Origin of the sequence: Microbacterium yannicii (assembly GCF_024055635.1) — a bacterium.
Taxonomy (GTDB): Bacteria; Actinomycetota; Actinomycetes; order Actinomycetales; family Microbacteriaceae; genus Microbacterium; species Microbacterium yannicii.
The window spans coordinates 115344-159458 of the sequence record NZ_JAMXMB010000021.1 but is presented as its reverse complement, the minus strand read 5'-3'; the positions used below and the strand labels follow the sequence as shown (position 1 = coordinate 159458).

The 44115-nt window shown below is 71.2% G+C and carries 23 protein-coding genes (1 of these 23 cut by a window edge); 10 read left to right on the top strand and 13 right to left on the bottom strand.

Going from position 1 to position 44115, the window contains the following annotated elements:
• Positions 1 to 43 precede the first annotated feature (43 nt).
• Entirely contained in the window at positions 44 to 2257 is a 2214-nt protein-coding gene (locus NCG93_RS09355; RefSeq protein ID WP_194414261.1) for an NADP-dependent isocitrate dehydrogenase, read from the bottom strand.
• Positions 2258 to 2469: 212 nt separating this feature from the next.
• On the opposite strand from NCG93_RS09355, the gene NCG93_RS09350 reads away from it, so the two are divergent.
• Together NCG93_RS09350 and NCG93_RS09345 are read left to right on the top strand one after the other, a co-directional pair.
• The gene (locus tag NCG93_RS09350) at positions 2470 to 2922 is read left to right on the top strand and encodes a GNAT family N-acetyltransferase (protein ID WP_194414262.1); all 453 of its coding nucleotides are present in this window, start codon (positions 2470 to 2472) and stop codon (positions 2920 to 2922) included.
• Positions 2923 to 3080: 158 nt separating this feature from the next.
• Complete coding sequence (locus NCG93_RS09345; RefSeq protein ID WP_194414263.1) at positions 3081 to 4049, top strand: acetylxylan esterase; 969 nt, start codon at positions 3081 to 3083, stop codon at positions 4047 to 4049.
• 83 nt (positions 4050 to 4132) lie between these two features.
• On the opposite strand, the gene NCG93_RS09340 is transcribed toward NCG93_RS09345, so the two are convergent.
• Positions 4133 to 6268, bottom strand: a complete 2136-nt coding sequence (locus tag NCG93_RS09340) for an alpha-galactosidase (RefSeq protein ID WP_194414264.1) — start codon at positions 6266 to 6268, stop codon at positions 4133 to 4135.
• Positions 6265 to 7287 carry a LacI family DNA-binding transcriptional regulator gene (locus tag NCG93_RS09335; protein WP_194414265.1) on the bottom strand — a complete coding sequence of 341 codons (1023 nt, stop codon included), beginning with the start codon at positions 7285 to 7287 and terminating at the stop codon, positions 6265 to 6267. The genes NCG93_RS09340 and NCG93_RS09335 overlap by 4 nt, the downstream gene beginning before the upstream one ends.
• A gap of 286 nt (positions 7288 to 7573) precedes the next feature.
• Here NCG93_RS09335 and NCG93_RS09330 point away from each other — a divergent pair, with 286 nt between their 5' ends.
• From NCG93_RS09330 to NCG93_RS09305, 6 genes are all read left to right on the top strand, one after another.
• On the top strand, positions 7574 to 8890 hold the full coding sequence (locus NCG93_RS09330; protein ID WP_194414266.1) for an ABC transporter substrate-binding protein: 1317 nt from the start codon (positions 7574 to 7576) through the stop codon (positions 8888 to 8890).
• A gap of 19 nt (positions 8891 to 8909) precedes the next feature.
• Positions 8910 to 9902, top strand: coding sequence for a carbohydrate ABC transporter permease (locus tag NCG93_RS09325; protein ID WP_194414267.1), 993 nt, complete (start codon positions 8910 to 8912; stop codon positions 9900 to 9902).
• Positions 9899 to 10801 carry a carbohydrate ABC transporter permease gene (locus tag NCG93_RS09320; protein ID WP_372495968.1) on the top strand — a complete coding sequence of 301 codons (903 nt, stop codon included), beginning with the start codon at positions 9899 to 9901 and terminating at the stop codon, positions 10799 to 10801. The genes NCG93_RS09325 and NCG93_RS09320 overlap by 4 nt, the downstream gene beginning before the upstream one ends.
• Positions 10798 to 13302 (top strand): glycoside hydrolase family 2 protein, encoded by a 2505-nt coding sequence (locus tag NCG93_RS09315; protein ID WP_252787498.1) that lies wholly within the window; start codon positions 10798 to 10800, stop codon positions 13300 to 13302. The genes NCG93_RS09320 and NCG93_RS09315 overlap by 4 nt, the downstream gene beginning before the upstream one ends.
• A complete protein-coding gene (locus tag NCG93_RS09310) occupies positions 13299 to 14282 on the top strand; it encodes a glycoside hydrolase family 113 (protein WP_425563545.1) in 984 nt (327 codons plus the stop codon). The genes NCG93_RS09315 and NCG93_RS09310 overlap by 4 nt, the downstream gene beginning before the upstream one ends.
• Positions 14283 to 14461: 179 nt before the next feature.
• Positions 14462 to 15373, top strand: a complete 912-nt coding sequence (locus tag NCG93_RS09305; protein WP_194414269.1) for an N-acetylglucosamine kinase — start codon at positions 14462 to 14464, stop codon at positions 15371 to 15373.
• 282 nt (positions 15374 to 15655) lie between these two features.
• Here NCG93_RS09305 and NCG93_RS09300 read toward each other — a convergent pair whose 3' ends face one another.
• From NCG93_RS09300 to NCG93_RS09270, 7 genes are all read right to left on the bottom strand, one after another.
• Positions 15656 to 17470 carry an ABC transporter ATP-binding protein gene (locus tag NCG93_RS09300; RefSeq protein WP_194414270.1) on the bottom strand — a complete coding sequence of 605 codons (1815 nt, stop codon included), beginning with the start codon at positions 17468 to 17470 and terminating at the stop codon, positions 15656 to 15658.
• Positions 17467 to 19305, bottom strand: a complete 1839-nt coding sequence (locus tag NCG93_RS09295; RefSeq protein ID WP_194414271.1) for an ABC transporter ATP-binding protein — start codon at positions 19303 to 19305, stop codon at positions 17467 to 17469. The genes NCG93_RS09300 and NCG93_RS09295 overlap by 4 nt, the downstream gene beginning before the upstream one ends.
• Positions 19306 to 19782: 477 nt before the next feature.
• Entirely contained in the window at positions 19783 to 20295 is a 513-nt protein-coding gene (locus NCG93_RS09290) for a methylated-DNA--[protein]-cysteine S-methyltransferase (RefSeq protein WP_194414272.1), read from the bottom strand.
• Positions 20292 to 22007 carry a DNA-3-methyladenine glycosylase 2 family protein gene (locus NCG93_RS09285; RefSeq protein ID WP_194414273.1) on the bottom strand — a complete coding sequence of 572 codons (1716 nt, stop codon included), beginning with the start codon at positions 22005 to 22007 and terminating at the stop codon, positions 20292 to 20294. The genes NCG93_RS09290 and NCG93_RS09285 overlap by 4 nt, the downstream gene beginning before the upstream one ends.
• A 77-nt stretch (positions 22008 to 22084) precedes the next feature.
• A complete protein-coding gene (purH, locus tag NCG93_RS09280) occupies positions 22085 to 23689 on the bottom strand; it encodes a bifunctional phosphoribosylaminoimidazolecarboxamide formyltransferase/IMP cyclohydrolase (RefSeq protein WP_194414274.1) in 1605 nt (534 codons plus the stop codon).
• Positions 23690 to 23718: 29 nt separating this feature from the next.
• Complete coding sequence (gene purN, locus NCG93_RS09275; RefSeq protein WP_194414275.1) at positions 23719 to 24321, bottom strand: phosphoribosylglycinamide formyltransferase; 603 nt, start codon at positions 24319 to 24321, stop codon at positions 23719 to 23721.
• 9 nt (positions 24322 to 24330) lie between these two features.
• Positions 24331 to 26061 carry a cell division protein PerM gene (locus NCG93_RS09270; protein WP_241741860.1) on the bottom strand — a complete coding sequence of 577 codons (1731 nt, stop codon included), beginning with the start codon at positions 26059 to 26061 and terminating at the stop codon, positions 24331 to 24333.
• A gap of 128 nt (positions 26062 to 26189) precedes the next feature.
• On the opposite strand from NCG93_RS09270, the gene NCG93_RS09265 reads away from it, so the two are divergent.
• Entirely contained in the window at positions 26190 to 27674 is a 1485-nt protein-coding gene (locus NCG93_RS09265) for an NCS2 family permease (RefSeq protein ID WP_194414276.1), read from the top strand.
• A gap of 247 nt (positions 27675 to 27921) precedes the next feature.
• On the opposite strand, the gene NCG93_RS09260 is transcribed toward NCG93_RS09265, so the two are convergent.
• Complete coding sequence (locus NCG93_RS09260) at positions 27922 to 28665, bottom strand: formylglycine-generating enzyme family protein (protein ID WP_194414277.1); 744 nt, start codon at positions 28663 to 28665, stop codon at positions 27922 to 27924.
• A complete protein-coding gene (locus tag NCG93_RS09255) occupies positions 28662 to 29102 on the bottom strand; it encodes a nitroreductase family deazaflavin-dependent oxidoreductase (protein WP_194414278.1) in 441 nt (146 codons plus the stop codon). Before NCG93_RS09255 ends, NCG93_RS09260 begins: the two co-directional genes overlap by 4 nt.
• 58 nt (positions 29103 to 29160) lie before the next feature.
• On the opposite strand from NCG93_RS09255, the gene NCG93_RS09250 reads away from it, so the two are divergent.
• On the top strand, positions 29161 to 29403 hold the full coding sequence (locus NCG93_RS09250; RefSeq protein WP_194414279.1) for a tautomerase family protein: 243 nt from the start codon (positions 29161 to 29163) through the stop codon (positions 29401 to 29403).
• 253 nt (positions 29404 to 29656) lie between these two features.
• On the opposite strand, the gene NCG93_RS09245 is transcribed toward NCG93_RS09250, so the two are convergent.
• Positions 29657 to 44115: the 3' end of a hypothetical protein gene (locus tag NCG93_RS09245; RefSeq protein ID WP_252787497.1), read on the bottom strand. Its footprint extends 18193 nt past the window's final position; the window shows 14459 of its 32652 coding nt (coding positions 18194-32652); the start codon falls outside the window, past its right edge; it ends in the stop codon at positions 29657 to 29659.

Genomic DNA, 44115 nt, shown 5'->3' with positions numbered 1-44115 from the left:
GCCCCGGCCCGGGGCATCCGCTCTTCTTATCGGTCTCTGCGGCTCAGAGGGCGTCGATCACCGCGTTGAACGTCTGCGACGGGCGCATCACACCCGTGACCAGCTCGGCGTCGGGGCGGTAGTAGCCGCCGACATCGACGGGCGAGCCCTGCACGGCGATCAGCTCGCCGACGATCTGCTCCTCGGCGGCCGCCAGCGCGTCCGCCACGGGGGCGAAGGCCGCCGCGAGCTCGGGGTCGGCCTGCTGCCGCGCGAGCTCCTGGGCCCAATACAGGGTCAGGTAGAAGTGGCTGCCGCGGTTGTCGATGGTGCCCAGCGCTCGCCCGGGCGACTTGTCGTTCTCGAGGAACGTGCCGGTCGCGGCATCCAGCGTGTCGGCCAGCACCTGCGCCTTCACGTTGCCGGTGAAGTCGGCGAGGTGCTCGAGCGACGCGGCGAGCGCGAAGAACTCTCCGAGCGAGTCCCACCGGAGGTAGTCCTCCTCCAGCAGCTGCTGGACGTGCTTGGGTGCGGAACCGCCGGCGCCGGTCTCGAAGAGGCCACCGCCCGCCAGGAGGGGGACGATCGAGAGCATCTTGGCGCTCGTGCCGACCTCGAGGATGGGGAACAGATCGGTGAGGTAGTCGCGCAGCACGTTGCCGGTCACCGAGATGGTGTCCTCGCCCTTGCGCAGCCGATCGAGCGAGTACTGCGTGGCCTCGGCGGGCGCGAGGATCTCGATCGTGAGGCCCTCGGTGTCGTGGTCGGCCAGGTACTCGCGCACCTTCGCGATGAGCGCCGCGTCGTGCGAGCGGTTCTCGTCCAGCCAGAAGACGGCCGGCGAGCCGGTGGCGCGGGCGCGGGAGACGGCGAGCTTCACCCAGTCGCGGATCGCGACGTCCTTCGTCTGCGTCGCACGCCAGATGTCACCCGGCTGCACCGAGTGCTCGAGCAGCACGTCGCCCGCCTGGTTCACGACCTGGACGGTGCCGGCGGCCTGCAGCTCGAACGTCTTGTCGTGGCTGCCGTACTCCTCGGCTGCCTGGGCCATGAGGCCGACGTTCGGAACGGTGCCGATCGTGGCGGGGTCGAGCGGGCCGTGCGCGATGACGTCGTCGACCACCGTCTGGTAGACGCTCGCGTACGACGAGTCGGGGATGACCGCCAGCGTGTCGGCCTCGCCACCGTCGGCGCCCCAGAGCTTGCCGCCGTTGCGGACCAGTGCCGGCATCGACGCGTCGACGATGACGTCGGACGGCACGTGGAGGTTCGTGATGCCCTTGTCGGAGTTGACGTACGACAGGCGGGGCGAGTCGGTGGCCGCGGCGATCGCTGCCGCGATCTCGTCGCCGCCCTCGAGCTCGCCGAGTCCGGCGAGGATCGCACCGAGTCCGTCGTTGGGGGTGAGGCCCGCCTCGGCGATCCTGTCGCCGTAGCGGTCGAAGACGTCGGCGTAGTACGCCTTCACCACGTGGCCGAAGATGATCGGGTCGCTGACCTTCATCATGGTGGCCTTCAGATGCACCGAGTAGAGCACGTCGTCGGCCTTGGCCGTCTCGAGCGTCTCAGCGAGGAAGGCGTCGAGCGCAGCGGCCGAGAGGAACGTGCTGTCGATGATCTCGCCGGGCAGCACCTTGATGCCGCTCTTCAGCGAGGTGACGGTGCCATCCGCCGCGACGTGCTGGATCGCGAGCACATCGTCGGCCGGGATCACCGTGGTCTTCTCGTTCGACTTGAAGTCGTCGTGGCCGAGCGTCGCGACACGGGTCTTCGAGCCTTCGGCGAACGGCTTGTTGCGGTGCGGGTGCTTGCGCGCGTAGTTCTTCACCGAGAGCGGCGCGCGGCGGTCGCTGTTGCCCTCGCGCAGCACGGGGTTGACGGCGGAGCCCTTGATGCGGTCGTACCGCGCGCGGACGTCCTTGTCTTCGACGGTCTGGGCGTCGTCCGGATAGTCCGGGATGTCGTAGCCCTGCGCCTGCAGCTCGGCGATCGCGGCCTTCAACTGGGGGATCGATGCCGAGATGTTCGGCAGCTTGATGATGTTGGCCTCCGGCAGCGTGGCGAGGCCGCCGAGCTCGGCCAGCGCGTCGCCGACCTGCTGCTCGGGCGTCAGCTTCTGCGGGAATGCCGCGAGGATGCGGCCGGCGAGCGAGATGTCGCGCGTCTCGACGTGCACCCCCGCCTGGCGGGTGACGGCCTGCACGATCGGCAGGAACGATGCGGTCGCGAGGGCCGGTGCCTCGTCGGTATAGGTGTAGATGATGGTCGAATCGGTCACCAGTCACGTCCTTCTCACGGGTCGGCCATCAGCCTATCGCAAGCCCTCGAGATATCTCGACGTCGAGAGATCTCCGCCCGCCGTGGTGCCGTGTTTCCGCGATTCCGGCGCGGCGTCGCATGCGCGGTTCGTGCGGACGCCCGCGTATGAACACCGTGTTAATCCGCGACGCGCACGATGCCGGATGTCGTCATCCGGGCTAGCCTGGGCCCATGGGTGATCTGCGACTCGTCGAACTGTCCGCCGCGACCATCGTGGCGGTCAACAATATGTCGCTGAAACCCGGCCAGGAGGAGTACCTCTCCCCCGTGAGCTACGGCATCGCCGCCACCGTCGTGAACCCGCAGACGACGTGGCAGCGCGTCGTGCTGGACGGCGAGGAGGTCGTCGGCTTCGTGAGCGGCAACTTCGACCCCGACGACCCGGTGGAGCACTTCCGCTCGGTGCTGTGGCGCATCAATGTCGACGCCGACGACCAGGGCCGCGGTGTCGGGCGCTTCGCCGTGAAGGGGCTCATCGAAGAGGCCCGCAACCGCGGCATGGACCACGTCTGCGTGATCTATGAGGCCGGCGAGGGAGGTCCGCAGCAGTTCTTCGAGCGCGTGGGCTTCACACCGGTCGGCGAGACCGAGTACGGTGAGGTCATCGCCGAGATCCGTCTCTGACGTACAGCCGCCCGATCACCCCATCGATTTCCTCGCAGTGCGCCCATCGGGCGCTCAGAGACCGGCGGCGGGGCCTCGAATACCCCTCCCCCATCGAGGCCTCGTCGCCTTCTCGGACGGCGTCGAAACGCTTGCACGCGAGCCGCTAGGGTAGGCCCGTGCCGAGATTCGACCTCTCCCCCGCCGAGCTCGCGGAGTACGCTCCCGAGGTTCGCGAACCCGCCGATTTCGACGACTTCTGGGACGCCACGATCGCGGCGTCGCGACAGTGGGATGCCGCGCCCGAGGTCACACGCCTCGAGACGCCGTACACGCTGGTCGACATCTTCGACGTGACGTTCCCCGGCTTCGCCGGCGACCCGGTCAAGGCATGGCTCACCCTGCCCGCCGGCGCCACCGGGCCTCTCCCGGCCGTCGTCGAGTACCAGGGATACGGCGGCGGCCGCGGCCTTGCCGGCGAGCGCATCGGCTGGGCGGCCGCCGGCTACGCCCACCTCTTCATGGACACTCGCGGCCAGGGCTCGATGTGGGGCTCGGGCGGCGACACGCTCGATCCGCACGGCACCGGCCCGTCGTCCTCGGGCTTCATGACGCGCGGCATCGAGGATCCGGCGACGTACTACTACCGTCGCGTCTTCACGGACGCGGTGCGTGCCGTCGACGCCGTACGCACGCTCCCCCAGGTCGACGCCGACCGCGTGGTGGTCTGCGGCGCGAGCCAGGGCGGCGGCATCGCCATCGCCGCCGCGGGCCTCTCCGACGGCCTGGTGGCCGTCATGCCCGACGTGCCGTTCCTCTGCCACTTCGAGCGCGCCGTCGGCCTCACCGGCGACGACCCGTACCAGGAGGTCGTCCGGTATCTCGCCGTGCACCGCGGCGCCGACGAGCGCGTCTTCGAGACGCTTTCGTACTTCGACGGCGTGAACATGGCGAAGCGCGCGGATGCCGCATCCCTGTACTCGGTCGCCCTCATGGACACCATCTGCCCGCCGTCCACCGTGTACGCGGCCTTCAATCGGCACGACCCGGCGACGCGACAGATCGAGGTCTACACCCACAACGGCCACGAAGGCGGTCAGGCCTTCCAGTTCCCGAAGCAGGCCGCCTTCCTCGGCGGCCTCGTCTGAGGATCCGCTCCGTCCGGTCACTCAGCGATCAGCGGGACAGCCCATGACCGGTCGCTGAGCGAGCCTGCGAGACGAAACGCGAGTCAGAGGGCCTCGAGGTGCAGGACGAAGGCCTGCAGCGGCCACAGCGTGGGCAGCTGCAGACCGACCTCGGCGAGGAGCGCGCCGGGCAGCTCGATCTCGCCCGCGGTGAACCACTCCGGCGCGATCCAGCCGTACTCGGCGGGGCCGATCTCGCGACGCACACGCACGCGATAGCGCCGATCGGCGTCGAGGCCCGGGAGGCGCAGCCGCTCGGCGCGCGCGTCTTCGAGACTCGCCACAATGGCGACCACCACGACCGCCGCCGCCGAATCCACGAACGCCGTCGCGCGCCAGGCCGGATCCCGCAGCTCGGGGTGGAGCACCCGCCCACGGTGGACGATCGGCCGCAGCTCTTTGTAGAGCGCGGCGAAGCCGGTGATCGCCGCTGTCTCGTCGGCGTCGCACGACAGGATGTCCCATTCGAAGCCCGCCGAGCCCATGAGGCTCGTCGCCATGCGATACGACAGCGCCGTCGTGCGACCCGAGGAGTGCGAGGTCGTCGGGCCGACGTGAGCGCCGACGAGCTCGGGCGGCAGCAGCAGGCCCGTCCAGCGCTGGATGTCCTGCCGCTCGACCGGGTCGTTGGAGTCACTCGCCCAGACCCGGTCGGTGACCCCGAGGATGCCGAGGTCGGTCCGCGCCCCGCCACTGGAGCACGACTCGATCTCGAGCGATGGATGGGCCGCCTTCAGCGCAGCCAGAAGCGCATACACCGCGGTCATCTGCGCATGCCCACCCGGGCGCCCGGCGTGCACGCTCTCGACGAGGTCGCGGTTGTGGTCCCACTTGATGAAGTCGATGCCGAGCTCGCTCACGAGCGCGTCGATCTGGCCGAAGACGTGGGCCGCGGCATCCGGATTCGCCAGATCCATGACGTACTGCCCTCGCCACGACAGCGCGCCGTCATGATCCAGATGGCCGGGATCGTGCAGCAGCCAGTCGGGGTGCGCGCGGGCGACGTCGGAGTCGAGGCTGACCATCTCGGGCTCGAACCACAGCCCGAACTGCATGCCGAGCTCGTGCACGCGGTCGGCCAGCGGTGCGAGGCCGTCGGGCCACACGGACCGGTCGACCGTCCAGTCGCCGAGGCTCGTCGAATCGTCCCGCCGTCCCTGGAACCATCCGTCGTCGAGCACGAAACGCTCGATCCCCACCTCGGCGGCACGCTCGGCGAGCGCGGCGAGCCGCGCCGGATCGTGGTCGAAGTACACCGCCTCCCAGGTGTTGAGGACGAGCGGGCGCGGTGAGGACGGATGCTGCGGCCTGCCCCGCAGCCAGGTGTGCACGCGCTGCGCGAAGCCGTCGAGCCCGGCGGTCGTGTGCACGAACGCCGCCCGCGGCGTGCGGTACTCGTCACCCGGAGCGAGCCTGATCTCGCCCGGGCGCAGGAGCTCTCCGGCGCCGATCAGGGTCACCGCGTCCGTGACACGGTCGACACGCGTCGTGAGGTCGCTCGACCAGGCGAGGTGGACGCCCCACAGCGCGCCGTCCTGCCAGCGGGGAGCGCCGATCGCGGCGATCGCCGCGACGGGGCTGTCATGTCCGGGGCGTCCACGTCGGGACTGCCGCACGGTGGCCCCGGCCGGCATCGGAGTCACGACGGGGCGCTTCTCGCGCGTCCACCGGCCGTCGAAGGTCAGGAGCGTGTCTGTCGTCGACGGCACGGGAAGCGTCGCCTCGAGCCAGTCCACGTCGACTGCTGCGGCATCCGGCCCTCCGTCGTGGGCGAGAGCGTGCTGCACCCACACCACCCCGCCCGCCTCGATGCCGATCGTGATCGACAGACGGAGAGCGGATGCCGCATCCCGCGCCGTCACCGTCAGCGCGGCGCCGTCGGCGTCGATACCGTCGACGCGCCAACGGGCGTGGTGCACCACCCCCTCGCGGCGCAGCTGCATGCCCGGCCGGCCGGTCCACCCGTCACCCTCCTGGGGCGAGAGCGAGAGCTGCCACGCGGCGTCCAGGGTGCCCGGAGCGGTCTGGCGGCTCAGCGCCCTGCCGAGCGCCTCGGCATCGGCATCCGTGATCGGTCCCACGGGTGCGCCCCAGTGCAGCACGCGCGGAAGAGCCGGACCGCGAGCGTCGACGATGAGGCCGACGCCCTCGTGCTCGAGACGGATGAAGCCGGAGGTCATGCAGGGGTCCTTTCCGCAGGCGGGCGCTCGCCGGTGCCGCGGGGCACCAGCCAGGTCGGCATCTCGAGCTGACGGGTGAAGCCGGCCGGGTCCTGCATGCGCTCGATGGCGAGCGTCGCGGCGGCGCGACCGAGCGCCAGCGGGTCGTAGCTGATGACGGTCACGCCGAGCACGTCGGCGGTGTCGAAGTCGTCGAAGCCGATCAGGGCGGTGTCGGCATCGTGGCGATCACGCAGGACGCGGAGTGCGGCGACCGTCACGCGGTTGTTGCCGGTGATGATGGCCGTCGGCGCATCGTCCTGATCGAGCAGGTCGGCGATGAAGCCGTCGGCCGGAATCGAGAGGTCGTCGGCCAGGCGCTCCCACCTCGACGAGTCCGCGACGCCGTATGCGGCGAGCGCGTCGCGATAGCCCCGCAGGCGCTCCGCCTGCGTGTAGACGGATGCCGGATTGCAGATGTAGCCGATGCGCCGATGCCCTTGTTCGAGCAGGCGCGTGGTGGCCTCGAAGACGCCGCGGTGGTTCTCCAGCACGATCGAGTCGGCGACGAGATTCCGCGCCGGACGGTCGATCGCGATGATCGGGGTCCCCAGGTGCCGCTCGCCTTCGAGGTACGACTGGTCGTCGGCCACCGGGATCAGCAGGAGCGCGCCCAGGCGCTGGCTGAGGAGAGCGTCGGCGACGCGCTCCTCGCCCTCGGCGGTGTCATCGGTGGTCGCCACGACGAGCGAGTAGCCGTTGGCGGCCAGCTGCCGCTCGATGCCCGCGGCAAGCTTGTAGTAGAACGGGTTGCTCAGCTCGCCCATGATGAACCCGATCGTGTTCGTCGGCCCTCCGCGGCGCAGGTTCCGCGCGAGCGGGTTCGGACGGAAGCGCAGGCGTTTGGCCGCCACGAGCACGCGGTCGACCGTGTCGGGTGCGACGAGATCCCGGTGCGTGAACACGCGCGACACGGTCTTCGAGCTCACTCCCGCGAGCCGGGCGACGTCTTCCAGCGTCGCTCGCTGCTGAACCGTCATCGCCAGCCTCCTTGCCGGAGTTCACGCTAGCAGTCGGCGCTGGCAATGTCCACGTAGGACATTCCATGGACATTGTCTGTCGGCATCCTCTTGAAGTCCAAATAAAAGCGCTGATAAAAGGCACCTTCCATCGAGCTGCACCCGATCGGACACGACAAGACAGCGCTGACATCGAACAGTTGCGGAACCGTTTCGAGTGTGTCTAATCTGACGGCGCGACGAACCACGCAACGGTGCGACGACGCGCACCGGCAGTTCAAGGGCGAACCTGACAAGGAGACATCACATGGCGAAGAAAGCACTCGCGGGCATCGCGCTGCTGGCCACCGCGGCGGTCGCGATCAGCGGCTGCGCGGCCGGCGGCGGCGCGGGCGACGCGGACAACACCATCGACGGCGACGTGAAGGGCGACATCAAGGTCGTCACCTGGCGCACCGACCTCGTCGAAGACGGCACGTTCGACAAGTACGCCGAGGAGTTCAACAAGGAGTACCCCGACGTGAAGGTCACGTTCGAGGGCATCACCGACTACGCCGGCGAGATGCTGACGCGCATGAGCACGACCAACTACGGCGACGTCATCGGCATCCCGGCAATCCAGCCCGACCAGTACGAGCAGTTCCTCGAGCCGCTGGGCGACACCGCCGACTTCGAGGACACCTACCGCTTCCTGCCTGCCGCGAGCTACGAGGGCACCCAGTACGGCATCGCGTTCGGCGGCAACGCGAACGGCATCGTCTACAACAAGAAGGTCTTCGAAGAGGCCGGGGTCACCGAGCTGCCGACCACCGAGGATGCCTGGCTCGACGCACTGCAGAAGGTCGCCGACAACACCGACGCGATCCCGATGTACACGAACTACAAGGACGGCTGGCCGCTGACGCAGAGCTTCGGCAGCCTCGGCGCGGTCACCCACGACGCCGATGCCCCGATCACCCTGGCCGAGGACCCGGCACCGTGGACCGAGGGCACCGACATCTACGCGATCGACGGGCTGCTCTACGACACCGTCGCAGCCGGTCTCACGGAGGACGACCCGCTCACGACCAACTGGGAGCAGTCGAAGGTCGACCTCGGCACGGGCAAGATCGCCACCATGCCGCTGGGATCGTGGGCCATCTCGCAGATGCAGGCTGCCGCCGAGGACAACGGCGGCTCGGCCGACGACATCGGCTTCATGACCTTCCCCGCGAGCGTCGACGGCACGCAGTACTCCGTCATCGGCGGCGACTACAACCTCGCCGTGAGCAAGCACTCCAAGGCCAAGGCCGCGGCGTGGGCGTGGATCCAGTGGGTCGTCGCCGACTCCGGCTACACCGAGGCGCAGGGGATGGTGTCTCCGCTGAAGGATGCCGCGCTCCCCGACTCGCTGACCGACTTCGAGGCCGCAGGCGTCGAGCTCATGGAGATCAACCCGGCCCCGGCCGGCAAGGAGGGCCTGCTGAACGAGGTCTCCAGCGACTCGCAGATCGATCTGTACGGCCCGATCTACCGCCAGAAGCTGATCGACATCGCGCGCGGCGCCGCCGACGGCGACAAGGACAGCTACTTCGCCGAGCTCAACGAGCGCTGGGGCGCATCCGTCGAGAAGCTCGCAGGCTGAGCGAGAGGACGGCAGAGACATGGCCATCGCAACTCCGGGTGCGGCACCGGCGGATGCCCCTGCCGTCCTCTCCGTCCCCGCGCGCTCGCGGCGGTTCGGCGGGTCGTCCCGCCGGACCGACCGCCGGCGGGGCGGCTCGGCGGGGCGCAGCATCCTGCAGCACCTCACTCCCTGGTTCTTCCTGGCGGCAGCCGTGGGGCTGCTGCTGCTGTTCACCTACTGGCCGGCGCTGAACCTCTTCTACTTCAGCGTCACCGACTGGGACGGCATCGACCTCCAGAAGAACTTCGTCGGACTCGACAACTACGTACAGGTCTTCACCGACCCGCGCATCTTCTCGGTGTTCGGCGTGAGCCTCTACTACTTCTTCGCGTCGTTCGCGCAGATGGCGATCGCCTTGTACTTCGCCACGCTCCTCAGCTTCTCGACGCGCTTCTCGAACCTCTTCCGCGGCATCCTGTTCTTCCCGTATCTCATCAACGGCGTCGCGATCGGGTTCGTGTTCCTCTACCTGTTCCAGCCCGGCGGCACGCTCGACACGGTGCTGAGCTGGTTCGGAGTCGCCGACCCGCCGCAGTGGCTCGGCAACCCGGACGTGGTGAACTGGTCGTTGGCCGGCACGTCGGTGTGGCGGTACACGGGCATGAACTTCGTGCTCTTCCTCGGCGCCATCCAGTCGATCCCGCATGAGCTGTACGAAGCGGCGGACCTCGACGGCGCGAGTCGCTGGCAGCAGTTCTGGGCGATCATCTTCCCCGGCATCCGGCGCGTGATCGGGCTGTCGTTCATCCTCGCGATCGCCGGCAGCCTCAGCGTGTTCGAGATCCCGTTCATCATGACCGGCGGCGCGAACGGATCCGCCACCTTCGTGATCCAGACGCTGCAGACCGCGTTCACCTTCCGGCAGGTGGGCCTCGCCTCGGCGATGGCTGTAGTGCTGCTGGCCATCGTGCTGGTGATCACGTGGATCCAGCGCAAGGTGTTCCCCGACGAGAAGGTCGACCTGACATGACCACCACCGAACCGCTGCGCACGATGCCGTTGCGCACCAGCCCCCCTCGCACGATCCGCGGCCGCTCTCCCATCGAGCGCCTCCGCGGCGTGAGCGCCACCACGGCGAAGTACCTCAGCCTGATCATCGCGTCGCTGCTGACGCTGCTGCCGCTGTCGGTGCTCGTCTTCGCCAGCCTCAAGACCGCACCGGAGTACGCGCAGACCGGTCCGTTCGACCCGCCGGAGAATTGGTTCAACTTCGACAACTTCGTCACGGCGTTCACGAGCGGCAAGATGCTCGAGGGCTTCGTGAACACGACGATCGTGCTCGTGGTCTCACTCGCCGGCACGATCTTCATCGGCACCATGGCCGCGTACGCCCTCGACCGGTTCGCGTTCCGCGGCAAGAAGCTGGTGTTCGGGCTGTTCCTCGTCGCGACGCTCATCCCCAGCGTGACGAGCCAGGTGGCGACATTCCAGCTCATCAACAACCTCGGGCTCTACGACACCAAGGCCGCGCTGATCCTGCTGTTCATGGGAACGGACATCATCGCGATCTACCTGTTCATCCAGTTCATGCAGTCGATCCCCGTCTCGCTCGACGAGGCGGCGATGATCGACGGCGCGAACCGCTGGACCATCTACTGGCGCATCATCCTGCCGCTGCTGCGGCCCGCCATCGCGACGGTCGTCATCATCAAGGGCATCGCGGTGTACAACGAGTTCTACGCACCATTCCTCTATCTGCCGTCAGAAGGTCTGATCTCCACGTCGCTGTTCCGCTTCAAGGGACCGTTCGGCGCCCAGTGGGAGGTCATCTCGGCCGGCACCGTCCTCGTCATCATCCCGACCCTCGTCGCCTTCCTGCTGCTGCAGCGATGGATCTACAAGGGCCTCACCGCAGGAGCCGTCAAGTGACCACCGCCCTCTCGTTCCGTCCTCTCGACTCTGGTTGGACCCTCCGTGCGGAGGCCGGGCCGGCACCGGCCGGATTCGACGCCACGGTCCCAGCCGTCGTGCCCGGCTGCGTGCACACCGACCTTCTCGCGGCCGACCTCATCCCCGACCCGTTCCTCGACGACAACGAGTCGGCGCTGGCGTGGATCGGCCTCGTCGACTGGACGTACGCCACCACGTTCACCTGGAGCCGGGATGCCGCGGAACGCACGGATCTCGTCTTCCAGGGTCTCGACACCGTGACGACCATCTCGCTCAACGGGCACGAGATGGGGGCGACCGCCAATCAGCACCGCTCCTACCGGTTCGACGTGCGGGACGCGCTGGTCGAGGGCGACAACGATCTCGTCGTGCGCTTCCGCTCCCCCGTCAAGTACGCCAACGAGCAGAGCGCCGCCCTCGGCGTGCGGCAGCGCCCGTATCCGCTGCCGTACGACGCCATCCGCAAGTCGGCGTGCAGCTTCGGCTGGGACTGGGGCATCGCGACGTACACCAGCGGCATCGTCAAGCCCGTCGGCCTCGAGTCATGGTCGGTCGCGCGGCTGGCACAGGCGCGCGTGGTCGCGACGCCGGCGGGCGACGGCGGCGTCATCGAGGTCGAGGTGGAGATCGAGCGAGGGGCCGTGGAGACCGTCCCCCTCTCGGTGAGCGTCACGGTCAACGGACCCGGGCTGGGCGACGGGTCGCTTCCGGGGACCGTCGTCGAGGTCGAGGGCGATCGTGCGCGCGTGCGACTGGAGCTGCCGGACGTGCGTCGCTGGTGGCCGGCGGGCTACGGCGAGCAGCCGCTCTACGTCGTCGACGTGCGCCTGCACGGCGACGATCGCCCGCACCCGCTGGACGCGACGCACCGGGTGGTCGGGTTCCGCGATGTGCGATGGGACATGACGCCCGACGAGTCGGGCACGCCGTTCACCCTCGTGGTCAACGATCAGCCGATCTTCGTGAAGGGCGTCAACTGGATCCCCGACGATGCCCTGACGGTGCGCGTCACGCGAGACCGCCTGCGGCGCCGCTTCGACCAGGCGCTCGACGCCAACCTCAACCTCATCCGGGTGTGGGGCGGCGGGCTCTACGAATCGGATGACTTCTACGAGCTCGCCGATGAGCTCGGCCTCCTGGTCTGGCAGGACTTCCTGTTCGCGTGCGCCGCGTACGCGGAGGAGGAGCCGTTGCGCTCCGAGGTCGAGGCGGAGGCACGCGAGAACATCGTGCGGCTCGGCCACCACGCCTCGCTCGTGCTGCTGACCGGCAACAACGAGAACCTCTGGGGGTACGAGGACTGGGGCTGGAAGCAGCGCCTGGACGGCAAGTCCTGGGGCGCGCACTACTACTACGAGCTCTTCCCCGCGCTGATCGCGGAACTGGGCCCCCACGTGCCGTACGCCCCGGGCAGCCCGTTCAGCCCGGGTGCCGGCTGGGACGGGGAGCGTCAGACCGGAGCGCACCCCAACGACGAGCAGCACGGCTCGATGCACCTGTGGGAGCAGTGGAACCGGCTCGACTGGACGACGTACCGCGACCACAAGCCGCGATTCGTGGCCGAGTTCGGCTGGCAGGGCCCGCCGACCTGGAGCACGCTCGTCCGCTCCATCACCGACGACCCGCTCACGCCCGAGTCGCCCGGCATGATCGTCCATCAGAAGGCGATGGAGGGCAACACCAAGCTCACGGGCGGCCTGATCCCCCATTTCCGGATGCCGGAGGCCATGGAGGACTGGCACTGGGCGATGCAGCTCAACCAGGCTCTGGCCGTCCGCACCGCGCTCGAGCATTTCCGCTCGTGGGCGCCGCACACGCAGGGCGCGGTCGTGTGGCAGCTCAACGACTGCTGGCCGGTCACCTCGTGGGCGGCCATCGACGGCGACGAGCGGCCGAAGCCGCTGTACTACGCCCTCAAGAACGCGTTCGCCCCGCGGGCCGTGACCGTGCAGCCCCGTGACGGCGGGCTCGCTGCCGTGCTCGTCAACGACACCGCCGAGGCCTGGGAGGGCGAGCTGGTGGCGCGCCGCGTCGGTTTCGGCGGCGACGAGCTCGGCCGGTTCACCGTGCCGGTCTCCCTCGCACCCCGAGAGACCATCTCCGTGTCCCTTCCCGGCGACGTCGTCACGGCGTCCGACACGGCGAGCGAGTTGGTCGTCGCCGGCGTCGATGACGTGCGCGGTTTCTGGTTCTTCGCCGAGCCGCGAGATTCGGCACTCGGCGCCGCGCGGGTCGATGTGCGCGCCGAGCCCGCGGCCGACGGCACGCTGGTCACGGTGACCGCGTCCAGCCTGGTGCGCGATCTGACCCTGCTCGTCGACAAGATCGATCCCGCTGCCGTCGCGTCCGACGCGCTCGTGACGCTGCTGCCGGGTGAGAGCACGACGCTGCTCGTGCGACACGACGGCGACGGGCTCGCAGCATCCGCACTCTCGGATCCGCGGGTGCTGCGCACGGCCAACGAACTGGTCGCGTCGTGAGCGTCGACGCGGCCCAGGCGCTGGAGCCGTATGTGGCCGGCATGACCTGGGGCTGGACGGGGGTGCGCGGCACGTGGGCGACGGCCGCGGCATCCGAGTCCCTCCGGGCGATGTCCGAGCACGGGGTGAACTGGACGGCGATCGCCTATGCGGCCCTGCAGGACACCGCGCAGTCCACCGAGGTGCGCTTCCGCGAGGCGCCGACGGTCACCGATGAAGAGATCGTGTGGGCCATCCGCGAGGCCAAGGCGCTGGGTCTCGAGGTGTGCCTCAAGCCCGTCGTCAATGTCGCGGACGGGACCTGGCGCGCGTACATCGGCTTCTTCGATGAGGACGTGCCGGGAGAACCCACCTGGGGCGACTGGTTCGCCTCGTACCGCGACTTCATCCTGCACGCGGCGCGCATCGCCGAGACCGAGGGCTGCGAAATGCTCTGCATCGGCTGCGAGATGGTGCGCGCCGACGCCCGCGAGGCCGAGTGGCGCGACCTCATCGCCGCCGTGCGAGCCGTGTACTCGGGCGTCGTCACGTACAACTGCGACAAGTACCAGGAAAACCGCCTCGCGTGGTGGGACGCGGTGGACGTCGTCACCTCGAGCGGCTACTACCCCATCGACCGGTGGGATGCCGAGCTCGACCGCATCGAGAAGGCCGTCGCCGCGACGGGCAAGCCGTTCTTCTTCATGGAGGCCGGATGCCCCTCGCGCGCGGGCTCGCCCGACCGCCCCAACGACTGGTCCCTGCCCGGCGCCCCGTCGGGCGACGCGCAGCTGCGCTACTACGAGGCGATGTTCGCCGCGTGCGACGCGCGCCCCTGGGTGCGCGGCTTCATGCTGTGGGATTGGCCGCCCGCCCTCTACGCCGCTGAGGATGCGGCGCAGAACGACGACTACTGCCCGTACGGCAAGCCGGCCGGCAACTTCCTGCGGGAGGCGTACCGTCTGCGCGCGGGCCAGGCACGGATGCCGCAGCAGTCATGACCGAGCGCACGGCGACAGGGGTATCCGCGGAGGCCCCGACAGGTGGAGCATCATCGTGGGATGACGCGGCGGCCGGCAACGGCCGGCGCGACGGGGACGGCGCCGGCGAGGCCCGGCCGGCGAACGGGACCGTCCGCACCGGCGCGAGCGACTCGGCGGGAAGAGGGAGCGACAGCCGCATGAGCACAGTTCTGGCCATCGATGCCGGGCAGACCGGCATCAAGGTCCGCGTGGGCGAGCACGATCTGCTGTTCCCCGGCATCCGGACCCATGAGCCGCTGCTGCCGCAGCTCGCCGCCGTCGCCCACGCCGCGATCGCGCGCACCGGCGTCGAGGTGTCGGTCGTCAGCGCGGGCGTGTCGGGGCTGACGACCAAGGAGGCGGATGCCGCCGAGTTCCTCGCCCGCATCGCCGATCCCATGGTGCGCGAGGTGATCCTCGCGCACGATTCGACCACCTCGTTCCTGGGTGCCCTCGGCGACACCCGCGGCGCGGTCGTGGCCGCCGGCACCGGCGTGGTCACGCTCGCCGTCGGCGCCGAGCGCGTCGCGCGCGTCGACGGGTGGGGCTACCTCATGGGCGACGCCGGCTCCGGGTACTGGATCGGGCGCGAGGCTCTCGACGCGGTGATGCGCGAATTCGACGGACGGGGACCGGCGACCCGGCTGCGCACCGTCGCCGAGGAGCGGTGGCCCGACCTCGGGCAGGCGTACATCCACCTGCAGTCCGCCGACGACCGGGTGAGCGTCGTCGCCTCACTCGCCGAACACGTCGCGCGCCTGGCCTCCGACGGCGACGCCGTCTCGCAGCACATCACCGTGCGCGCAGGCGGCGAGCTCGCCCACAGCGTCGAGACGTCGCTGCGCCGCGTCCGCTCGGATGATCCGGACGAGCTGTTCGCAGCGTGCGCCATCGGGGGCGTCTTCCGCTCGCCGCAGCTGCTCGAGGCGTTCTCCTCGCACATCGCCGCGAGCGAGCTGAACGTCACCCTCGTGGAGCCGCGCGGGCATGGGATCGACGGCGCCGCCGCTCTCGCAGACCTCGCGCCGCAGCATCCGCTCGCCCACGGGGTCTCGATCGCCCGCGCCTGACACGCTCCGTCCGCTCGGGGATCTGCCCGGCGCTCGGGCGCGCGAGAATCCCGGAGGACAGCGGATGCCCCGGCCCTGTGTGGACAGGTGGGCCGGGGCATCCGGGTCTCGCGAGGCGGGGCGATCAGACCGGCGGCTCCCTCCAGGCCCGGGGTCGCTGGCCCGGAGGCCGGCGACCCTGTGCTCGGACGAGGACTCGGTGATCAGACCAGCGACTCACTCCAGGCCCGGGGTCGCTGGCCCGGAGGCCGGCGACCCTGTGCGCGGACGAGGACTCGGTGATCAGACCAGCGACTCCCTCCAGGCACTATGGAGCTGGGCGAACTTGCCGGCGCCGGCGATCAGCGCCTCGGGTGCGTCGTCCTCGATGATGCGGCCATGCTCCATGACCAGCACGCGGTCGGCGATCGCGACCGTCGACAGACGGTGCGCGATGATGATCGCGGTGCGGTCGGCGAGCAGGGTCTGCAGGGCATCCTGGATCTGACGCTCCGACGGCATGTCGAGCGACGCCGTCGCCTCATCGAGGATGAGCACCGCCGGGTTCGCGAGGAAGGCGCGTGCGAACGAGACCAGCTGGCGCTGGCCCGCCGAGACACGCCCACCGCGCTTGTTCACGTCGGTGTCGTAGCCGTCGGGCAGCGCCTCGATGAAGGCATCCGCCCCCACCGCCCTCGCAGCGGCCTTGATCTCGTCGAGCGTCGCGTCTGGTTTGCCGAGCGCGATGTTGTCGGCGACCGTGCCGCTGAAGAGGTAGGCCTCCTGCGTGACCATGACGATCGCGCGGCGGAGATCCTTCGGGTGCAGCGAGCGGAGGTCGACGTCGTCGAGCGTCACCGCGCCTCGGGTCGGGTCGTAGAACCGCGACACGAGCTTGGCGAGCGTCGACTTGCCGGCGCCCGTCGTGCCGACGAGCGCGATGGTCTGCCCGGCGGGGATGTCGAGCGAGAAGTCCGGCAGGATCGTGCGCCCGTTGCCGTACCCGAACTCCACGTTGCGGAACTCGAGGTGGCCCTTCGCCGTCCAGAGGTCGACCGGCTGCTTCGGGTCGGGAACCGTGGGCTCCTCCTCCAGCACGCCCGACACCTTCTCGAGCGCCGCCGTCGCCGACTGGTACGAGTTCAGGAAGAACGCGACCTCCTGCAGCGGCGAGAAGAAGTTGCGCACGTACAGCACGGCGGACAGCAGGAAGCCGATCTCCATCGCCCCGTCGACGACACGGATGCCGCCCCACGCGATCACGACCGCCAGCGTCACCGACGCGACGGCCATGAGGCCCGGCTCGAACGTGCCGAAGAGGCGGATCGAGCGCATGTTCACATCGCGGTAGTCCATCGCGACGGCGCCGAACTCCTCGTCGTTGCGGTCCTCCTTGCGGAAGGCCTTCACGGCGCGGATACCGGTCATCGTCTCGACGAACTTGACGATCACCTTCGCGCTGATGACGCGCGACTCGCGGTACACGAGCTGCGAGCGCGAGTAGAACCAGCGCATCAGCAGGTAGAGCGGAATGCCCATGACGGTCAGGATCACTCCCGACTGCCAGTCCACCATGTACAGCGCGGCCAGTGTGAAGGCGCCGTACAGGATGCCCGAGACGAGCTCGTTGAGACCGCCGTCGAGGAGTTCCCGAATCGTGTCGAGGTCGCTCGTCTGACGGGAGATGATGCGGCCCGACGTGTAGGACTCGTGGAATTCCAGGCTCAGCCGCTGGGTGTGCAGGAAGATGCGCTTGCGCAGGTCGAGCATGACCGCCTGTGTGAGGCGCGCGGCCACCACGACGTACCAGCCGATGAGGGCGGCACCGCCGATCGCGGTCACCAGGTAGACCAGCACGACGAGGATCGTCGGCATCCAGTCCATCCGCTCCACCGCAGCCGGCAGGGCGTTGTTGATGCCGATGCCGATCAGCCACGGGCCCGCGACGCGGAGCGCCGTCGAGACCACCAGCACGACGCCGGCCAGGATCAGCTGGGCGCGCACCGGGGTGATGAGCGAGCCCAGCAGGCGCAGCGAGCGCCTGCGGATCTCCTTGCTCTCGGCCTGCGTGTAGTCGGAGCGGTCTTCGCCGCTCGTTCCGGTCACTGTGGTGCTCACAGGGTCACCTCCCCCATCGGTTCCTGCGCTTGTCGCGCGGCCTGCATACGTGCTTCCTCGACCTCGAGACTCGAGATCACGTGTCGGTAGTGGCTGCTGGATCGCAGCAGCTCGGAGTGCGTGCCGACCGCCGTCACGCGCCCGGCCTCCAGGAGCGCCACGCGGTCAGCGAGCATGACGGTCGAGGGGCGGTGCGCCACGACGAGCGCGGTCGTCTCGGACAGCACCTGGCGCAGCGCATCCTCGACGAGGGCCTCGGTGTCGACGTCGAGCGCCGACAGCGGGTCGTCGAGCACGAGCACCGCCGGACGAGCGGCGACAGCGCGCGCGAGCGCGAGCCGCTGACGCTGGCCGCCCGAGAGCGACAGCCCCTCTTCGCCGATGATCGTGTCGACGCCGTCGGGCAGGTCGTCGACGAATCCCGCCTGCGCGACGCCCAGCGCCTCGCGCAGCACGCGCTCGGCTTCGTCGCTGCCGGGGACGAGGTCCTCACGCCCGAGCAGCACGTTGTCGCGCACGCTCTGCGAGAAGAGGGTCGCGTCCTCGAAGGCCATGCCGATGTGCCGGCGGAGCTCCTTCAGCGTCAGGTCGCGCACGTCCACGCCGTCGAGCGTCACGCGCCCGCCGGTCACGTCGTAGAGGCGCGTCGGAAGCGTCGTGAGCGTCGTCTTGCCCGACCCGGTCAGGCCGACGAGCGCCATGGTCTCCCCCGGGCGCAGCACGAGGTCGACGCCGTCGAGCAGATCCCGCTCGTGGGACGCGGCATCCTGGTAGCGGAAGTGCGCGCCCTCGAAGACGAGCTCGCCCTGCGGGCGCTCGATCGAGACCGGGTTCTCGGGATCGACGATCGTGTTGTCCTCGTCGAACACCTCGAAGAGGCGGTCGGTCGCGGTGCGCGCGTCGAGCAGGAACGAGAACAGGAAGCCGATGGACTCCATCGGCCAGCGCAGCACCGTGGCCATCGCGAAGAACGCGATGAGCTCGGCTCCCTGCAGCTGTCCCATGGCAGTGAGGTAGATGCCCGCACCCAGACACAGCGCGAACGCGATGTCGGGGAGCAGCACCAGCCAGAACCAGATCCAGCCGACCGCGCGGGCCTTGCGCAGCTCGGTCTCGCGCAGCGTCTCGGCCTGCCGCGTGAAGCGCTGCAGCGCATGCTTGCCGCGGCCGAACGCCTTGAGGACGCGGATGCCGTGGACGCTCTCCTCGACGGACGTCGCGAGATCGCCCGCCTGGTCCTGGGACTGGCGCGCCAGCGTTCCGTAGGTCTTCTCGAACCGGTAGCCCGCGTACCACAGCGGTGCCGAGGTGACGAGGAAGATCGTTCCGAGCAGCCAGTGCCAGCGGAAGAGCAGCGCGGTGCCGACGGCGATCGTGAGGACGTTCACGACGAGCAGCACGAGACCGAAGGCGAGCCAGCGGCGCAGCATGCTGATGTCCTGCATCATGCGGCTGAGCAGCTGCCCCGACTGCCAGCGGTCATGGAAGGCCACGGGAAGGCGCTGCAGGCGCGCGTAGAAGGTCTGGCGCAGGTCGTACTCGACGAGGGTCGCCGGCGCGAGCACGAACCAGCGGCGCAGCCAGACCATGCCGGCTTCGGCGAGGCCGAGGAGCAGGATCGCTCCGGCGCCCCACCAGATGGCGCTGACGTCGCCCGAGGCGATGGGGCCCTGGACGATCTGCTCGAGGACGAGCGGGATGGCGAGCGCGAGCAGGCTGGCGAAGAGCGCGCTGACGGCGCCCATGGTCAGTCGCGGCAGCACGGGTTTGGCGAAGGGAAGGAGGCGCGCGAGCGCGCGGGGAGTGGAGAGTCTCTCAGCGGAAGACGTAGTCATGATCCTTGGCGAGTGGTGTGGCGGGGGTGTTTCGATGCCGCGGGAACGGCGGGGACGGCGCACCGCACAGACAGCGTGCGGGGTCGCCGGAGAGGCGTCCTGTGTGCGAGAACGCGGGAGCTGGTGATCCTCTTCCGCGCGAGGTGACGCGCGGGCGCCGCGGATGCGGCGGATCAGCGGAGGTCGGCCCGGGGTCTATCCCTCGAGGGCGACGCGCGTGGTCCCGAGAACAGGCAGGAAGACAATCGGCTTCGTGGTGACGACGGCCTGAGACATGGCTTCCTCCTTGAACGTGGGACGGTGACTGGCATCCGCCGAAACGACACGCCAGCCCTCCAGCGTATACCTGGGGGAACGCTGAGCACAACAAGCGCTTTCCGCCTCCCCGGAAGTTCTTTCCGAGCGCCCCACACGCGCAGGCATCCCGGACCGTCAGGGGACGGCCCGGGATGCCGGGATTGCCGGGGATGCCGGGGGTCAGGCGACGAGTGCGGGCACTCCGGCCTCACGGTCGAGCAGCCGCTGCTTCACCGGCAGACCCCACGCGAAGCCGCCGAGGGTGCCGTCGCTGCGAAGCACCCGATGGCAGGGAACGAACAGGGCCGGCGCGTTGCGGGCGCAGATGGATGCCGCGGCGCGGACCGCGCTCGCAGACCCCAGCTCGCTCGCGAACTCGCTGTACGTCAACGGCCGGCCGGGAGCGATCCGGCGCAGCGCCGCCCAGCCGGCGAGCTGCATCTCGGTGCCGTCCTGCGACACCGCGACCTCGTCGATGGCGGCGAGGTCGCCGTCGTAGTAGGCGGCGACGGCGGCCGCGGCATCCGTCCGTCCGGCCTCGATGGCGGACGGGAGATCGCGGGCCGACAGACGCGCGAGGATCGACGCGCGATCGGCCGTCCAGCCGGACGCGAGTACGCGCCCGCGGTCGTCGGCGAGGATCGTGAACGCGCCGTCGGGGGTGTCGACGGTCTGGATGGTGGCGGTGGTCATGACATGCCTCCGGTGGTGGTGTCGGACGGACCGGCGTTCGCATCGAATGAGCCGGTGTTACGGGATGTGCCGGTGCTCCTGCGGGAGGAAGCGGGTGCCTTCGGCGGGACGGCCCGCCACAGGTGGGCGGTGAGATAGCTGCGCCACGGAGCGGTGCCCGCCGCCCACTCGTCGAGCGGGCGCGGATCTGCCGGAAGCCCCAACGTGGCAGCGCCGGAGCGCACGGCGACGTCGCCGGGGAGGAACACATCGGGATCGCCGAGCACGCGCATGCGCACGTAGTCGGCCGTCCACGGGCCGATGCCCGGCATCGCCAGCAGCGCGGCGCGCTGCTCGGCGGCGTCGTCCCCGGTCGTGAGCGTGAGCGTGCCGTCCGCGAGCGCCGCGGCAGCCCCCGTGATGGCGCGGATGCGTGCCGCCGGACCGCGCAGCACGTCGGCGCCGCGCTCGGCGATCGCGGCCATCGTCGGGAACAGCCGGGCCGGAGCGGCTGCCTCGCCGGTCGCCTGCCCGAGGTCGGTCGAGCGGGCACCGGTGTCGTCGCCGGATTCGGCGGTCGCCGCCACGGTTGCTGTGTCGTCCGTGAGCATGCCGGCGAAGGCGGGCACCTCGTCGCCGAGGGCGGTGGTCAGGGCCGTGAGGGCCGTACGCGCGGCCACCACGGTGATCTGCTGGCCGACCATCGCGCGGATCAGCATCTCGTGGGGATCGGCCGCGCCGGGAACGCGGATGCCGGGCAGCGCGGCGACGCGAGGGGCGAGCTCAGGATGCCGCGCCAGCGCGTCGTCGACCGCGTCCGGGTCGGCATCGAGGTCGAAGAGGCGCCGGGCCCGGGTGACCAGAGTGGACAGGTCGGCGAGGTTGGTCAGCGCAGCACGCAGCCGCACCCGCCCGAGGTCGTCCAGTCGCAGCTCGAACCACGCGGGACCCTGCGGCAGGCGCAGCGTGCGGGCGAAGGTCGAGTCCGTGGCGAGTTCGGCGCCGGGGAGGGCGCGGGCGCCCATCCAGGCGAACAGGCCGGCGGCGTCCAGGGCACCCCGGTGCGGCAGCGCCAGGTCGATCGTCACGCCGGGTGCGGCCGGCCCCGACGCGGCGGCGTGCCGCTCCCCTGGCCCGGCGGCGGGCCGCTCGCCCGGCCGCGCGAGCCGGCGTCGCGCGCGCAGGTCGAGCGGCGGCATCCCGAACACCTCGCGGATGGTGTCGTTGAACTGGCGCACGCTGGCGAACCCGGACGAGAACGCGACATCGGCGGCGGGCAGGTCGGTGCCGATGAGCAGCATGCGTGCCGTCTGCGCGCGGTGCGCACGGCTCAGCGCGAGCGGGCCGGCACCGAGCTCCGTGGTGAGCAGCCGCGTGAGGTGCCGCGGCGAGTAGCCCAGTCGGCGGGCCAGCCCGGGGACGCCCTCGCGCTCGACGACCCCGTCGGCGATGAGCCGCATCGCTCGGCCCGCGGTGTCGCCGCGGAGGTTCCACTGCGGCGATCCGGGTGCCGCTTCGGGCAGGCACCGCTTGCACGCCCGGTAGCCCGCCTCATGCGCGGCGGCGCTCGTCGGGTAGAACGTCACGTTCGACGGCTTGGGCGTGCGCGCCGGGCAGCTGGGCCGGCAGTAGATGCCGGTGGAGCGCACCGCCGTGACGAACTGCCCGTCGAAGCGGGTGTCGCGCGAGTCGATCGCGCGATACCTCTCGTCGAATGTCATGGCGAGGCTCATGCCCCTAGCCTGACACGCTCCCCCGACACCCGCTCGCGGAAATCGGACACGGCGGTGAACCGCATCCGATCCCGTCGTCAGTGGAAGAAGTGGCGCTCCCCCGTGAAGAACATCGTGACGTTCGCGTCCCGGGCTGCGGCGATCACCTCGTCGTCGCGCACGGACCCGCCCGGCTGCATGATGGCCGAGATGCCGGCGTCGAGCAGGATCTGCGGGCCGTCGGCGAACGGGAAGAACGCATCGGATGCCGCGACCGATCCTGCGGCGCGGTCCCCCGCCCGTTCGACCGCGAGCCGGCAGGAGTCGACGCGGTTGACCTGGCCCATGCCGATCCCGACCGTCGCGGAGTTCTTCGCGAGCACGATCGCGTTCGACTTCACGGCGCGGCACGCCTTCCACGCGAAGATGAGGTTCGTCATGTCCTCGTCGGCGGGGCGCTCCCCCGAGACGAGCTGCCAGTCCTTCGCCACCGACTCGATGTCATCGGGGAAGCGGTCGGCGTCCTGCAGCAGCAGGCCGCCCGACACCAGGCGCACGTCCATGCGCTCCTGCTGCCAGTCCTCCGGCAGCTGCAGCAGGCGCAGGTTCTTCTTCGCCTTGAAGACCTCGAGCGCGGCCGGCTCGAACGAGGGGGCGACGATGACCTCGGTGAAGATGTCCTTGAGGTTCTCGGCCATCTTGAGGGTGACGGTGCCGTTGGCCGCGATCACTCCGCCGTACGCCGACACCGGGTCGCACTCGTGCGCGCGAAGATGTGCGCTGGCGATCGGATCGAGCGCGTTGGGAGCCGTGACGGCGATGCCGCAGGGGTTCGCGTGCTTGATGATCGCGACGGCGGGCTTCACCATGTCGAACGCGGCGCGCAGCGCGGCATCGGCGTCGACGTAGTTGTTGTAGGACATCTCCTTGCCCTGCAGCTGGGTCGCCTGGGCGATGCCGTGACCACCGTTGCGGGTGTAGATCGCGGCGCGCTGGTGCGCGTTCTCGCCGTACCGGAGCGTCGCGAGGCGCTCGGCCTTGATGGTGAGGTGCTCGGGGAGGTCGGGCTGGGTGAGCGTGCCCTCCGAGAACCACGTCGCGACGGCGCGGTCGTACTCGGCCGTGTGGGCGAAGGCGCGGGCGGCGAGCTCCCGTCGCTGCACGAGGCTCGTTCCGCCGGCACGGACCGCTTCGATCACGGCGGGGTACGACGAGGGCGAGACGACGATCGCGACGTTGGCGTAGTTCTTCGCCGAGGCCCGCACCATGGCGGGGCCGCCGATGTCGATCTGCTCCACGACGTCGTCGCCCTGCGCGCCGGAGCGCACGGTCTCGACGAACGGGTAGAGGTTGACCACGACGAGCTCGAACGGCGCGATGTCGAGCGCATCCAGCTGCCGCTCGTGGTCTTCGAGGCGCAGGTCGGCCAGCAGACCGGCATGCACGCTCGGGTGCAGGGTCTTGACGCGGCCGTCGAGCGACTCGGGGAATCCGGTGACGCTGGACACGTCGGTCACGGTGTGACCGGCCTCTCGCAGCAGCGTCGCGGATCCGCCCGTCGACACGATCTCGACGCCCGCTGCGGCGAGCGCCTCGCCGAGGGTCAGCAGGTCGGTCTTGTCGCTCACCGAGACGAGGGCCCGGCGCACCGGGACCACGTCGCGCGTGCGATACAGGGCGGGGTCGTGGCTGGGTCCGGCCATGGCGGATCTCCTCGGGGTGGGGACGGGGGTCAGAGCGGGGCGTTCGCGGACACCGCCGCGAGATCGAGGTCGCCGGTCGCGACGCGGCGCACCACATCGATGAGCAGGCGGCGTTCGACGGGCTTGATGCGGTCGTGCAGCGCGTGCTCGTCGTCACCGGGGAGCACGGGCACGCGTTCCTGGGCGAGGATCGGCCCGGAGTCGACCCCGTTGTCGACGATGATCACGCTGGCGCCGGTCTGGGCGACCCCTGCCGCGAGTGCGTCGCGGACGCCGTGCGCCCCGGGGAACTCGGGCAGGTACGCCGGATGCGTATTGATGATGCGCGGCGACCACGCGTCGACGAGGTCGGCCGGCAGCAGCTTCATGAGGCCGCTGAGCACCACGAGGTCGGGCCGCCACACGTCGAGCTGGGCGTGGAGCTCGGCGCCCCACTCCTCACGGCTCGCGAACTGCGAGAACGGGACCATGAACGTGGGGATGCCGTACTCCTCGGCGTGCGAGAACCCGTCGGCCTCGCGGTCGGCGCCGACGACGACGATGCGGGCGGGGAACTCGGGATCGGCCGCCGCGTCGAGCAGAGCGCGCAGATTCGACCCTGTGCCCGAGATGAGGACGGCGACCGTGAGCACCCGCCCAGCCTACTCGGAACCGTCGCGCTCGCCGGGCGGCGTCCACCCGGGCAGATCGATCGGCTCGGTCGTGGCATCCGGGGTCGCACCGGCCCCGGTCGACGTCGGCGCGATCCCGGGAACGGACCCCGCCCCCTTCGACGCATCGCCGGGCGATCGGCGGCCGGTCCATCCGCCGACGTGTGCGGGGAGCGCCGGATCACCCGCGCCCTGCGGTTCGACGATCGCCGACTCGTCCACGACCCCGGCAACCGGCCCCGACGGCATCGGCACCGCGTCGGCGACGCGCGCACCACTGATACCGCTGTGATCCGACCCATCGCGCCTCTGGCCGCCGCGCCCGCGCGGGGCGAGCAGGAGGATCGCGGCGCCGAGCAGCACCTCGAGCCCCACCGCCAGCGCGACCGGGCCGGGCTCCGGCCCGAACGTGCTGAGCCGGCCAGGCCCGAGCGAGCCGGACGCGGCGACCGCGAGCAGCGCCGCCGCGGCGCCGGCGACGAGGGCGATGCCGGCCGTGACGACGACGCGCGCGCCGATCGGGTCTTCGGGCACGAGCGGACTGTCACCCAAGGCCGACGCACGCTCGTCCTTCGCAGCCTCGTGCGCCGCACCTTCGCCCGCCGCACCGGCGGCTGACGTCGAGGCCGACAGCAACCCGCTGAGCGCGGCGGTCCTCGACGCGTCGACGCGCGCCGTGTCCGTGGACACCGACGGCGCACCCAGCGAATGCGGCGCGCGCGCCGGGCGCGGCCCGCCCACGTGCAGCAGTCGCGATCGCGCGATCCAGCCGGCCAGCGCCCCGATCGCGATGGGCAGCAGCGCGAGCAGCAGCAGCCACGACGTGGTCGATTCGGGCACGGCACCGAGCGCCGGAAGACCGGGGACGACGCCCACCTGCGTGCCGGCGGGCGACACCGCGGTGCCCTCGCCGACGGCGAACCCCGGGCCGGCGACGAAGCTCAGTCCCCAGACGGCGAGGGTCGGAACGTAGGCGAGCTGAGCGATCGTGAGGACCGTGGCGCCGATCGCATCGACGTCCCCCGCCTGGAACAGCGCCACGATCTGGCCGGCGCGGGCGAACAGCGCCACCGCGGCGACCGCGGCGCCCACGCCGATGAGGCCCACCACCACGACGGCTGAACCGCGCGCGATCAGCGCGGGCACGTCGCCCCACCCGTGCGGAAGGGTTTCTGCCCGGTCGCGCAGCCGCGCGATCGCTCCCGACCCGGCCTCGGACCACTCGGTCACGACCGCCGCGCCGAACGCCGGCAGAGCGAACACGAGGGTGGGGACCAGGATCGCCTGCCACGTCTCGACGTGCGCGACGTCGTTCGCTCCCGTGAGCGCGGCGCCCGTCGCCAGCACGGCGAAGACGACGGTGGAGGTCACGACGCCGGTGAGCCAGGCGTCCGCATGCGAGGCGCGCGCGCCCGAGCGCGCGGCGAAGATCGCCGTGAACCCGGCGAACGCCAGCGGTGCCAGCGACAGGACGAACGAAGCCGCCTGCGCGTCGATCCTGGCCGCGGCGAGGTACTCGGGCGGCAGGGCGATGTGCAGCGGCACGAGGTTGCCGAGCTGCCACACCGATACGGCCGACGGCCACAGCACGTCCCAGTCGGCACCGCCGCCGAACCCGAACACCCAGAGCAGCGTCAGGGGGGCGAGGGTCACCGCAAGGCCGACGGCCACGGCGATGGCGGCGTCGACGGAGGCAAGGAGGGCGACGATGAGGCGATGCATGCGCCATCGACCCTACTTCGAGGGTCGCGGCGGTCCTGGCTGCGTCCGCGCCGTGGTGCGGCATCCGTCCAGCGAATACTCAGCTTCGCGCGCGAAGGACTAACGTTTCAGGTCGGAGGTCCACACCCATGAGCACAGCCGCGTCCGCCGCATCGAACGCCCCCGCAGCCCCCGAGAACACCGAGCCGCCAGAGCCGAAGAACGCCTTCGACAGGTTCTTCGAGATCACCCGGCGCGGTTCGACGGTCGGCACCGAGGTCCGCGGCGGTGTCGTGACCTTCGTGACGATGGCGTACATCGTCATCCTGAATCCGATCATCCTCTCCAGTGGGACGGATGTCGCGGGCAACACTCTCGGGTTCACCCAGGTGGCGGCGACCACGGCGCTCACCGCCGGCGTCATGACCGTGCTGTTCGGCCTGGTGACCCGCCTGCCGTTCGCGTTCGCCGCGGGTCTCGGGATCAACTCGTTCCTCGCGGTCTCTGTCGTGGGCCAGGTGACGTGGCCCGAGGCGATGGGCCTCGTCGTCATCAACGGTCTGATCATCGTGCTGCTCGCGGCGACGGGGCTGCGGCGCATGATCTTCGACGCCGTGCCCATCCAGCTGAAGCTCGCGATCACCGTCGGCATCGGCCTCTTCATCGCGTTCATCGGCTTCGTCGACGCCGGCTTCGTCACCTCGACAGGGGCCTCCTCTCCCCCGGTGGGCCTCGGCGTGAACGGCTCGGTCGCCACGGTGCCCACGCTGATCTTCGTCTTCACCCTCCTGCTGACCGGCATCCTGGTCGCCCGCAAGGTCAAGGGCGGCATCCTCATCGGACTCGTCACGGGCACGGTGGTCGCGCTGATCGTCGAGGCGATCTGGAACATCGGCCCGAAGTTCGACGGCGACGAGGTCAACCCCGGCGGCTGGGGCCTCTCGGTGCCCGAGCTGCCGTCGTCGCTCGTGAGCGTGCCCGACCTGTCGCTGGTCGGGCAGGTCTCGTTCGGCTCGTTCGAGCGCATCGGCGTGCTCGCGGCACTGATGCTGGTCTTCACGCTCGTGTTCACGAACTTCTTCGACGCGATGGGCACCATGACGGGCCTCTCGAAGGAGGCCGGCCTCTCCAACGAGAAGGGCGACTTCCCCCGCATCAAGTCGGCGCTGATCGTCGAGGGCGTCGGAGCGGTCGCGGGTGGATTCACCTCGAGCTCGTCGAACACCGTGTTCATCGAGTCCGGCGCCGGCATCGGCGAGGGCGCCCGCACCGGCTTCGCGAACGTCGTCACGGGTGTGCTGTTCCTGGTCGCGATGTTCTTCACACCGCTGGTCTCGATCGTGCCGACCGAGGTCGCGGCATCCGCTCTGGTCATCGTGGGCGCGCTCATGATGTCGCAGATCCGGTTCATCGACTTCTCGGACTTCTCGATCCTGCTGCCGGTCTTCCTGGCCGTCACCGTCATGCCGCTCACGTACTCGATCGCCAACGGCATCGGCGCGGGGTTCATCTCGTGGGTCGTGGTGCGCTCGCTCTCGGGCAAGGCGCGCGAGATCAGCCCGCTGCTGTGGATCGTCGCGGCAGGCTTCGTGCTCTACTTCGCGCGCGGACCGCTCGAGACCCTGCTCAGCTGAGACTCCAAGGGGAGGATGCCGCGGCTCGCGGCATCCTCCCCTTCGGCGTTTCCGGTGGTGCGCTTCGACAGGCTCAGCGACCGGGTCGCAGCACCACCCCTCGGTTGCTGAGCCTGTCGAAGCACCGCCGCAACGGCTCAGCGACCGGGTCGAAGCATCGCCGCGACGGGTCAGCGACCGGGTCGCAGCATCGCCGCGACGGCTCAGCGACCGGTTGCTGAGCCTGTCGAAGCATCGCCGCGACGGGTCAGCGCAGCGGGGTCCAGCCGGGCGGTGTCGGACCGTCGAAGGCCGCGCGCTCCGCGTCCGCCTGCGCCGACCAGCCCTGAGCGGCGTCCACCCCGTCGAAGCCGCCCTTGGCCACGCGGAACCCGACGTCGTCATGGTGCATGCGGGGTGCGCCGCCGCGGCGGGTCGAGGCGCGCACGCTCCAGGCGTCGTCGGCGAACCCGCCGCCGCGGAACACGCGGTAGTCGGCGTATCGGGCGGGATCGAGCAGGTCCCAGCACCACTCCCACGCGTTGCCGAGGGTGTCGAACAGGCCGTTCAGGTTCGGCAGCTTGCCGCCGACGTTCTGCGGGGCGGTCACGCCGTCGGCGCTCGTCCAGGCGATCTCCGCCAGCGGCCCGTACTGCGGGCCGGTGGAGCCGGCGCGGCAGGCGTACTCCCACTCGGCCTCGGTCGGCAGGCGGAATCCGTCGGCCTCCACCCGCCAGGTGACGTCTTCGCCGTCGAACCTATACGCCGGATCGAGACCCTCCCACTCCGAGGCCGCGTTGCAGAACCGGATCGCCCGCAGCCAGCTGACGTCGGTCGCGGGCCGTCGCGGATGCGCTCCCGGCTCGCCCAGCAGCTCGGTCAGCTGCTCTTGCGTCACGGCGTAGACGCCGATCTCGAACGGCTCCAGCTCGACGCTCCAGCGGGCCTTCCCGCGCGCGTCGTGGAGCGTCACGGTGCCGCCCGCGATGCGGGCGAGCTCGATGTCGGTCACTCCTCGCGGGGCTCGAGCACGAAGATCGCGATCTGGCGGTCGGTCTTCGCCTGGTACTTGTCGTAGTCCGGCCATACGGCCGTCGCCCGCGCCCACCATTCGACGCGCTCGTCGCCCGCGAGCTCGCGGGCGGTGTAGTCCCGGCGGACGGCGCCGTCCTGCAGTTCGACGTGCGGCTCACGCCGCATGTTCTCGCCCCACTTGGGCTCGTCGGGCGCGCCGCCCTTCGAGGCGACGACCGCGTACCGGCCGTCGTGCTCGACGCGCATCAGCGCCGTCTTGCGCAGCGCCCCGCTCTTCGCGCCGACCGTGGTCAGCACGATGATCGGCACGCCCCGCAGCGTGTTCGCCTCCTGGCCGTTCGAGGCCTCGTACTTCTCGGCCTGGCTGCGGGCCCATTCGGATGTGGACGGCTTGTACTCTCCGGTCAACGGCATGGCACCAGCGTAAAGGCGTGGCGCGCCGCTTCGGGTCGCGCGGCCCTATCGTCGAGGTATGCCGAACATGAGAGTCGAACTCCTCCCGGGGCGCACCGTCGACCAGCGCCGCCGCTTCGCCGAACTCGTGACCGATGCCGCCGTCGAAGCGCTCGGCGCCCGCCGCCAGGACGTGCGCATCATGTTCGAGGAGGTCGCCGCCGACTTCGTCGCCAACGGCGGCGTGCTCGCCAGCGAAGACGCCGACCGCGCCGGCCAGGTGTCCCGCTTCGGCGGCAGCGGCGCCACCGCCGCCGACTGACGCCGGCTGAGGTCGCACCCGCCTTCTTCTCGGGTTTGGGGCGCGTCGCGTGCGTTTGGGGCGGGTCTCGCGCGCCCCGAACGCACGGCGTCCGCCCCGAACGCGAGGAACTGGGGCTCCGGAGAGAGCGAGAGGACGTGGATGCCGCGAGGCGCGGCCTCCCGTGACCGGCGGCCGACAGCCGTGGCGGCGCCTCCAGACCCGCACGGCGCGTCAGGCCTGACGCCGGCGACCGGCGCGCGACCGGCGCGCGTCAGGCCTGACGCCGGCGACGCGCGACCAGGAGCAGCAGCCCCAGGAGCAGGAGGCCGAGGCCCGAGAGCATCCAGCCCTGGAGGCCCTCGACGCCGGTCGCGGCGAGGTCGCCGTCGCTTCCGCCCGCCGAGGCTGCAGGCTGACCGGCGCCACCCGGCTGGCCGGGCTGCCCCGGCTGCTCGGGCTCGCCGGGCTCCTCGGGCTCTTCGGGCGGGTCGGCGGGCGCGTTGATGTAGACGTTGCGCGCCGCGGCGCCGTCGTAGAGCGGGTCATCGCTGACCACGGTGTGGCTGACAGTCTCGACGACCATGCCCGGTCCGGGCTCGTTGCTCGGGGCCGCGGTGAGCAGCGACGGGAACGGGTGCGGGTCGGTCGTCGGCAGCAGCCGGACGATGACCGTCTTCGGAGCCGTCTCGCCGATCTCGAAGACCAGCACCACCTGGTCGTGGAAGGTGAGGCCACCGTCGATCGAGACCTGCGCGTACGGGATGCCGCCGCCGTACGCCGCCGAGATCGTGATGTAGACCCGGGCCGTCGGCAGTGTCGACAGGGCGATCGTGTAGCTGTCGGTCTCCTTGACGCCGCTCTGCAGCGTCGTCGTGCCGTCCGATTCGACGATGACGACCTCGCCCGCTCCCGGCACCACGGGCGGGACGGGGATGACGAGCGGCGCCGGCGGCGCGGCATCCTCCGCCGTCAGCACCACGGGTGCGGGCAGCACGACCGGCGCGATCACGAGCGCCGGCAGCGGCACGTGGTAGAGCTTCACCCGAAGCCCTGCCCCGAGGATCGTCCTGAGCGCGACGGCCAGCTCCGGCGTGGCGGCCGTCGCCAGCACCTGCACCGTCGGCGTGCCCGCGCCGCCGTCGAGCGACAGGAAGCCGTTCGCCCGGTAGCCGCCCGCGAGGAGGCGCACCGCGAGGAGCCGGAAGAGGTCGGCGCCGGTGGTCCCCTCGATCCGCAGCTCGGCGCGATGCCCGTTGATGACGAAGCGGTCGGCACCCTCTCCGCCGTACAGCACCGCGGGGAAGCTGACGCCGGCGCTGGCGTTGCCGAACTCCGTCTCGACAGTCGCGAACGCGCTGCCCGGCTGCACGTTCGGCTCGATGCGCGGCGTGGCGAAGAACTGCCCGACCACGAACGTGTCGTCGCCGTCGCCGCCGTACACCGTGGTGATGGCGCTGTTGTCGTCGAACGCGAACACGTCGTCGCCGTCGTAGCCGTTGACGGTCAGGCGTGCGTTGACGCCCTCGTCGTAGGCGATGGTCTCGGCCGTGCCTGCCGCGAGGTTCAGCTGGGCGACGAACGCGGCGTGACGCGCATCCGCATGCTCGGCGATGCCCGCCAGCGCCCGGAACAGGAACAGGTCGGCGGCATCCGTCCCGTCGATCGTGAGGGTGTTGAGACCGGTGCGCGCCCCGCCGCCGCGCACGACGACGCGGTAGTCGTGGCCGGCGGCATCGTCACCGCCCCAGGTCTGGATGCGGAAGTCGTTGTCGCCGCCGTGACCCCAGAGCACCAGCGCGTCGCGCACCTCGGTGCCGGCGAAATCGTCGCCGAGCGCCGCGATGTGCGTGCCGGTCATGGTGTGCAGCCACCACACCTGGAAGGAGTCGTCGCCCTGGAGCACGAGCGGGTCGGTGGGGTCGTCGCCGAATGCCTCGGTGTGGCCGCCGAGCAGCGTCTCGAGGAAGAAGAAGTCGTCGTCGCCGGCCGCGCCGAAGACCTGCATCGGCCCGTTCACCACGGCGTGATCGAAGGCGAAGAGATCATCGCCCGCGTCGCCGTGGACGAAGATCGGGCCGTTCACGACGGTGGCGTCGAACGAGAAGACGTCGTCGCCGAGGCCGCCGAACATCCGGGTCGGTGCGCCCGTGACGGTACCGCCGAAGTAGAGGAGCGAGCCGCCGTCGAGGGCCGACGTCTTGCCGAACGAGGCGCGGATGGTCACCGTCGAGCCCTCGATGAGGGTGTCGAGCGGTGCGATGACGTCCTGGCCGACCAGCAGCGTGACGTCGTCGCCGGCGACGATGCGCCCCTCAATCACAGTCACGAGCTCGTCGATGGTGCGGCCCTCGGTGAGGAGGAAGAGGCTCTCGTCGTCACCGCCGGCCACGAAGGGCACCATGAGGCGCACGTCGCCGGTGGTCGCCTCGGCACGGAGCACGAGGAGCGATCCGGACGCCTCGGTCACGAAGATGCCCGTCGGCGGCACGAAGATCACCGCGTCGCCCGGCAGCGACAGCGCGTAGAGCCGTGAGCCCGTGCCGGTGTCGACGACCAGGTCGGCGGAGCGATCGGGGCTGTCGGTGCCGATGCGGCCACCGACCGCGATGAGGTCGATGTCGCGCCCGGCGACGCGGACGGCCCCGGTCGGCGCATCCGCCTGGATGCCGCCCGCCCGGGTGCGCAGCGCGACGTCGGCGGTCAGCGACCGGGCGAGCGCGACGAACAGCGTGCCGGCCACCTGGTCGAGGAGGATGTCGCCCGCGGCGAGCGCGGTCAGCGATCCCCGCGCCGAGAGGGAGGAGCGGATCTCGAGGAAGTCCGGTGCCGTGTCAGTGGGGTCGGAGTCGGTGGGATCGACGTCGGGTCCGCCGATCCGGCCCGACACGAGACCCGCGATCATCACGATGTTCCGGCCCGCGACACGCGGCGTGCCGTCATCGATGGTGCCCTCGTCGAGGATCGACGCGGTGTCCTGCATCGTCTGCAGGTAGACGTCGTCCGCCGTCGAGGTGATGGTGCCGACGCGAAGGTCGGCGATCGTCTCGTAGTCCTCGACGAAGCCGTTGGTGTACAGCGTGATCTCGCCGTCGCCGTTCTGCGTCGAGTACTGCTGCGCCGGGAACCGCATGCTGAAGAGCGTCGCGTCCACGTTCGAGAAGACGACGAACGAGATGTCGGTGGCGAGGGACGGATGCCGCACCACGATGTCGTCGCCCGCGCTCAGGTCGCTGAACGTGTAAGCGCTGTCGTGAAGCTCGTTCACCGTGCCCCACGCGACCAGCACCGGGTCGTCGAACCCGCCCCACGGACCCGGGTCGGGGTGGAAGTACGTGTGGTACTGGCCCGTCGGAGGAACCGTCGTGTTCGACGGCGGGTGCGTGACGTTCACCTGCACCCAGTACGACGACATGACCGGCACGTCGGAGCCGGAGAGCGAGTCGTGGACGAGGAGGTCGATGTCGTCACCGGCGTGGATCGGGCCCAGGACGGGCTGGAAGGCGGTGCCGGCGTACGGCGAGCCGACCGGCATCCGCGCCACGTAGGTGAGGTCGAGGACGACGTCGTCGCGCGCGTCGGCGACGAGCTCCACCGGGCGCGTCGGATCGACGTCGTCGACGACGTAGTCGCTCTGCACCAGCACCACGGGGATGGGAAGGCGGACGGCGATGCCGAACAGCGTGAAGCTCGCGCCGATGGTGCCCAGGTTCGCGTGCAGCTGCGCGATGTTCGTGCGGATGCTGCCCGCGCCCAGCGCCCAGATGTCACCGTGCTCGTTGATCACCCGCGTCGTGCCGATCGGGTTGTCGATGAAGCCCGCGAGCACGATGTCGGGCGTCCCCGGTCCGGTCCAGTTGGCGATGTCGACGAAGGTCGGCGTGAAGATGGGGCGGCCGATGTGGAAGCGGAAGGTCGACGAGTCCTCGGCCTGCACGTTCACGGTGGCCCCGACGTCGTCGAGGTTGACCACGCTGATCCCGTTGACCCGCAGCAGGCGGCTCGAGTGGTTGTGCAGGCGGACGAAGTCGAACGTGTTCTGCACCTGCAGCGTGCCCCGGTCGCCCGTGAGGGTGCCGACCTGCGAGCCCGCCGGGTTGTTGATGAAGTACGTCGCCGATCCGCCGCCGTTGTTCTCGATCGGGTCGACGACGATCTCGCGGCCCTCGGGGATCGTCTGGCCCAGGATGTACACCGTGCCGAGGTCGTCGCGCACGGCGACGGCGTACTTCTTGACGATCTTGCCGGTGCTGTCGACGACGAGGGTCGGGTTCGGCGCGTGCAGCACGACGTCGGCGTTCCAGTCGATCCAGCGGTGCCTGTTGTCGTCGGCGCTGTTGTCGTCGCCGCCGAAGTCGATGAAGCCGCCGCCGGTCGACGCGCGCGGATCGACGACGACCTGCAGGTGCAGCGCCTCGACGCGGAGCGTGGCGGTGCGGATGCGGACGCCGGCCTCGCCCGTCACCGACGAGGTCGCGTTGTACCGGACGATCGCGTCGGCGTCGCTGTCGCCGCCGAAGCAGCCGCACGTCGCTCGCGCGTCGGCGACGAGGCGGAGGTCGAGGTGCTGCGCGCGGACGGTGACCGTCTGGTAGCCGATGATCTTCGCACCGTCGACGAGGTGCACGTGCACGTTCGAGGTGAGCGTGACCTCGGAGCGGGCGTCCGAGTCCTCGAACGCGCCGTCGCCGTTGGAGCGGTTGTGGTCGAGCAGGCTGGTCGTGATCATCTGCGCCGCCAGGGTGACGTTGTCGGCCTCCAGGTGCGCCGCGCCTCCCACGGTCAGCGTCGCGTCGTTGTTCGCGACGATGTGGCACGGGTCGCCGCCGCAGTCCCCGGATGTCGAGCTGCCGGCGAAGGAGCCGCCCGAGGCGCCGGCGCGGAGCTCGGACTGCATCGCCGTCGACGACGATGCGGCGATGTCGTTCCACGCGGTGATGCGCCCGTCGAGGGTGACGTGCGACGTGGTGCTGAGGTCGGCGCGTGTCTGGGCCTCGGTGCCGTGGCCGAAGCCCCCGGCGCTGGAGTTCGCGTACGCGTTGCCGCTCGCGAGCGTGAGCGGATCGATCGTGACGCTGCCGCCGGTGCTCGACAGGTCGGTTCCTGGGCGCACGGACACCGTCGTGGTGGCCGTGGCGCTGACCACGGCGCGCGCGTGGGTGATCGAGATGGCGCCGATGCCGCCCGAGGTGCCGTCTGCGACAGCGGCTGCCGTGTTCAGCGCGTGCACGCCGATCTCCCCGCCGGCGGCGATCCGCGCGCCGTCGCCGATCGTCAGGTCGAGGGTGGCGTCGACGACGACGCGGGGACGCGTCTCACCGACCTGGATGAAGCCGCCGCCCTCGCCCGCGACCTTCGCCTCTGAGTACGTCCCCGACGGCAGTGAGGGCGCCATCGTGGCGACCTGCAGGTGCTGTGTGCCCGTACCCGCCGCCGTCAGATCGACCACGAGCTTTCCACCGCCCAGCGCCGGTCCCAGATCGACGACGGCCGGGACGAACCGGCTGGTGCCGACGCTGCCGTTCGCGCCGAGCGGACGGTGGAAGCAGACGCCCAGGAGTTCGATGAGCTTCAGCCCGAACGAGGTGGGCGTGGCGTCGCAGACCTCGTACACGCCGCCGTTCTGCAAGCCGGCGATGGGCTGCTGCCCGGGTGCGAACAGCTGGTGGATGACCGTGCGGCCGGCCTCCGAGATGTCGGGCGCGAGGCCGAGCGCCGTGAGGGGGATGACGCCGCCGCCGCCGTCGTCGCACGTACCCAGCGCGTGACACTGGCTGTCGGCGAGCTGGATGCGGTTGCCGTCGATCCGGATGACCCAGTACGTGGTGTCCTGCGACAGGCCGCCGAGGGGGCCGCCGGTCGCCCGGTACACGACGGCGTCGCCGGTCTGCAGTCCGTGCTCGCGGACGGCGATCACGTTGTTGTCCTCGATCTGGAACGTCGGCGGGCTGCCGACCTGGACGGGGCTGCCCTGGGCGTCCACCACGATGTCCACGCGCGTGCTGTAGAACGACGCGCGCGCTGCCGCCGCGAGATACTGCAGCATCTGCCCGTCGGTGTACGAGTTCGCGACGTTGATGAGTCCGTTCGCCTCGTCGACGTCGCCGCCGTCGAACTCGACCGGCGCGGACGGGGTGTCGGCGTCGATGAGCTGGACGCGGAAGTCGTCGAGCACGCGGACCCGGTAGGCATGGCCGTTCACGAGTCCGGCGACGCCCAAGCCCGATGCGGTGTAGAACACGCGCTGGCCGTCGACGAAGCCGTGCTGCCGCGCGAACGTGATCACATCGTTCGCGGGGTCGACCTGGGCCGCTTCGAAGGCCGCGCCCAGCTGGATCTGCGTGGGCGAGACCACGATGACGCCGTACTTCGCGCCGTCTGTGAGGTCGCCGACCGCGCTGCCGCCGCTGCGGTCGTAGCGCACGGTGGCCGAGTCGTCGAGCGTGTGGGCTCCCGAGAGCGTGATGGTGTTCGTGCCGAGATCCACGCCCGTCACGGCGTCGAAGGCATAGACCGGCAGTGGTGGCGGCGTCGCGGAGTTCTGGTGGGCGGTCAGGGTCACCGCTCCCCCGGCCCAGAGCGTCGTGCCGTTGGCGACGGACAGCCTCACCGTCGGGAACGTCTCGGCCAGCGCGCTGTTCGACGACACCGCGAGCGCCGCGGCGGAGAAGTTCTCGGCGAACGACCGGGACACCGGCTGGGCGGCCGCCCGCACGTCGATGTCGCCCGAGACCACGATCGGCGTCCCGACACCGACGATCGCCTCGGCGACCGGGCGCACGCGGGCCCACGCGCGGCCCGAGTCGATGGTGATCGCGCCGATCGCCGTGCTCGCGAGCTTGGCGGTGGCGGTGTCGGATGTCGTGGCGTGGACGCCCAGCGACGCCGCCGTGGGCACCGTGGCGGCGAAGTGGGCCAGCGTCGAGGAGTCCACGAGCGCCTTCGGCTCGGCGACGCCGACCGTGATGGCGCCGCCGTTGACGCCGCCGCCCGCGGCGGTGGCGGCATTGGTCGCAGTCGCGTCGACCGTCAGAGCCGCCGACGGCGCGTGCACCGTGGCGCCGTCGTGCACGCGCGCGCGGGTGACCGCGGCGGCGGTGATGAGTGCCTCGGCGCTGGAGATGCTCACGGCGATCAGGCCCAGCGCCAGGCTCCCCGAGGTGGCCGAGACGGCGCGGTTCGCCGTCGCACGGACGGCGAGCGACGTGCCGCCCACCTGACGCGGCGCGGCGTCCGCCACGGCCGCAGCGGCGATGCGCGCCGTGGGTACCGATACCCCCACCACGAGCAGCCCGCCCGACACCAGGTCGCTCTTGGCGGTCGCGGTGGCCGTCAGCACCGTCTCGACGAGGACGCCGCCCGAGGTGACCAGCATCCCGGTGCCGTATCGGGACGAGACCGCGGCCGAGCCCTGCACCTCCGCGTCGACGACCGAGCCGGTGATGCCCACGAGCGCGATGCCGACGGCCTCGATCGTCGCATCGGCCTTCGCGTGGCCCGCGGCGCGGACGGACACGCCCGCCGAGGCGATGATCGTGCCGTCGAACGACGCCGTGACCGGCGCCCACACTGTCGCCTGCGCGACCACGACGCCCGCCTTGACCGCTCCGCCGCCCGCGCTGTCGATATCGGCGAGAGCGTGCGTGCCATCGCGGCTCTCGGCGAGGAGCGACACCGCCCCCGACGCGGCGAGCATCACGCCGGCGGCGACGGATGCCGTCGTCGCGGCGGACTCGGCGATGGTGGCGGCGGCGACCGTGCCGTCGACGCCGATGATCGAGATGGAGGTGAGCTCGCCGGTGGCGTCGACGGCGTTCCGCGACGATGCCGTCACCGCGAACGACGCGGAGGTCGCGGGACCCGCAGCGAACGTCGCGCGCGTCGCGGCGGCGACGGTCGCGCGTGGGAGGAGCCCGTTGATGTCCAGGCCCGCGACGGTGATCTTCTTCATGTCGGTCGAGGCGGTGTTCTCGGACCACGCGGTCACGGCGACGGCGCCACTGCCGCCGCGCACGTCGGCGGTGCCGGCGGCGACCTCGGCGGTGATGCCTGCGGCGTCGGCGACGACGGCCAGCGCCGAGCCGAAGCCGCCGTTGAAGAGCCCCGCCTCGATGTACGCCGCCGACGCGGTCGCGAGATTGGTTCCCCGCGCCTCGACGGTGAGCCCGTTGCCGACGAGGCCGGCGCGGAGCTCGGCGCGGGTGGCGGCGGCGACCGTGGCGCTGATGACGCGGACGTTGGCGTTGATGAGGCCGATGGTCGCGGCATCCGAATCGACGTCCGCCGTGTTGTTCGCCTGCGCGACCACCGTGGTCGCCCCGTTGGACCACACCGGCGAGACGATCGACGCGCGGGTCGCTGCGGTCGTCGCGATCTCGGACTCGGCGTACGCGACGCTCACCTGGAGGATGCCGCCGAAGCCGGCGGTGAAGGTCTCGGCCGCGGCGCGGTTGGTGGCGGTGCTGCGCACCTCGACCGAGCCCGACCCGCCGATGACGCTCGACACCTCCGCCGTGGTCGCGCCGCGCAGGAACGCCGTCGCGACGTACCCGCCGCCGGAGACCAGGCCGCCCGAGCCGGCGGTGACGATCGCGCTGGCGAGGTTGCCCGACCCGCCGTCGGTGAGGATGCGCGCGCGCGCCGCGACGAGGCCGCTCGAGAACACCGTGCCGAGCTCGATGACGGCACGTACGAGCGCCGCCGTGGTCACCTCGGCGCTCGCTTCGACGCCCTGTCCGCTGCCCAGGAGTCCGATGCCGATCACGAAGGCCTCGGCGAGCGCCTGGTTCTGGCCCTCGGCGTCGACGGTGAGCGAGCCGGACGCTGCGACGTCCGCCCGGAAGATCGCCTCGGTGCGGCCGGTGATCAGCGCCTCCGGGTTCATGAAGCTGGCAGAGATCGCCGAGAGGCTCCCGCCCGGGGTGAAGGCGTCGGCGCGGTTGCGCGAAGTGGCCCGCATCGCGATCGCACCGCCGGCCGAGAGCCACGAGCCGTCGACGGCGGTCGCGGTGGTCTCGCGCGTGATGGTGGCGTGCGCCAGCGTGACGCCGATCGCGACGGCCCCGACCTGTACGTTGACGGTGTCGGCATCGATGACGTTGCGGGCGTCGGCGGTGATCGTCGCCCCGCCGCTGAGGTGCGCGACGCCGGCGAACTCGGCGGCCGTGCGACCGGTGATGTCTGCGATCGCGCCGGCCCCCGTGCCGCTTCCCGCGAGACCGACCGACACGGAGAACGCGGTGACCGGCACCGAGATGTCGGAGACGGCGGTGATGCGCAGGCCACCGGCCGGCGCAGCGGCGGTGCCGATGGCGACGGCCCCCACGCGTCCGACGGTGTCGCCGCGGACGTCGGCGGTGGCGACGGATGCGCCGGCCGCCGCCAGCGCGATGGCCAGGCCCAGCGACAGCGGGCGGACGTCGCGGTCGGCCGCGGCATCCGCCGAGACGATGCCGCCGGCGACCGGGATGACCACGCCGTCGTCGATGTGCGCCGTCTGGCGGGCGTCGGTGTCGAGCACCAGGATCTGGCCGCCGACCGACACCGCGCCGATCTGCCCGGTGAAGGCGATCGCCTCGGTGGCCTCGCCGTACGTGGCGCGGGTGGCGACGTCGCCGCCCGCCCGCACCGTCGTGCCGGTCGCGATGCCGGCGTCGACCGTGGAGCGCAGCGTCACCACCAGGACGGATGCCCCGACCGCGACGATGCCGCCCGTCGCCGAGCCGGCGAGGCCGAAGTAGCTGTCGCGCGCGTCGGCCGTGACCGCGACCGAACCGCCGGTCAGGATGAATGCGCCGACGCCGATGCGGCTCGTCGTGCCGCGCAGCGGCGGGGGCGACGAGAATGCGCTGGAGGCGAGCGACGTGCCCGGCGCGGCGCCGGCGACCCCCGCGGCTGCCGCGTCGATGCCGGCCTGCTTGCGCTGGGCGGTGTTCGTGCCCGAGGAGTCGTTCGCGCCGCCGAGGATCGACAGGTAGCCGTTGGAGCCCGTGCCCGACGCGTGCTGGTCGGCCTGACTCTGGGGTGTGCCGTCGGACGACGTGAGCGCGTCCTTCGGGCCGCTGCCGTCGTCGTAGGAGCCGGTGGGCTGGCCGCCCGCCGTCCACACCGAGACCGATGCCGTGACGCCGACCGCGCCGCCGCCCGCGCTGACCGCGTACGTCTGGATGTGACGCACCGAGAGCGCCTGCACGCGCAGGTGCGAGCTCGCCTGGACCGACGCGTAATCGCCGACCAGGGCGTTGGCGGCGACGTCCACGACGCCGATGTCGATGCCGCCCGCGACGCCGACGAAGCCGCCCGCGACGCCGCCGCCGATCGTGAACGTGTCGGTGAGGTCGGTCGCTGTGACGGAGACGCTCTGCGAGGCGCCGGCACCGGCCCGGTCGCTGTTCACGAGGGTGCGATCGGCGGATGTGCTCTCGATCGCGGCGACCGTCGTGCCGCGGATCAGGGTGACGTTGACGGCGCCCGAGACGCCGACGAAGCCGGCGCCGCCCGAGATCGCCATGCCGAAGACGTGCTGGGCCGACGAGGCGAGCAGGGCGAGGCCCGACTGGCCGGCTGCGGGGAACGAGTCGCCGCTGATCGTGCCGAGCGGGATGCCGCCGAGCGCCCAGCCGCGGGCGGCGCGGGCGTCCACGATGCTGCCCGCGCCGATCGTCGCGGCGGTGTCCTTCACGGCCGACACGACGGCGACGCCCGCGCCGACGCCCACGAAGCCCACGCCCAGACCGCCCGATACGACGGTGAAGCCGGTGCGGTCGTCGGCGGCGACGAGGATGTTGTTGCCCGCGTCGAGCGTGACGTGCCGCCCGACCCGGCCGTGGGTGTGCGTGTCGAGGACGACGGCGGCGACGGCTGCCGCGACCCCCGCGACGCCGGCGCCGAGCGCCGCGGCGATCGCCGTGATCTCCTGGCTGCCGACGGCCGACAGGAGGATGTCGCCCGCGGCACGCACGATCGCGTCGTCGGCGATGGTGGCGTCGACGTCGAGCGTCACGATGTCGACGGTCGCGTTCGTGGCGACGCCGGCCATGCCGCCGCCGACCGCGGCCGAGACCATGAGCTGGCGGAACGCCCCGCCGGCGGCGACGGTGACCGACTGCCACGGTGCCGCGCCGGTGTTGTCGTCGTTCACGCGCGCCAGGCGGCCGATGAAGGCGTCGGTGTCGGCGGTCACGACGTTGACGTTGCCCGCCACGCCGACCCCGGCGGTGGCGGCCACGGCGGCGCTCGCGCCGACGGCGAGGATCTCGTCGCTGTTGTTGGCGACGACCGCCACCCCGTACATCGCGCCGGTGCGCGGCGTCAGGACGCGGATGCCGGTGATCTTCGCCGGGTCGCCGGGCGACTGCGTCCCCTGACGCACGAAGCTGTGGGCGCGGCCCGTGGCCGCCGCCGGGTCGAGGTCGATGATCGCGAACGGCGTGCCGCTGCAGCCCGACGCCGACGGGTCGGCCTGGCACTTGGTACGCGCGAGCTGGAAGCTGTGCGCACCGGTGACGACGACGTAATAGGTCTCGCCGTCGGTGAGGCCGCCGATCGGCGCTCCCCCGTTGGCCGTGTACGTGACGGCGTCGCCGGTGACCAGCGGCGTGGCGGAGTTGTCGGCCTTGTCCTTGGGCATGTCGTACGGCAGGTTGACCGTGTTCGACCCGCCATCGACGTCGGTCACCGGCGTCAGGTACGGCGCGACGCGCTCGGGCACGGTGGCCTGGTCGGTCGGGAAGATGCGGTGCGACTGACCGGGCCGTGCCGGCGAGGCGAGCGCGATGGGCGCGCCGCCGGAGGTGGCGGTGAGACGCAGGCGGGTCGGGAACGCCGCGTCGACGATCGCGAAGTACGCGGCACCCGGGGTCAGTCCGACGATCGCCTGGCCGCCGCCGGTCTCGTACGACACGCGCTGGCCGTTCTGGATGCCGTGCACGTAGCCGAGCTCGAGTTGGTTCCCGCCGATGATCGCCGTCTGCGGGTTGAAGCGGGTGTCGACGTAGTGCACGTCAAAGCCGCCCAGGGTGCCCATGAGCCCCGAGCCGCCGGCCAGTGCGGTCACCCGCGACAGGTCGCCGATGAAGGCGGTGGTCGTCTTCTTGAGCACCGGCACCGCGGCCGTGAGGCCGACCGAGGCGGTGCCGCTGACGGCGACCGAACCGGCGACGATGTCCATCGACAGCACCTCGTTGGCCGAGATGCGCGCGCTCCCGCCGGCGACGACGACGGCACGGGATGCCGCGCACAGCGCTTCGCTCGCGATCGCGGCGCCGCACACCTCGCCGACGAACGCCTTCGTCACGATCGTGTACACCGACACCGTGGCGTTGGCCGAGACGGCGGCGGTGCCGCCCACGCTGCCGCCGGCGGCGACGCTGGTGACCGTCTCGTTCGACGTGGCGTCGACCGTCACGTCGCCGCTCACGGTGACCAGCGTCTGCGGCGCGATCCAGGCCTGCGTGGACTTGTTGACGACCTGCACGTCGGCGCCGAGCCCCACGCCCGCCGTGCCGCCGACCGCGAGCTGCCCGGCGATGCCGCGCAGGGTCGTGTCGTCGGATGCCGCGATCCTGAGGCCTGCGGATCCACCCGCGGTCACGCCGTCCACGGTGACGCTGCGGTCGAGATGCGCGTGCGTGGTGTTGTTCTGGACGCCGACGGTCGCCGCTCCCGCGAGACCCGCGGTCCCTCCCACCCCGCCGCCGACGGCGACGAGCCACAGGTCCTCACTCTGCGTGGCTGTCAGCGAGAGGCCGATGCCGCCGCGGGCCCACAGCTCGGCCTCGGGACCGGCGAACGCGTCGACGATGCCGGTGCGGACGAAGACGACCGACGAGAGTCCGAGGCCGGCGGTGCTCGCGGCGCCGATGGCGCCGGCGAACATGGTCATCGTGACCGGGTCCGCCGCGGCGATGGTCACCGAGCCGCGGGCGCGCAGTGCGGTCGGCGTCTCGGCGGTGCTGTCGACATAGGCACGCGTCCCGGGCGCCCCGGAGCCCTGATTGACGACGAAGACGACGAACGAGCCCGCGATGCCGGCGTCCGAGGCGACGCCGCCGCCCGCGACGATCTGGGTGAAGCTCTCCCCCGCGGTCGCCAGCAGCCACGCCGAGCCGGCGAGCTCGGCGGTGACGCCGCGGCCGACGTAGGCGCGGACATCCTTGTTGTGCGCACCGACGATGAGAGCGAACCCGACACCCGCGCTGCCGGTGCTCGCGCCGAGCGCGCCCGCGACGTCGACGAACTCGGTCTGGTCGGACGCGGTGAACGAGAGGTCCTGGGCGGCGGCCGTCGGGATGCCCTGGTTGACCGAGGCCGCGTCGCCGAGCCACGCGCGCGTCGCCCGGTTCACGACGTTGACGACGAGCGACCCGCCGACTCCCGCATCGCCGCCGCCGAGCGCCGCGCCGAGCGCGACGCCGGTGAATGCCGGCAGTTCGATGAGCGGAACGTCGGGCGCTGCCAGCGGGACGAGGGATGCCGACGCTCTGCCGATGATCGCCCCGCCGGCCTGGATCGTGGTCGGGCCCGCGAAGGTCGAGTCGATGTGGGCGAGCGTGGTCGACTCCACGAACTGCACCACGATGCCGGCGCCGACGCCGCTGCCGTTCGTGGTCAGCGCCGCGGAGGCGGCGAGGCCCTGCAGGCCCATCGGGTTCGAGGCGTCGAGCGAGATGCCGTCCGCCACGATGAGCGTGGTGCCGTCACCGATGACCGCCTCGTTGACGAGGACGAGCACCTGCACGGCCACCGCACCCGCGACGGCGGCATCGCCCTGACCTGCTGCCGCGGCGATCGCCCACGCCTGGAAGTCGTTCCGCGCGTTCGCCGGGGTGAGACCGGTGACCGCGACCGACCCGGCCGTGACGTCGGCGCCGGCGCCGATCGAGCCGCGGTTCGTGACCGTCGCGACGTTCAGGCCGACGGCGGCGCCCACGGTGTTCGTGTCGCTCTCGATGCTCCACGAGGTGCCGAGGGCCTTGGCCGCGGCATCCGTCTCGTTCGAGGCGAGCACCGCGAACACGCCGTCGACCACGATCGTGAGGGCCGGCGCGACGGTCGCCAGGCTGTCGACGGTCACCCAGTCGACGGCGACGGCCGCGGCGACGCCGACGCCGTCGCTGGACTGGCCGGACTGCCCGCTCGCCTGGCCGTTGCCCTGGGCGACGCTGTCGCTGGACGACGGGAGGCTGCCGCCGAAGCCGCTCGTCGCCGGCGTGCCGTCGAGCTGCTGCTGCGCCTGCTGGTCGGCGTTGTCGGCGTCGCCACCGCTCTCGGAGCCGCCGAGCGTGCCACGTGCGCTGGCCTTGGCCGACGCGCTCGCGTGCAGCTCCGTCGCGGCGATGAGCCACAGTGCGCCGGCGGTGATGTCGCGGACGACGGTCGCGCGCACGTCGATGTCGACGACGTTGACGACGATGATCGCGCCGATCGCGACGCTGCCGCCGGCGGCGTCGGCATCGCCCTCGACCGTCACTGATCCGGAGTGCGTCGCCCGCACCATGACCGTACCGGTCGCGACGAACGGGCGCAGACCAGGGGTGCCGACGCGCGCCAGCACCACCGGCAGCACGACGTTGATGCCGACGGCGGGGCTGACCGCGGTGCCGCCCTCCGAGCCGGCGGTCACCTCGTTGAGCACGGCATCGGTGTGGTCGGCGCGCACGGTGACGCTGAGGCCGCCGGTGACGTCGGCGCCGTCCTCGATCTCGGCGCGCGTGACGTCGTCGGAGATGACGT

Excerpts from the sequence above, each read along its gene's own strand:
- NCG93_RS09295 (WP_194414271.1), bottom strand. The coding sequence starts at position 19,305 with ATGACTACGTCTTCCGCTGAGAGACTCTCCACTCCCCGCGCGCTCGCG.
- NCG93_RS09340 (WP_194414264.1), bottom strand. The coding sequence starts at position 6,268 with ATGACCTCCGGCTTCATCCGTCTCGAGCACGAGGGCGTCGGCCTCATC.
- NCG93_RS09325 (WP_194414267.1), top strand. The coding sequence starts at position 8,910 with ATGGCCATCGCAACTCCGGGTGCGGCACCGGCGGATGCCCCTGCCGTC.
- purH (WP_194414274.1), bottom strand. The coding sequence starts at position 23,689 with ATGGCCGGACCCAGCCACGACCCCGCCCTGTATCGCACGCGCGACGTG.
- NCG93_RS09320 (WP_372495968.1), top strand. The coding sequence starts at position 9,899 with ATGACCACCACCGAACCGCTGCGCACGATGCCGTTGCGCACCAGCCCC.
- NCG93_RS09330 (WP_194414266.1), top strand. The coding sequence starts at position 7,574 with ATGGCGAAGAAAGCACTCGCGGGCATCGCGCTGCTGGCCACCGCGGCG.
- NCG93_RS09270 (WP_241741860.1), bottom strand. The coding sequence starts at position 26,061 with ATGCATCGCCTCATCGTCGCCCTCCTTGCCTCCGTCGACGCCGCCATC.
- NCG93_RS09285 (WP_194414273.1), bottom strand. The coding sequence starts at position 22,007 with ATGAGCCTCGCCATGACATTCGACGAGAGGTATCGCGCGATCGACTCG.
- NCG93_RS09265 (WP_194414276.1), top strand. The coding sequence starts at position 26,190 with ATGAGCACAGCCGCGTCCGCCGCATCGAACGCCCCCGCAGCCCCCGAG.
- NCG93_RS09335 (WP_194414265.1), bottom strand. The coding sequence starts at position 7,287 with ATGACGGTTCAGCAGCGAGCGACGCTGGAAGACGTCGCCCGGCTCGCG.
- NCG93_RS09305 (WP_194414269.1), top strand. The coding sequence starts at position 14,462 with ATGAGCACAGTTCTGGCCATCGATGCCGGGCAGACCGGCATCAAGGTC.
- NCG93_RS09290 (WP_194414272.1), bottom strand. The coding sequence starts at position 20,295 with ATGACCACCGCCACCATCCAGACCGTCGACACCCCCGACGGCGCGTTC.
- NCG93_RS09250 (WP_194414279.1), top strand. The coding sequence starts at position 29,161 with ATGCCGAACATGAGAGTCGAACTCCTCCCGGGGCGCACCGTCGACCAG.
- NCG93_RS09350 (WP_194414262.1), top strand. The coding sequence starts at position 2,470 with ATGGGTGATCTGCGACTCGTCGAACTGTCCGCCGCGACCATCGTGGCG.
- NCG93_RS09255 (WP_194414278.1), bottom strand. The coding sequence starts at position 29,102 with ATGCCGTTGACCGGAGAGTACAAGCCGTCCACATCCGAATGGGCCCGC.